Here is a 57,671-nt window from a genome sequence, read left to right on the forward strand (position 1 = left end):
GAACTGATAACGATAGCGCCAACCTTTAGACCCATTAGTTTCAACTAACAAAGATAGCCCGTTACCGTCCGCCAGCATATATGATTTTTCTTTTGGCTTGGCTCGCTTGATTGCCATGTCTGTCAGCTTCATAAATCACCAATATTGTATAGGAAAATTGTAGAGGGAATTTCTATACAAAAAACTATACAACAAATTGCATAGATTTAGGAAGACGACGCTAGACCTTGGGAGAGTTAGATATTGAAGTTTTCTTTGATTTTACTGAGGAAAGAAGACTTTAGGAGACGTTGCGAGAAGTAGAAGTGGCGGAGGAGGAGAGATTCGAACTCTCGGATGGTTTCCCATCGGCGGTTTTCAAGACCGCTGCCTTCAGCCGCTCGGCCACCCCTCCGCGATGTCGAGCACTATAAACATCACTGTTCTCAATGTAAAGTACTTATCTGTTCAACTGCCGTCAAATTACTCACATTACTATCCATTGGCTTATTTCTTCAGCAGATTTGGCGATCTTTCTTGGGAATAATGGTGATTTTTGCTAAATTGCTCCCATCGTTATTGGATGGTTAAAGAGTTATGTTGGTATTTAAAGATCGTGCGATCGAAACTGATGCACAAGGTTATCTGAAAAACAGCAGTGACTGGCAAGAAGATATGGCGTCACTACTTGCCGAACAGGAAGATATCACCTTGACCGAACAGCATTGGGAAGTCATACGTTTTGTACGTAAATTCTACGAAGAATTTAATACTTCTCCCGCTATTCGTATGTTAGTCAAAGCAATTTCACAAAAATATGGTGAGGAAAAAGGAAATAGCCGTTATCTCTATCGTCTGTTTCCTAAGGGGCCTGCAAAACAGGCAACCAAAATTGCAGGCCTCCCAAAACCGGTAAAATGTATCTGACCTATCAGCATCCGCCGCTAATGACGGATGCTAAAATCAGTCATCTCCTCCTCCACTCCACAAAGCTGAGATTTAAAGTGCTCAACCTTAGCTCCCGGTGGCCCTCCCTGCTCCAGCCAATGTGCCAGCTTTTTAAGTTGCTCATCACTACTACAAGCAACAATTTTGACACTACCATCATTCATATTGCGAACATATCCCACTAGTTTATTTTTCTTTGCCCAACAATAAGTTTGATAACGGAAGCCGACTCCCTGTACCCGCCCATAAACATAAATAGTCATACCCTTTATAGCCATTATTTCGTCCTCCCTCCTGACAAGATAATACGAACGTTGGCACGTCAAACCTACTTTTAGTATTGTATTTTATATATGCAACAGCTAACCTGAAATTATGAGGTGGCAGTCACATGCCATCTTGTTTGGTTACAAAAAATTCCGTTTACCGGGTATGCACTTGAAATTTACCTTACTGCCCTTATATAAGAATCTTTGCAAGGTTTCTTTGGAGGTGACTATATGATGATCGCCAGCAAATTCGGTATCGGTCAGCAAGTACGACATAAACTGCTAGGTTATTTAGGTGTTATTGTAGATATTGATGCTGAATATTCTTTAGAACAGCCACAGGAAAATGATATAGCATCGAATGCTACCTTGCGGTCAGCCCCGTGGTATCACGTTGTAATGGAAGATGATGATGGGCAGCCAGTCCATACCTATCTGGCAGAAGCTCAATTGGCTTATGAAACGTCAGATGATCATCCAGAACAATCTTCTCTAGATGAGTTGGCTGAATCCATTCGTAGTCAACTACAGGCTCCACGATTACGAAATTAAACCCCCTGTTATTATCCAAACAATCCCAGTAAGGCGATGAGTAGTAGACAACCATCGCCTTATTCATTTTTCCATGGCCAAACGAGGAATCTCAATTTTTGGGCAACAATCCATCACAACATTTAATCCTGTATTTTCTGCCAGTGATTTCGCTTCTTCATTACACGCCAACCATATCAACCGACTGTGCAAAATCCGCCAATCTAGGGCTGACAGGAATGACGTGGTAACCCTGATTAAGAAAATATTCCATGACCTTATAGCTTGCTTTGGATTGCCACACCCAATTGTGTTAATTGATGAATGAATACCGACGGATTGTCCGGCTCCTGCATCAACCATACCTGTTTTTTCGCCCGCGTCAGTGCAACATACAAAAGGCGACGTTCTTCCGCATCGGGAAAGTTTTCAGGTTGCGGCAATAATACCTGTTCCAACACGGATTCCCTTGCCGGCGCTGGAAAACCATCTTGTCCCTGCTGCAATCCCAAGATAATGACATAGTCCGATTGCTGCCCCTTGGATGCGTGAATTGTCATAAATTCAATATTCAAATTCGGCCAGCGTGTAGAGGCTTTTTTCAAAAATTCAGGTTTGAAATGGTGATAACGCCCCAACAACAGAATCGTTTCCTGCTTCGTGACATAACCACTCATCTTATTCAGCAATGCTTCCAACTGCTCCTGCGACAAAATCACAACTGATTTTTTAGTCCCTTTTGTCAGGCTATGGAGCGGTTTGTTCAATTGATTGGGATTTTGCCGGATAAAGCGGTTAGCAATCTCACCAATGCGATCATTGAAACGATAAGTGGTGTCCAAAGTACATTCCGCACTTTCCGCACCTTCCCCAAAATAGGTTGAGAATGCTGTTGTTAGCATTAATTCCGCACCACTAAAGCGATAAATTGCCTGCCAATCATCTCCCACAGCAAATAGATGGCTTTGTTTATTTTGTACTCGTAACGCCGCCAACAATTTTGCTCGCAATGGTGAAAGATCCTGAAACTCGTCCACCAGAATATGCTTCCATGGGCTGATAAAGCGCCCTTTTTCCAGAATATTCACGGCTTGATGGATCAGGCCGGAAAAGTCCACAGCACCCTCAGATTTTAATGCCGATTTCCAAGCCTTCAGCAAGGGTGCCATAAGCCGTATACGTTTTTGGAATGTGTCAGCATAAGCAGGAGATGCCTGTTCAATCATCTCTTTTTGGCTGCCACCGTGCATTCGCATCAGCTCCAGCCAACGCTCCAGACGGTCAGATAATCGAATCGTGAGTTGTTTATCATGCCAGTATTCCCCCTCAGGTAATTGCCAATCCAGCTCTTGATTCAACCATTCGCGCCAGCCTTTCGCCTGTGCTTTTTTTTCACTGCACTGTTTTTGCCATTCATTGATGAGAAAATCACGACGCTTCTGTGCATCCGTCTCCAATTCACTCATTTTGGGCGCTGTATGGCTACCTTGCTGAATAATATGCAATGCCAAAGCATGGAATGTTTTTGCCTGTATCTCTTTTGCTCCCAAGCGTTCCTGAATACGTTTATTCATTTCATCAGCGGCCTGACGGCCAAAAGCCAGCAGCAAAACCTGCTCAGGAAGCGCTTGTTGACGTAATAACAGCCACCCTGCACGCGCAATTAGAACGGAGGTTTTTCCGCTGCCCGCTCCTGCCAAAACCAATATAGATTTTTCACCATTAACGACCGCCTGGCATTGAGAACGATTGAGTGGCGTAGTTTCAATAGTTTGGAAAAATTCTGCATATTGCTGCAATATGCGTTCAATCCATTGCTGGTTAAGAGTTTTAATCGTTTTTCCTCCCTCATTCAGCCAATCCAAACACATTCGATAATCATCACGACAGTTCTCAAATTGTTCGATTCGCGCTAATGGCAAAGGGAGCGCCTGAAATGCCTCCTGAATTTGCTGCTGTAATGAGAGCAAGTCCGCAGTTTTGAACCAGCGATCCTGCTGTGTAATTTTATTGATTTCATTGAGTTGAGCCGCCAACACATCAGCACTGACATCACTCATATCAAGGCTCCATTGCTGCCATTCTTTTAATAAATAATGGTAAAAGTGCTGTGTTTGCTGCCATTTCGTGCCATGCAGCCGAACAACTTTTCCGTCATACAATTCAAATTCCAGTTCCCCCCAAACAATCCCTCGCTTACACTGAATACTCATTAACTGATTAAATGGAATAAGGTACTGGTGCTTATCACCGCTGACTTCAATACCCGCGTTAAGTAAACGCACCCTGTTATAAGGATGCTGGGCAAGGCGTTGGCCCATTTGCGTTGATTTGAGTTCCATTATCGTGGCACCGTACCTAAAAATTGTTGAACTACTCGATCACGTAAATGTTGTTAGGAGTATTTTGTGCTAACAGTTTTATCCAGCTCCCGTCATTTTCTGTATAACAGTCACGTCCTCTATTATATCCGTATATTTATTGCACTGACAGGAACGACCCTCGTCCCTTGGTTATTGGGGGAAGAGCCTAAAATGACAATCCCCCTGACATTAGGTGTTGTTGCTGCGGCATTAACGGATCTGGATGATCGTTTAGTTGGCCGCCTGCGCAACCTTATGATTACCCTAGTTTCTTTCTTTGCCGCTTCTACATCCATCACACTGCTTTTTCCTTACCCGTGGCTTTTCATGGTTGGGCTAGCGGTATCTACCTGTAGTTTTATTCTGCTCGGTGCCCTTGGACAGCGCTATGCTACCATCGCCTTTGGCGCCTTACTGATTGCTATTTACACCATGCTCGGTACGTCGATATTTCCTCTTTGGTATCAGCAGCCTTTATTATTACTCACGGGTGCAATTTGGTATAACTTGCTGACATTAACGGGGCATTTACTGTTCCCTATTCGTCCCTTGCAAGAAAATCTGGCACGCTGTTACCAACAGCTTTCTGCATATCTCTATGCCAAAACCAGCCTGTTTGACCCTGATTCCGAAGCTGAAGAATGTAAGCAATCAATGTTTGATGTTGCCATGGCAAACAGCGCATTAGTTACCACGCTCAATCAAGCCAAAATTTCTTTACTGAGCCGTCTGAAAGGCGATCGTGGGCAACGGGGCACGCGTCACACACTGCATTATTATTTTGTTGCCCAAGATATTCATGAGCGAGCCAGTTCGTCTCATGTTCAGTATCAAAAATTGCGGGAGACTTTTCGGCATAGTGATATTTTGTTTCGTTGTCAGCGATTGCTGTCCATGCAGGCTCGTGCATGTGAACAAGTCTCGCAATCGATAATTCTGCGTAAGCCATATCAGCATAACTCACGTTTTGAGAATGCGTTCAACTATCTTGAAAGTTCTCTTGAACGCTTGAAAAATCAGCAAGGCGCTGACACCCAAATTATGGCGTTCTACAATTTGCTGAGAAATTTACGGGCGATTGATGCTCAACTGTCAGGGCTGAATTCTGAGCAATCCCCACTTTTCCAAAACACGTCTCAAAGTGGTAAGCAAGAGGATACTCAATTATCCGATGAAGCCTTAACTGGCTGGCGTGATGTCTGGTTCAGGATAAGCAGTAATCTGACGCCAAAGTCTGCTCTTTTCCGCCACGCTATCCGCATGTCGGTCTTGCTGTGTACCGGCTATGCCATTATTCAATTATTTGATCTGCAACGTGGGTACTGGATTTTACTGACCAGCCTGTTTGTCTGCCAGCCTAACTACAACGCGACCCGGCGTCGGCTGGCACTGCGCGTCATCGGTACACTGGCTGGGATTTTGATTGGCTTGCCAATCCTCTATTTTGTTCCTTCCATCGAAGGGCAACTGGTACTGATTATCATTTCAGGTGTATTGTTTTTCGCCTTCCGTAATATCCAATATGCACATGCAACACTATTCATTACTCTGCTGGTGTTACTGAGTTTCAATTTATTGGGTGAAGGATTTGAAGTTGCCTTGCCAAGAATTACAGACACATTAATAGGCTGTGGTATTGCTTTGCTGGCCGTCAGTTTTATCTGGCCAGATTGGAAATTCCGTCAGTTACCGAGAGTGATTAACCGGACCATGATCGCCAATTGCCGTTATCTTGACGCTATTGTCGGGCAATATTATCAAGGCAAGAGTAATAGCCTGAATTATCGGATCTCCCGTCGTGATGCCCATAATTGTGATGCTGAATTAGCATCCGTAATATCAAACATGGCATCAGAGCCCAAAAATTACCGTGTTTCTCAGGAAGAAGCCTTTCGCCTCCTCTGTCTTAACCATACGATGCTAAGTTATATTTCTGCTTTGGGTGCGCATCGTGACAGGCTCAATAATCAGGTCATTCTGGATATTCTGAATGATGCAATTTTTCAGGTTGAATCGGCATTGCAGCAAGGGCGGGTTGATGATGAACGCCTGCAACATATTTCAGAGCGTCTGGCTGAGAGCATCAATCTAATCTCTTCTGATAGCAGCGGCAAAATACAACTTGTATTACAACAAATAGGGTTATTGGTTGAACTTCTGCCTGAATTTGTTTCATTGATAAAACAACTTACACAGTCGGATATTTGATCATACAATCAGTGGGCCTAAAATCAGGCCCACTAAATCAAAAATAGTAATCTAATTAACTTATATTGGTATATACCCGTCGTCATTGAAGATGCTTGATTTTTCATTTGTATCAGATCATGATTGCGCCCATGAAAATTAATCTAACAGATGCCCAAAAAGACGCCCTCGAATTGATGCATGATACGACTCGCGATGGACGAGTACGTGACCGCATCAAGGCCGTGCTTTTGGCCTCAGAAGGCTGGACTGCCCAGATGATTGCTCAGGCTTTGCGGATCCATGAAAGTACGGTGAGCCGCCATCTGAAAGATTACTTCTCTGAGGAAAAACTCGCCCCTGAAAATGGGGGCTCTGAAAGCCGTTTGTCTGCCGAACAAACAACAGAATTAGTTGAGTATCTGATGGCAAATTTGATGCACACTACCGCACAAATTGTGGCCTATGTTCGGGCACGATGGCAGGTGACTTTCACTGTCGCAGGAATGACGAAATGGCTTCACCGTCAAGGTTTCAGCTACAAGAAGCCAATGGGTGCTCCGCATAAATTTGATGCGGATAAACAGCAACAGTTTATTGAAACCTACAACGCGCTGAAAGAAGAATGTGGCCAGAATGCGCCTATTTTATTTATTGATGCGGTTCACCCGACCCTGTCCACAAAATTAAGTTATGGCTGGATGAAGAGCGGGCGGAAGCACGTCAAAGTGGTTGAAACCACAGGCAGTCGTACTCGACTCAACATCATGGGTGCCCTTAATTTACAACGGATTGAAGAGACTATTGTTCGTGAATATCCGACGATTAACGCGAAAAATGTCGTCCTTTTTTTCGGCTCAATCCGGGAAACCTATCCACTTTCGCAAAAAATCCACATTATTCTGGATGGTGCGGGTTATCACCGTTCCGGAGTCGTCCAATTTTTTGCCGAGGTTTTGAATATTGAGTTGCACTACCTGCCGCCTTACAGTAAGCGTACGGGGAACCCCACCTAGCCAGGATAAATCCATTGATTAAAATAGTTTCACCTATTCTGATGATGGAAAAAACTCACATGAGCCAATCCAGGTTTACTCAAGCCGAGTGGCGGGACCTGTTTGAACAGCAGAAAAAATCCGAACTGACTGTCCCGCAGTTTTGCCAAAAAATCGGTGTGTCGACAACCCGGTTCTATCACCACCGCCAACGCACCTCCCATCCACCAGAAAAGCCGTCTGGGCTGGCTTCACCGTCTGCTTTTATTAAAGTCAGCACCGCTCAGAAAAAATCCGCCTCATCCAGCATACTCCCCATCTTATTTGAGACACCACATGGCACACTGCGTTTTCCTGCCGGCACGGATAAGCATGTTATCATTGCGATTATTCGGGGGCTCGCCGCATGAAAATGTTTGTGGATGTGCCGGAGGTGTATTTGTGCCGCTCATTTATCGACTTCCGAAAATCCATCAACGGGCTGGCGGTCTGGGTGGAGCTGGAAATGCAACTGTCTCCGACGCAAACCGCGTTATTCCTCTTTTGCAACAAGAAGCGGGATAAACTCAAAATCCTCTACTGGGATAAAACCGGGTTTGCGCTCTGGTACAAACGGCTGGAGAACGCGAAATTCAAATGGCCCACCGCCGTCAACAGTGCCTCCCTGACCCTGACAGAGCAGCAACTGCACGGATTGTTATCGGGTTATGATGTCATCGGGCACCAGCCCTTCTCCGTACAGGATTGCCATGTCGCCTGATCCCTTGATGATCATCAAACCAACGGGCATTAATTACGCTTTTTCGCCGGGGATGGCATAAAATGTCCCCATGAAAATTGATATTGATGCCCTGCCCAATGACCCCGCTGAACTGAAACGGCTGCTGATTAAGCAGTCGCAGCGGCTGGCCTTTTTGGAAGAGCAGTTCCGTTTAGCCCAACAAAAACGGTTTGGGGCTTCCTCGGAAGCGTTCCCCGGCCAGGGGGAGTTGTTTAACGAAGCGGAAGAAATTGCGCTGCCGGCTGAAACGGCCGCCGCACAGGAAACCCTCACACCTCCCCGCCGTAAGCCGACACGCAACCCCCTGCCCAAAGATTTACCGCGCGAAACCGTGTTCCATGATATCGCCGAGGAAGAAAAACAGTGTGCGTGCTGTGGCGGCAGGTTGCATCAGATGGGGGCAGATCGCAGTGAAAAACTGTTGTTCATTCCCGCTCAAATCAGGGTGGTTGAGCATGTCCGCCCCAAATACGCCTGCCGTGAATGTGAAAAATCCGGCATTCAGACGCCTGTCAAACAAGCCTCCTTGCCAGCGATGCCCATCAAGAAAGGCATGGCGACCAGCAGCCTGCTCAGCCAGCTTATCACCAGTAAATATCAGTATGGGTTACCGCTGTACCGTCAGGAAAGTGTGTTCAAACAGTATGGCATTGACCTCAGCCGCCAGACCCAGAGTGACTGGATATTAAAATCCGCACAGTTGTTTACGCCGTTGGTGGCCAGGTTCAGGGAAATGCTGTTGCAACAACCGGTTCTCCATGCGGATGAAACCCCGGTGAAGGGGGTGACGTCTGAAAAAACGACCCATTACATGTGGGTCTATTGTGTGGGCACTGATACCCCCGAACCGGCGGCGCTCACACCGAATATTGTGCTGTATGACCACCAGGCCAGCCGTTCAGGCACCTGCGCTGCTGACTATCTCGCCGGTTTTCAAGGTTATCTGCAGGTGGATGGCTATCAAGGCTATGAGCAGACCGGTGCCCGGCTGGTCGGTTGCATGGCCCATGCCCGCCGTAAATTTATGGAAGCGAAGCAGGCGCAGGGAAAAAACAAAACGGGCAAAGCCGATATCGCGCTGAGCCTGATCCAGTCACTGTACCGGGTCGAGCATCAGGTCAAGGGGTTAAGCCCGGCAGAAAAATACCGGATCCGCCAGGAAAAAGCGCTTCCTATCTGGGATAAGTTATCGGCCTGGCTGGTTAAAACCCGATCCCAGGTGATCCCCAAAAGCAAGCTGGGTGAGGCCGTCACTTATCTGAGCAATCAATGGGCAAAACTGATCCGCTATCGTGAGGATGGCCGCTTGTCAATCGACAATAACCGGGCCGAAAGGGCGATCAAACCGTTTGTCATCGGGCGAAAGGCGTGGCTGTTCAGCCATACCTCGCGCGGTGCACAAGCCAGTGCGATCCTCTACAGCGTCATTGAAACGGCCAAAGCCAATGGATTGATCCCTTTCGATTATGTCATGACTTGCCTGGATGAGTTATGCCAACCCACCCCGGATCTGGAAAAACTACTGCCCTGGAAAAAAGTGATAAGCAAGGTGTAGTTTAGTTGACGCTTACCTTATCTGAGCAATCAATGGGCAAAACTGATCCGCTATCGTGAGGATGGCCGCTTGTCAATCGACAATAACCGGGCCGAAAGGGCGATCAAACCGTTTGTCATCGGGCGAAAGGCGTGGCTGTTCAGCCATACCTCGCGCGGTGCACAAGCCAGTGCGATCCTCTACAGCGTCATTGAAACGGCCAAAGCCAATGGATTGATCCCTTTCGATTATGTCATGACTTGCCTGGATGAGTTATGCCAACCCACCCCGGATCTGGAAAAACTACTGCCCTGGAAAAAAGTGATAAGCAAGGTGTAGTTTAGTTGACGCTTACGCCTTACAGCCCTAATCTCAACCCGATTGAGCGATTATGGAAGTATGTGAATGAGCAGGTACGAAACAATGTCTATTTTCCGGATACCAAAACATTCCGTGAAACGCTGCGCCACTTTTTTCATGTCACATTGCCAGAAAAAGCGAAAGAACTCACCACTCGGTTGACTGATAACTTCCAGATTTTAAAACCCGCATCTTCAAGTTAATTGCGTATATTTTCCTCAATTGATAACTTGTCGATTATTTCCGCACTAATAATGGAAGTCGATTCAAGAATATCGGCGTGAGAACGGTCATTAATTAATTTAATCACTAATGGATTCACCATCCATGCCGAAATATTATTATCCGGCATTTTTGCTATTAATTGATTTACCGTTAATCCGATATCTCCTTTATACTCTGTATTCATTTGACCTGCTTTAAATAAAGTAATATTTGTATGCATTAATTTTCCACCCAAATTACAATTAACCATTTGGTGTTCAAAAGGCATTGCACTCAGTACTTTATTGATATAAGCATTATCAGCACCTATTTTCTGCAATTTTATTTCAGCCTCATTAAGTGCATATGACATATCTAATTGATTTTTAATTTCAGTTAATTGTGTCGTATTAATTATTGTATCTAATAAGAACAACTGAATATCTTTTGCACCGATCTGTTCTAATTGAAATGCAATTTCCATAGCTAATTGCCCTCCTAATGACCATCCTAAAATTTTAATAGGTTTATCAATAGAAGTTTCCGTCAAAATTAATTCCAAATAGATTCGGGCTATCTTCTGTAGTGACTCTATATGATTATCCGTAAAAAGATTATAATTATCGATACCTATACAGTTATAAACATCAGACAATGCTTTTGCTAAATCATCATATACCTCACTACCACAACCAGCCGCATGGATCATAAATAACTTATTCGTTGCTATTGATTCTGGGGTTAATAAATTAAGTAAATTATATTTTAAACTCCCTGTTTCCAGCCATTCTGTTAATAACGAAATACATTTGTGACTAAACAGAATGCTCAAAGGAATATCAATTTCTGTTTCACGGAGAATAGCCGCTTTCAGCTTAATGGCCATCAGGGAGTTACCGCCGATCCGGAAGAAGTTATCCTCAATGCCGACCCGCTCCAGCCCCAGAACATCCTGCCAGACAGCACACAGCCGGGTTTCCAGCGCATTGCGCGGCGCCACATAACCGTCCCGGCTCACCCACACCGGTGCCGGTAATGCCCGGCGATCCAGCTTGCCATTCAGGGTCAGGGGCACCGACTCAATCCGGGTAAAACTGGCCGGTACCATGTAGTCCGGCAGGCGGGCAGACATGTACCCTATCAGTAGCTCATCCGACAGTATCCCCTCCGTGATCAGGTACGCCGCCAGCGCTTTATTTCCCTCATGCTCGCGGTCAATCACCACCGCCTGTTTCACCTGCGGATGCGCGGCCAGCACGCTTTCAACTTCTCCCAGCTCAATGCGGTAGCCGCGGATCTTGACCTGAAAATCATTGCGCCCCCGATATTCCAGATTGCCGTCCGCCCGCCAGCGCACCAGATCGCCGGTTTTATACAGGCGGGTGTAGCCCCGCGCCTGATCTTCCGCCGTGGCAAACGGGTTCGCCACAAAATACTCTGCCGTCAGTTCCGGCCGGTTCCAGTACCCGCGGGCCACTCCCGCGCCCCCGATATAAAGCTCACCCGGCGCCCCGACGGGGGACAGGTTGCCCCCACCTTCACGTACATACAGGCGGGTGTTATCAATCGCCCGGCCGATCGGCACATTGCCATTAAATTCACCGGCAGTATCAAAATAGGTGACTTCAATCGCCGCTTCCGTTGGTCCGTAAAGGTTAATTAAGGCACTGGCACCCGGATTAATCGTCTTAAACGCCCTGACCTGTGATCCGGTCAGCGCCTCCCCGCTACAGAAAACATAACGGACAGTGGCCGCCAACCGCTGATTTAAGGCCTGTAACGACTGGCAGAAAGCACTGAGCATTGGCGGGATAAAGTGAACCACCGTTACCCCGGTTTCCTGCATCAGTTTATGCAGGGTTTCCGGCTGTCTGTGGCTGTCAGGCGGGGCAATCACAATACGGGCACCGACCCAGTTAGCCGCCAGCAACTCCCACACCGAGACGTCAAAGGTATAGGGGGTTTTTTGCAGCACGTTATCCGCCGCCTTTAAGGCATATTGGGATTGCATCCAGCACAGGCGGTTCATGACGCTTTGGTGCGTCAGCATGACCCCTTTGGGCTGGCCGGTTGTCCCTGAGGTGTAGATGATGTACGCCAGATCCGTGGCTCCGTTTACCGGCACCGGATTGTCCATTGGCCGGCCGGCGGTCACCGACGGATCATCCGCCGCAATCAGTGATAACACCGGCGTGTATTCCCCCAGTGCCGTCAGGTGCCGCTGTTGGGTCACCACGCACGGGGCTGCGGTATCGGTCAGAATAAATTGGGTTCGCTCCGGCGGATATTCCGGGGACACCGGCACATAGGCACCCCCGGCTTTCAGTACCGCCAGAATACTGATGATCATCTCCAGACTGCGATCGAGGTACAGCGCCACCGGCGTGTCTGCCGGCATCGGCACATTACGCTGCTGCTGATAACGTTCGCGGATCACGGCGGCCAGCTGGTTTGCCCGTTCATTGACCTGCCGGTAAGTCAGCGTCGCGCCGGCAAACACCAGTGCCACGTTATCCGGGGTGGCGACCACCTGAGCCTCGAATTGCTGCTGCAACGTCCGGCTCTGCGGATATGGCACGTCAGTCTGGTTCCAGCGGTGCAGCAGGGTATGGCGCTCCTGTGCGGATAACACGTCAAGCCCGGCCAGCGATTGCGTCTGATCGGCGACAAACGCCGTCAATACCCGCTGATAGATATCCGCCATCCGCGCTATTGAGGACTCGTCAAACAGACTGACCGCGTAATTTATACCACCGGCAATATTGGCCGGCTCCTCGGCCATAAACAGGCTCAGGTCAAACTTGGCCGGGCTGGATAGCACCCCGTCCAGTTTCACCGGGCTGAACGGCAGGCTTGCCCTGCTTTGCCCGCCCTCAGCCAAATTCTGTACCCCGAACATAACCTGAAAAATGGGGTGGCGGGCGGTGTCGCGCTCAATCTCCAGCGCATCAACCAGCTGCTCAAACGGCATGTCCTGATGCGCCTTGGCCTGAGTAATCACTGCGTGGGTCTGTTTGATCAGCGTTTCCACGCTGCCGGCGGGCTCCAGTTGCGCCCTCAGGACCAGTGAGTTAACAAACATCCCAATCAGCGGCTGGGTTTGCGCATGGTGCCGGTTGTCGGTCGGGGTTCCCAGCACGATGTCGTGCTGGCCGGACAGTTTCGCCAGCGTGACATAAAATGCACTGAGCAAAACGGTATACAGGGTGGTTTCCTGCGTTTTCGCCAGCGCCCTCAGTTGCTCTGAAAGCCCGCTTCCCAGCGCGAAATTGAAATCCTGCCCCTGATAATCCACCTGTGCCGGCCGGCTTCTGTCCGTCGGCAAAGACAGCGGCTCATAACCGGCCAGAGCCTGCTGCCAGTAAGCCAGCTGGCGTTCCCCCACCTCCCCCTGTAAATAGTCACGCTGCCAGCGGGCATAATCCCCGTAGGTGATCTCCAGTGGCGGCAGCAGGCTGTCACCGCCTTCCCGCAGGGCAGCGTAAATTGCCGCCAGTTCATCCATAAAAACATCGATAGACCAGCCATCAATGGCAATATGGTGCCACAGGAGCAATAGATAATGATGTTCGTCCATCCGGTAGTGACACAGGCGCAGCCCCGGCTCGGCCGTCAGATCGAACGGGGTGGTCAGCTCCGTGCGCACCGCTTGCAGCAGTGCGTCAAACGCCTCACAAGACTGTGACCGGAGAACCAGATTACCTTCCAGTACCTGCTGGTAGGCCTGCCCCGCCTCGTCGGTGCGGTAGACCGTCTTCATCACCGGATGGCGCTCAACCACCTGATGAATAGCGGTTTCCAGCAGGGATAAGCCGTCCCCATCATGGAGCTGTACCAGATAAGGGATATGATAGGCATGGGTTCCCTGCTCAAACTGTTCAATAAACCGCATCCGCTCCTGAGCAAATGACAGCGGGTAGCGCGCCAGCTCGACGTGGGGGATCACCGTGCAGGCCTGCTGTCCCATCTGGGCGGCCAGCCCGGCAACGGTTTTCAACTCAAACACCTGCGCCAGAGGAATCTCCACTGCCAAAGCACGGCGAATAGCGGCTGTCAGCTTAATCGCGATCAGGGAGTTTCCCCCGATACGAAAGAAATTATCCTTAATGCCGACCCGCTCCAGTCCCAATACATCCTGCCAGATGGCACACAGCCGGGTCTCCAGCACATCGCGCGGTGCCACGTAACCGTCCCGGCTCACCCACACCGGCGCCGGCAGTGCCGGGCGATCCAGCTTGCCGTTCAGGGTCAGGGGTACCGTCTCAATCCGGGTAAAGCTGGCCGGCACCATGTAGTCCGGCAGGCGGGCGGACAGATGCTCCATCAGAACTTCATCCGACAGCTCCCCGTCCGTGACCACATACGCCACCAGCGCTTTGTGGCCTTCATGCTCGCGGTCAATCACCACCGCCTGTTTCACCTGCGGGTGCGAAGCCAGTGCGCTTTCAATTTCCCCCAGTTCAATCCGGTAGCCACGGATCTTGACCTGAAAATCATTGCGCCCCCGATATTCCAGATTGCCGTCCGGCCGCCAGCGTACCCAGTCACCGGTTTTATACAGGCGGGTGTAACCCCGCACCTGATCTTCCGCCGTGGCAAACGGGTTCACCACAAAACGCTCAGCGGTCAACGCTGGCTGGTTCCAGTATCCGCGAGCCAGCCCCGCGCCCCCGATATACAGTTCCCCCGGCGCACCGATCGGGGACAGGTTACCTTCACTATCAAGGACATACAGACGGGTGTTATCAATTCCCTTACCGATCGCCCGATCCCCGTCCCGTAACAAGTGCTGGGTGGCGCACACAGTGATTTCGGTGGGGCCGTACTGGTTAAACAGCGTGACGGCCGGCGGTAAACTCAGTGCATTCAGCGCTTCGCCGCCGGTATGGATGACCTGCAAGGTTGAACGGGATAATTCGTCAGCAAAATGGTTCATCAAGGCGGTGGGAATAAATGCCTTGCTAATTTCGTGCGTATTGATAAACGACAGCAATTGGTCACTGTCCGCCGTCACGGCCGCCGGCGCGATAAAAATCGCCGAGCCGGCCATCAGCGCCGGGAAGAGTTCAAACACCGATGCATCAAACACGTAATTGGAAAAGAATAACGCCTTTACCGTTTCCCCCAGTAAATGCGTTCGGGCAATAAACCGGGATAAATTAATTACACTGGCGTGTTCAACCATCACCCCCTTCGGCTGGCCGGTCGTTCCCGAGGTATAGATGATGTATGCCAGATCCGCAGAGGTATTCACCGGCACCGGATTATCCACTGACTGGCCTCTGGTCACGGACGGATCATCCGCCACAATCAGTGACAGCGCGGGGCTGTATTCCCCCAGATCTGTCAGATGCCGCTGCTGGGTCACCACGCACCGGGCTGCGGTGTCGGCCAGAATAAATTGGATCCGCTCTGACGGGTAGGCCGGTGAGATCGGCACATAAGCACCGCCGGCTTTCAGCACCGCCAGCATACTGATAACCATTTCCGGACTGCGATCCAGATACAGCGCTATCGGCGTATCTGCCGGCATCGGCGCATGGCACTGCTGCTGATAGCGTTCACGGATCACAAAAGCCAATTGGTTCGCCTGTTCATTGACCTGCCGGTAGGTCAGCGCTGCTCCCTCAAACACCAGCGCCACGTTATCCGGTGTGGCGGCCGCACGCGCTTCGAACTGCTGTTGCAGGGTGTGGCTTTGCGGGTACGGTACGTCGGTCTGGTTCCAGCGGTGCAGCAGGGTATGGCGCTCGTCGTCACTGAGGAACTCCACTAATCGGTGCGGCTGGTGCGGATCGCGGGTGACGGTATGCAGGATGCGCTCAAGCTGGCACAGTAAGCGCCGCGCCTGTTCACCCGCCAACCAGTCTTCGCCATAACTCAATTTCACGGTCAGGCTGTCACCCTGTTCATAGGCCATCAGTAACACCGGGTAATCCACTTTTTCGATGGCCTGACGGAATGCCAGTTTGTTTTCAATCCCTGTCCCGTCCCCGCTCATCACCGGTGTCGGGTAGTTTTCAAAAACCAGCAGGCTGTGGAATAAACGTGCCCCGTCGGGCTGCAAACTGGCGAGTGACACCGCGCTGTGACTGTTGAGTGCCGCGATATCGTTCTGGATTGCGTGTAAAACGGCCAGCACACTGCCGGCAGGTTCCCACTGCACGGTCAACGGCAGGGTATTGATATACAGCCCGACGCTGGATTCAATCCCGTCTACCGGCACATCTCGCCCGGACACCACGGTGCCGACAAGGGTCTGCTCATCCCCACAGTAACTGTGCAGTAATTTATGCCAGGCAAATTGCAGCACCACATTCAGCGTTATCCCCTGCTCCCGGCACATTGTCTTGAGCTGGTCATAGGCATCTCCCTCTACCGTCAGTCTCTGCTTAGCCGGTTTTTCAACCGTTTTTATCTGTGTCAGGTCAATCCCGTGACTTAACAACGCAGAAAGATCATTCGCCCCCTGAAACCGGGTTTTGCGTTCAGCCCAATACGCCTCAGAGATATCCTTGTGGTTCAGATGATATTGCTGAGTCGTCAGATAGGCCGTGTCCACCTCTTCCGGGGGGCGCCGTCCCTGTACCAGCGCATTGTAATACTCATGCACGGTCTGCAATAAAATCGGATTACTCCAGCCGTCGGCAATACAGTGATGCTGAGTGATCAGTACCGTCACCTGCTGTGCCTGCTGCCTGATTAAGGTGAAGCGGATTAACCCGGGCTGGCTTAAGTCAAAAGGCAGGGTTCGGTCATTTTGCTGGAGTGCTTCAATCACCCGGTCCCACTCTTCTGCCGGTAATGAACGGATATCTTTGATCGTGAAATTGGCCGGCCCGATACTGGCACCCGCCGTCACAATCTGCAACACCTCTCCTTCCCAGTCAAAGGCCGTCCTGAGGACAGGGAAACGCAGTGAAGCCAGTGTCCAGGCCTGCTGGTAAGCCGCAAAATCCAGCCTGTCGTGATAATCCAGCAGCAACTGCACCCGGTAGGCATCATCCTGCGGCTGAGCCAGATGATGATAAACAAAACCCTGCTGCAAACTGGTGGCAGGAAATATCGCTTCAACCTGATATCTCTGCTGAAAACGGCTTAACCGCTCGACTGAAACGCCTTGAATGCCATAATCACTGGAGGTTTTTATTCCCCCCAAGCGGGCCTGTTTTTGGCCGGCCGTGATAACCGTGGTGAGAGCCTGCTCAAATGCCGTGATAAATACCTGAGTCTGGGTCTGTGGCAAACGCGATAACACATTGAATTGCAGGCTACCTGCCTGAACCGCGCCATTGATATCCAGCAACAAGGGGCTGGGGTTATTGCTGGCCACCACGGCACCACAATCATCGTCAGTCAGTGACCAGTCCTGATGACGGCTCTGCCCTGCGTCTCCCCCCAGCTGGCCGAGATAGTTGAAACTTATCGCCGGCAACTCACCGGCTAAATCCCCGGCCTGATGCAAGGCTCCGTACCCTATCCCTTTATTCGGTACCGCCCTGAGCATCTCTTTGGTGTGAATAATGGTTTCCGTCACTTCCGGCTGCATTTCCAGACGCACGGGATACACCGTGGTAAACCACCCAACAGTTTCTGAAACATCGAGCGTGTTATCGATGGGTTCCCGGCCATGTCCTTCCAGAATGATGTGATTTACCGGGCGTGAAAAACTGGCCGACAAGGCCAGAGTGAGCGCACTCAGGAGTAAGTCGTTTATCTCCGTGTGATAACCGGAATTGGCCTCCCGTAACAGGGTATCAGTCAGTCCGGCAGAGAGTGCCAGCCGGTGCTGACTGGCTTCACCGGCTGCCGGTTCCGTCTCTTTGCCGGCCATCACCCGCTGCCAGTAAGGTATTTCCTGTTGATGAAGCGCCGCATAGTGATGCACCGCAGCCACCCACTGGCGGTAGCTGCTGGTCTTCGGTGGCAGGGTTGCACCTTGCAGTAATAAACGCATATCTTCCGCAATAATACGCCAGGACACCGCGTCAATAATCAGGTGGTGAAAGGCGAAGAATAACCGGGCGCTGCCGTCAGCGTATCCGGTCAGATGACCGGCCTGCCATAAAGACCCGGCAGCATAATCAAACCCGCCCTGCCACTGCGTTAACTGTTGATGTAATGCCGCCTTCTCCAGCTCGCTGATCTCAGCGCGGTGTAATGCGGGCAGCCCGGATGGCATCTCAGCCTGATAACATTGGCGGTAACCGTCTTGCGTACAGACAAAGCGGGTGCGCAGCATATCGTGCCGCCCGGCCAGCCGGTTCAGGGCCTGCTCAATATCAGCGTGCCGGATTTCTCCGGGAAGCTGCATCATAAATGCCTGATTCCAATGGTGCGGACACGGCAAGTTCCGGTCGAAGAACGCCTGCTGGATCGGCAATAAGCCAAACTCCCCGCTTAATAATCCCGGCTCGGCAATGATTCCGGCCGTCGCGGATACCTGGGTCAGCAACTTCGCCAGCCGTGCCACCGTCGGGGCATCAAAAATCGATTTGACCTGTAACGAAAATCCCGCCTGCCGGAGCTTAGACACCAGCCGGATACTGACAATCGAATCTCCCCCGATACGGAAGAAGTTATCCTCAATGCCGACCTGCTCCAGTCCCAATACATCCTGCCAGACGGCACACAGCCGGGTTTCCAGCGCATCGCGCGGTGCCACGTAACCGTCCCGGCTCACCCACACCGGCGCCGGCAACGCCCGGCGATCCAGCTTGCCGTTCAGGGTCAGGGGTATCGTCTCAATCCGGGTAAAGCTGGCCGGCACCATGTAGTCCGGCAGGCGGGCGGACAGATGTTCCATCAGGGTGTCATCCGACGGCTCCCCGTCCGTGACCAGATACGCGGCCAGCACTTTATGGCTTTCATGCTCGTGGTCAATCACCACCGCCTGTTTCACCTGCGGGTGCGAAGCCAGTGCGCTTTCGATTTCCCCCAGCTCGATACGGTAGCCACGGATCTTGACCTGAAAATCATTGCGCCCCCGATATTCCAGATTACCGTCCGGCCGCCAGCGTACCCAGTCACCGGTTTTATACAGGCGGGTGTAACCCCGCGCCTGATCTTCCGCCGTGGCAAACGGGTTCACCACAAAACGCTCGGCGGTCAACGCTGGCCGGTTCCAGTATCCGCGAGCCAGCCCCGCGCCCCCGATATACAGTTCCCCCGGCGCACCGATCGGGGACAGGTTACCCTCACTATCAAGGACATACAGACGGGTGTTATCAATTCCCTTACCGATCGCCCGATCCCCGTCCCGTAACAAGTGCTGGGTGGCACACACAGTGATTTCGGTGGGGCCGTACTGGTTAAACAGCGTGACGTCCGGCGGTAAACTCAGCGCATTCAACTCCTCGCCACCGGTATGGATGACCTGCAAGGTTGAACGGGATAATTCGTCGGCAAAATGATTCATCAAGGCGGTGGGAATAAATGCCTTGCTAATTTCGTGCGTATTGATAAACGACAGCAATTGGTCACTGTCCGCCGTCACGGCCGCCGGCGCGATAAAAATCGCCGAGCCGGCCATCAGCGCCGGGAAGAGTTCAAACACCGATGCATCAAACACGTAATTGGAAAAGAATAACGCCTTTACCGTTTCCCCCAGTAAATGCGTTCGGGCAATAAACCGGGATAAATTAATTACACTGGCGTGTTCAACCATCACCCCCTTCGGCTGGCCGGTCGTTCCCGAGGTATAGATGATGTATGCCAGATCCGCAGAGGTATTCACCGGCACCGGATTATCCACTGACTGGCCTCTGGTCACGGACGGATCATCCGCCACAATCAGTGACAGCGCGGGGCTGTATTCCCCCAGATCTGTCAGATGCCGCTGCTGAGTCACCACGCACCGGGCTGCGGTGTCGGTCAGAATAAATTGGGTTCGCTCCGGCGGGTAGGCCGGTGAGACTGGCACATAAGCACCGCCGGCTTTCAGCACCGCCAGCATACTGATAACCATTTCCAGACTGCGATCCAGATACAGCGCTATCGGCATGTCTGCCGGCATCGGCGCATGGCACTGCTGCTGATAGCGTTCACGGATCACAAAAGCCAATTGGTTCGCCTGTTCATTGACCTGCCGGTAGGTCAGCGCTGCTCCCTCAAACACCAGCGCCACGTTATCCGGTGTGGCGGCCGCACGCGCTTCGAACTGCTGTTGCAGGGTGTGGCTTTGCGGGTACGGTACGTCGGTCTGGTTCCAGCGGTGCAGCAGGGTATGGCGCTCGTCGTCACTGAGGAACTTCACTAACCGGTGCGGCTGGTGCGGATCGCGGGTGACGGTATGCAGGATGCGCTCAAGCTGGCACAGTAAGCGCCGCACCTGTTCACCCGCCAGCCAGTCTTCGCCATAACTCAATTTCATGGTCAGGCTGTCACCCTGTTCATAGGCCATCAGTAACACCGGGTAATCCACTTTTTCGATGGCCTGACGGAATGCCAGTTTGTTTTCAATCCCTGTCCCGTCCCCGCTCATCACCGGTGCCGGGTAGTTTTCAAAAACCAGCAGGCTGTGGAATAAACGTGCCCCGTCGGGCTGCAAACTGGCGAGTGACACCGCGCTGTGACTGTTGAGTGCCGCGATATCGTTCTGGATTGCGTGTAAAACGGCCAGCACACTGCCGGCAGGTTCCCACTGCACGGTCAATGGCAGGGTGTTGATATACAGCCCGACGCTGGATTCAATCCCGTCTACCGGCACATCTCGCCCGGACACCACGGTGCCGACAAGGGTCTGCTCATCCCCACAGTAACTGTGCAGTAATTTATGCCAGGCAAATTGCAGCACCACATTCAGCGTTATCCCCTGCTCCCGGCACATTGTCTTGAGCTGGTTATAGGCGTTTCCCTCTACCGTCAGTCTCTGCTCCGCCGGTTTTTCAACCGTTTTTATCTGTGTCAGGTCAATCCCGTGGCTTAACAGCGCAGAAAGATCATTCGCCCCCTGAAACCGGGCTTTACGCTCCACCCAATACGCCTCAGAGGCCTCCTTGTGATCCAGATGATACTGTTGCGTTGCCAGATAAGCCGTATCCACCCCTTCCGGGGGTCGCCGTCCCTGTACCAGTGCATTGTAATATTCATGCACGGTCTGCAATAAAATCGGGGTACTCCAGCCGTCGGCAATACAGTGATGCTGAGTGATCAGTACCGTCACCCGTTGTGCCTGCTGCCTGATTAAGGTGAAGCGGATTAACCCGGGCTGGCTTAAATCAAAAGGCTGGGTCCGGTCATTTTGCTGGAGTGCTTCAATCGCCCGATCCCACTCTTCTGCCGGTAATGAACGGATATCTTTGATCGTGAAATTGGCCGGCCCGATACTGGCACCCGCCGTCACAATCTGCAACACCTCTCCTTCCCAGTCAAAGGCCGTCCTGAGGACAGGGAAACGCAGTGAAGCCAGTGTCCAGGCCTGCTGGTAAGCCGCAAAATCCAGCCTGTCGTGATAATCCAGCAGCAACTGCACCCGATAGGCATCATCCTGCGGCTGAGCCAGATGATGGTAAACAAAACCCTGCTGCAAACTGGTGGCAGGAAATATCGCTTCAATTTTATTTCCAGGATATTGGCTGGGATCAACAAAATTTATATCAAAATTAGACTGATCTTTATTAAAAATAAAACCTTGAAAATCCTCTTCAGAAAAAATACCTCTTTCATTTAAGAAATCTATTACGCTTTGCTTTTTCTCTTTTACTTTATCAATTAATTGAACAGGGGGTGTTTCTCCTGTAAACGCCAGTTTTAACTTATTTTCACAGACCCATACTGACATGCGGTTTTTATTTAGTTCTTTCAGTAATATCAACATATTGTTACACATCCAAAATTGTTTTCTTTTCCAAATGGATAGACACATTTTCGTTATTCACATGATCAAGACGATGAGTCAGTTGATTTAACTGCTCGATTGAAACGCCTTGAATGCCATAATCACTGGGGGTTTTTACTCCCCCCAAGTGGGCCTGTTTTTGGCCGGCTGTGATAACCGTGGTGAGAGCCTGCTCGAGTGCCGTGATAAATACCTGAGTCTGGGTCTGTGACAAACGGGAGCTCACACTGAATTGCAGGCTGCCTGACTGAATTGCCCCATTGATATCCAGCAACAAAGGACTGGAGTTATCGCTGGCTATCATCGCCCCACAATCATCGTCAGTCAGTGACCAGTCCTGATGACGGCTCTGCCCTGCGTCTCCCCCCAGCTGGCCGAGATAGTTAAAACTTATCGCCGGCAACTCACCGGCTAAATCCCCGGCCTGATGCAAGGCTCCGTACCCTATCCCTTTATTCGGTACCGCCCTGAGCATCTCTTTGGTGTGAATAATGGTTTCCGTCACTTCCGGCTGCATTTCCAGACGCACGGGATACACCGTGGTAAACCACCCTACAGTTTCTGAAACATCCAGCGTGTTATCGATGGGTTCCCGGCCATGCCCTTCCAGAATGATGTGATTTACCGGGCGTGAAAAACTGGCCGACAAGGCCAGAGTGAGCGCACTCAGGAGTAAGTCGTTTATCTCCGTGTGATAACCGGAATTGGCCTCCCGTAACAGGGTATCAGTCAGTCCGGCAGAGAGTGCCAGCCGGTGCTGGCTGGCTTCGCCGGCTGCCGGCTCCGTCTCTTTGCCGGCCATCACCCGCTGCCAGTAAGGTATTTCCTGTTGATGAAGCGCCGCATAGTGATGCACCGCAGCCACCCACTGGCGGTAGCTGCTGGTCTTCGGTGGCAGGGTTGCACCCTGCAGTAATAAACGCATATCTTCCGCAATAATACGCCAGGACACCGCGTCAATAATCAGGTGGTGAAAGGCGAAGAATAACCGGGCGCTGCCGTCAGCGTATCCGGTCAGATGACCGGCCTGCCATAAAGATCCGGCAGCATAATCAAACCCGCCCTGCCACTGCGTCAGCTGTTGATGTAATGCCGCTTTCTCCAGCACGCTGACATCAACGTGGTGTAATGCGGGCAGCCCGGATGGCATCTCAGCCTGATAACATTGGCGGTAACCGTCTTGTGTACAGACAAAACGGGTGCGCAGCATATCGTGCCGCCCGGCCAGCCGGTTCAGCGCCTGCTCAATATCAGCGTGCCGGATTTCGCCGGGAAGCTGCATCATAAATGCCTGATTCCAATGGTGCGGACACGGCAAGTTCCGGTCGAAGAACGCCTGCTGGATCGGCAATAAGCCAAACTCCCCGCTTAATAATCCCGGCTCGGCAATGATTCCGGCCGTCGCGGATACCTGGGTCAGCAACTTCGCCAACCGTGCCACCGTCGGGGCATCAAAAATCGATTTGACCTGTAACGAAAATCCCGCACGCCGGAGCTTAGACACCAGCCGGATACTGACAATCGAATCCCCCCCGATACGGAAGAAGTTATCCTCAATGCCGACCTGCTCCAGTCCCAATACATCCTGCCAGACGGCACACAGCCGGGTTTCCAGCGCATCGCGCGGTGCCACGTAACCATCCCGGCTCACCCACACCGGCGTCGGCAGTGCCGGGCGATCCAGCTTGCCGTTCAGGGTCAGGGGTACCGTCTCAATCCGGGTAAAGCTGGCCGGTACCATATAGTCCGGCAGGCGGGCGGACAGATGCTCCATCAGAACTTCATCCGACAGCACCCCATCCGTGACCACATACGCCGCCAGCGCTTTGTGGCCTTCATGTTCGTGGTCAATCACCACCGCCTGTTTCACCTGCGGATGCGCGGCCAGTGCGCTTTCGATTTCCCCCAGCTCGATACGGTAACCACGGATCTTGACCTGAAAATCATTGCGCCCCCGATATTCCAGATTGCCGTCCGGCCGCCAGCGTACCCAGTCACCGGTTTTATACAGGCGGGTGTAACCCCGCACCTGATCTTCCGCCGTGGCAAACGGGTTCACCACAAAACGCTCGGCGGTCAACGCTGGCCGGTTCCAGTATCCGCGAGCCAGCCCCGCGCCCCCGATATACAGTTCCCCCGGCGCACCGATCGGGGACAGGTTACCCTCACTATCAAGGACATACAGACGGGTGTTATCAATTCCTTTGCCGATTGCCCGATCCCCGTCCCGTAACAAGTGCTGGGTGGCACACACAGTGATTTCGGTGGGGCCGTACTGGTTAAACAGCGTGACGTCCGGCGGTAAACTCAGCGCATTCAGCGCTTCGCCGCCGGTATGGATGACCTGCAAGGTTGAACGGGATAATTCGTCGGCAAAATGGTTCATCAAGGCGGTGGGAATAAATGCCTTGCTAATTTCGTGCGTATTGATAAACGACAGCAATTGGTCACTGTCCGCCATCACGGCCGCCGGTGCGATAAAAATCGCCGAGCCGGCCATCAGCGCCGGAAAGAGTTCAAACACCGATGCATCAAACACGTAATTGGAAAAGAATAACGCCTTTACCGTTTCCCCCAGTAAATGCGTTCGGGCAATAAACCGGGATAAATTAATTACACTGGCGTGTTCAACCATCACCCCCTTCGGCTGGCCGGTCGTTCCCGAGGTATAGATGATGTATGCCAGATCCGCAGAGGTATTCACCGGCACCGGATTATCCACTGGCTGGCCTCTGGTCACGGACGGATCATCCGCCGCAATCAGTGACAGCGCGGGGCTGTATTCCCCCAGATCTGTCAGATGCCGCTGCTGGGTCACCACGCACGGGGCTGCGGTGTCGGTCAGAATAAATTGGGTTCGCTCCGGCGGGTAGGCCGGCGAGATCGGCACATAAGCACCACCGGCTTTCAGCACCGCCAGCATACTGATAACCATTTCCGGACTGCGATCCAGATACAGCGCTATCGGCGTGTCTGCCGGCATCGGCGCATGGCGCTGCTGCTGATAGCGTTCGCGGATCACAACTGCCAGCTGGTTCGCCTGTTCATTGACCTGCCGGTAGGTCAGCGCTGCTCCTTCAAACACCAGCGCCACGTTATCCGGTGTGGCGGCCGCACGCGCTTCGAACTGCTGTTGCAGGGTTTTGTCCTGCGGGTACGGCACGTCGGTCTGGTTCCAGCGGTGCAGCAGGGTATGGCGTTCCTGCGCGGATAACACGTCAAGCCCGGCCAGCGATTGCGTCTGATCGGCGACAAACGCCGTCAATACCCGCTGATAGATATCGGCCATTCGCGCTATCGTAGACTCGTCAAACAGGCTCACTGCGTAATTTATGCCACCGGCAATACTGCCTGCACCTTCTGCCATAAACAGGCTCAGGTCAAACTTGGCGGGGCTGTGCAAAGCGCCCTCCAGTATTACCGGACTAAACGGCAGACCTGCCCTGTTTGGCTGATCCTCGCCAAGACTCTGCAACCCAAACATAATCTGGAAAATAGGGTGACGGGAGGTATCGCGCTCAATTGCCAGCGCATCAACCAACTGCTCAAACGGCATGTCCTGATGCGCCTTGGCCTGAGCAATCACTGCGTGGGTCTGTGTAATCAGCGTTTCCACGCTGCCGGCTGGCTCCAGTTGCGCCCTCAGGACCAGTGAGTTAACAAACATCCCAATCAATGGCTGGGTTTGCGCATGGTGCCGGTTGTCGGTCGGGGTTCCCAGCACAATATCGTTCTGTCCGGTCAGTTTGGCCAGCGTGACATAAAACGCACTGAGCAGTACGGTATACAGGGTGGTTTCCTGCGTTTTTGCCAGCGCCCTTAACTGATGCGAAAGTTCGCTCTCCAGCGCGAAATTGAAATCCTGCCCCTGATAATCCACCTGTGTCGGCCGGCTTCTGTCCGTCGGCAAAGACAGCGGCTCATAACCGGCCAGAGTCTGCTGCCAGTAAGCCAGCTGACGCTCACGGATCTCACCCTGCAAATAGTCACGCTGCCATCTGGCATAGTCCCCATAGGTGATATCCAAAGCCGGTAGTTGGCTGTCGCGGGATGCCAGCAGAGCAGGGTAAATCTCCGCCAGTTCATCCATAAAAATATTAATGGACCAGCCATCAATGGCAATATGGTGCCACATCATCAATAAGTAATGATGTTCAGCCACCCGATAGTGACACAGGCGCAGGCTCGGTTCGGTCGTCAGATCGAACGGGGTGGCCAGTTCAGCACGTACCGTTTGCAGAAGCGCGTCAAACGCCTCACAAGACTGTGACCGGAAAATCAGGCTGCCCTCAAGCACCTGCTGGTAGGTATTCCCCTCATCGTCAGTGCGGTAGACCGTCTTCATCACCGGATGGCGCTCAACCACCCGATTAATGGCGGTTTCCAGCAGGAGCAGGTTCGCTTCGTCATCCAGTTGCACCAGATAAGGAACATGATAGACACTGCTCCCCTGCTCAAACTGTTCGATAAACCGCATCCGCTCCTGAGCAAGCGACAGGGGGTAGCGCGTCAGCTCGACATGGGGGATCACCGTGCAGGCCTGCTGCCCCATCTGTGAAGTCAATCCGGCAATAGTTTTCAACTCAAACACCTGTACTAATGGAATCTCCACCGCCAAAACACGGCGAATGGCGGCTGTCAGCTTAATGGCTATCAGGGAGTTGCCACCAATACGGAAGAAATTATCCTTAATGCCAACCCGCTCCAGCCCCAATACGTCCTGCCAGACGGCACACAGCCGGGTTTCCAGCGCATTGCGCGGCGCCACGTAACCGTCCCGGCTCACCCACACCGGCGCCGGCAGTGCCCGGCGATCCAGCTTGCCGTTCAGGGTCAGGGGTACCGTCTCAATCCGGGTAAAACTGGCCGGCACCATGTAGTCCGGCAGGCGGGCGGACAGATGTTCCATCAGGGTGTCATCCGACAGCACCCCGTCCGTGACCAGATACGCGGCCAGCACTTTATGGCTTTCATGCTCGTGGTCAATCACCACCGCCTGTTTCACCTGCGGGTGCGAAGCCAGTGCGCTTTCGATTTCCCCCAGCTCGATACGGTAGCCACGGATCTTGACCTGAAAATCATTGCGTCCCCGATATTCCAGATTGCCGTCCGGCCGCCAGCGTACCCAGTCACCGGTTTTATACAGGCGGGTGTAACCGCGTGCCTGATCTTCGGCCGTGGCAAACGGGTTCACCACAAAACGCTCGGCGGTCAACGCTGGCCGGTTCAAATACCCACGTGCCAGCCCCGCGCCCCCGATATACAGTTCCCCCGGCGCGCCGATCGGGGACAGGTTACCCTCACTATCAAGGACATACAGACGGGTGTTATCAATTCCCTTGCCGATTGCCCGATCCCCGTCCCGTAACAAGTGCTGGGTGGCGCACACAGTGATTTCGGTGGGGCCGTACTGGTTAAACAGCGTGACGTCCGGCGGTAAACTCAGCGCATTCAGCGCTTCGCCGCCGGTATGGATGACCTGCAAGGTTGAACGGGATAATTCGTCGGCAAAATGGTTCATCAAGGCGGTGGGAATAAATGCCTTGCTAATTTCGTGCGTATTGATAAACGACAGCAATTGGTCACTGTCCGCCGTCACGGCCGCCGGCGCGATAAAAATCGCCGAGCCGGCCATCAGCGCCGGGAAGAGTTCAAACACCGATGCATCAAACACGTAATTGGAAAAGAATAACGCCTTTACCGTTTCCCCCAGTAAATGCGTTCGGGCAATAAACCGGGATAAATTAATCACACTGGCGTGTTCAACCATCACCCCTTTCGGCTGGCCGGTCGTTCCCGAGGTATAGATGATGTATGCCAGATCCGCAGAGGTATTCACCGGCACCGGATTATCCACTGGCTGGCCTCTGGTCACGGACGGATCATCCGCCACAATCAGTGACAGCGCGGGGCTGTATTCCCCCAGATCTGTCAAATGCCGCTGCTGGGTCACCACGCACGGGGCTGCGGTGTCGGTCAGAATAAATTGGGTTCGCTCTGACGGGTAGGCCGGTGAGACTGGCACATAAGCACCGCCGGCTTTCAGCACCGCCAGCATACTGATAACCATTTCCGGACTGCGATCCAGATACAGCGCTATCGGTGTGTCTGCCGGCATCGGCGCATGGCACTGCTGCTGATAGCGTTCACGGATCACAAAAGCCAACTGGTTCGCCCGTTCATTGACCTGCCGGTAGGTCAGCGCTACTCCCTCGAATACCAGCGCCACGTTATCCGGTGTGGCGGCCGCTCGCGCCTCGAACTGCTGTTGCAGGGTGTGGCTTTGCGGGTACGGTACGTCGGTCTGGTTCCAGCGGTGCAGCAGGGTATGGCGTTCCTGTGCGGACAACACATCAATCCCGGCCAGCGATTGCGTCTGATCGGCAACAAACGCCGCCAGCACCCGTTGATAGATATCCGTCATCCGTACTATCGTAGATTCATTAAACAGGCTCACCGCGTAATTTATACCGCCGGCAATACTGGACTGCTCTTCCGACATAAACAGGCTCAGGTCAAACTTGGCGGGGCTGTGTAGAACTCTATCCAGTCTCACCGGATTAAACGGCAGACCTGCCCTGTCTGGCAGGCTCTCACCCAAATTCTGCACCCCAAACATGATCTGGAAAATAGGATGACGGGCGGTGTCGCGCTCAATTGCCAGCGCATCAACCAACTGCTCAAACGGCATGTCCTGATGCGCCTTGGCCTGAGCAATCACTGCGTGGGTCTGTTTGATCAGCGTTTCCACGCTGCCGGTTGGCTCCAGTTGCGCCCTCAAGACCAGTGAGTTGACAAACATCCCAATCAATGGCTGGGTTTGTGCATGGTGCCGGCTGTCGGTCGGCGTTCCCAGCACGATGTCGTTCTGTCCGGTCAGTTTGGCCAGCGTGACATAAAACGCACTGAGCAGAACGGTATACAGGGTGGTTTCCTGCGTTTTTGCCAGAGACCTTAACTGATGAGAAAGCGTATTCCCCAGCGCAAAATTGAAATTCCGTCCCTGATAATCCACCTGTGCCGGCCGGCTTCTGTCCGTCGGCAAAGACAGCGGCTCATAACCGGCCAGAGCTTGCTGCCAGTAGGCCAGCTGACGCTCACGGATCTCACCCTGCAAATAGTCACGCTGCCATTTGGCATAGTCCCCATAGGTAATATCCAAGGCCGGCAATTGGCTGTCGCGGGATGCCAGCAGAGCACAGTAAATCTCCGCCAGCTCATCCATAAAAATATCAATGGACCAGCCATCAATGGCAATATGGTGCCACATCATCAATAAGTAATGATGTTCGGCCACCCGATAGTGACACAGGCGCAGGCTCGGTTCGGTCGTCAGATCGAACGGGGTGGCCAGCTCCGTGCGCACCGCTTGCAGGAGCGCGTTAAACTCCTCACAAGACTGTGACCGGAAAATCAGGCTGCCCTCAAGCACCTGCTGGTAGACCTGCCCCGCATCGTCAGTGCGGTAGACCGCCTTCATCACCGGATGACGCTCGACTACCCGATTAATGGCGGTTTCCAGCAGGGGTAAACAGTCGCCATCATCCAGCTGCACCAGATAGGGGACATGATAAACACTGCTCCCCTGCTCAAACTGTTCGATAAACAGAATCCGTTCCTGCACAGGCGACAGGGGATAACGCGCCAGTTCAAGGTGAGGGATCACCGTACAGGCCTGCTGCCCCATCTGTGCGGCCAGACCGGCAACGGTTTTCAGTTCAAATACCTGTATCAGCGGGACTTCTACTGCCAGAGCATAACGAATAGCCGCCGTCAGCTTAATGGCCATCAGGGAGTTACCGCCGATCCGGAAGAAGTTATCCTCAATGCCGACCCGCTCCAGCCCCAGAACATCCTGCCAGACAGCACACAGCCGGGTTTCCAGCGCATTGCGCGGCGCCACATAACCGTCCCGGCTCACCCACACCGGTGCCGGTAACGCCCGGCGATCCAGCTTGCCATTCAGGGTCAGGGGCACCGACTCTATCCGGGTAAAACTGGCCGGTACCATGTAGTCCGGCAGGCGGGCAGACATGTACCCTATCAGTAGCTCATCCGACAGTATCCCCTCCGTGATCAGGTACGCCGCCAGCGCTTTATTTCCCTCATGCTCGCGGTCAATCACCACCGCCTGTTTCACCTGCGGATGCGCGGCCAGCACACTTTCAACTTCTCCCAGCTCAATGCGGTAGCCGCGGATCTTGACCTGAAAATCATTGCGCCCCCGATATTCCAGATTACCGTCCGCCCGCCAGCGCACCAGATCGCCGGTTTTATACAGGCGGGTGTAGCCCCGCGCCTGATCTTCCGCCGTGGCAAACGGGTTCGCCACAAAATACTCTGCCGTCAGTTCCGGCCGGTTCCAGTACCCGCGGGCCACTCCCGCGCCCCCGATGTAAAGCTCACCCGGCGCCCCGACGGGGGACAGGTTGCCCCCACCTTCACGTACATACAGGCGGGTGTTATCAATCGCCCGGCCGATCGGCACATTGCCATTAAATTCACCGGCAGTATCAAAATAGGTGACTTCAATCGCCGCTTCCGTTGGCCCGTAAAGGTTAATTAAGGCACTGGCACCCGGATTAATCGTCTTAAACGCCCTGACCTGTGATCCGGTCAGCGCCTCCCCGCTACAGAAAACATAACGGACAGTGGCCGCCAACCGCTGATTTAAGGCCTGTAACGACTGGCAGAAAGCACTGAGCATTGGCGGGATAAAGTGAACCACCGTTACCCCGGTTTCCTGCATCAGTTTATGCAGGGTTTCCGGCTGTCTGTGGCTGTCAGGCGGGGCAATCACAATACGGGCACCAACCCAGTTAGCCGCCAGCAACTCCCACACCGAGACGTCAAAGGTATAGGGGGTTTTTTGCAGCACGTTATCCGCCGCCTTTAAGGCATATTGGGATTGCATCCAGCACAGGCGGTTCATGACGCTTTGGTGCGTCAGCATGACCCCTTTGGGCTGGCCGGTTGTCCCTGAGGTGTAGATGATGTACGCCAGATCCGTGGCTCCGTTTACCGGCACCGGATTGTCCATTGGCCGGCCGGCGGTCACCGACGGATCATCCGCCGCAATCAGTGATAACACCGGCGTGTATTCCCCCAGCGCCGTCAGGTGCCGCTGTTGGGTCACCACGCACGGGGCTGCGGTATCGGTCAGAATAAATTGGGTTCGCTCCGGCGGATATTCCGGGGACACCGGCACATAGGCGCCCCCGGCTTTCAGTACCGCCAGAATACTGATGATCATCTCCAGACTGCGATCGAGGTACAGCGCCACCGGCGTGTCTGCCGGCATCGGCACATTACGCTGCTGCTGATAACGTTCGCGGATCACGGCGGCCAGCTGGTTTGCCCGTTCATTGACCTGCCGGTAAGTCAGCGTTGCGCCGGCAAACACCAGTGCCACGTTATCCGGTGTGGCAACCACCTGAGCCTCGAATTGCTGCTGCAACGTCCGGCTCTGCGGATATGGCACGTCAGTCTGGTTCCAGCGGTGCAGCAGGGTATGGCGCTCCTGCGCGGACAACACGTCAAGCCCGGCCAGCGATTGCGTCTGATCGGCGACAAACGCCGTTAATACCCGCTGATAGATATCTGCCATCCGCGCTATTGAGGACTCGTCAAACAGACTGACCGCGTAATTTATACCACCGGCAATATTGGCCGGCTCCTCGGCCATAAACAGGCTCAGGTCAAACTTGGCCGGGCTGGATAGCACCCCGTCCAGTTTCACCGGGCTGAACGGCAGGCTTGCCCTGCTTTGCCCGCCCTCAGCCAAATTCTGTACCCCGAACATAACCTGAAAAATGGGGTGGCGGGCGGTGTCGCGCTCAATCTCCAGCGCATCAACCAGCTGCTCAAACGGCATGTCCTGATGCGCCTTGGCCTGAGTAATCACTGCGTGGGTCTGTTTGATCAGCGTTTCCACGCTGCCGGCGGGCTCCAGTTGCGCCCTCAGGACCAGTGAGTTAACAAACATCCCAATCAGCGGCTGGGTTTGCGCATGGTGCCGGTTGTCGGTCGGGGTTCCCAGCACGATGTCGTGCTGGCCGGACAGTTTCGCCAGCGTGACATAAAATGCACTGAGCAGAACGGTATACAGGGTGGTTTCCTGCGTTTTCGCCAGCGCCCTCAGTTGCTCTGAAAGCCCGCTTCCCAGCGCGAAATTGAAATCCTGCCCCTGATAATCCACCTGTGCCGGCCGGCTCCGGTCCGTCGGCAAAGACAGCGGCTCATAACCGGCCAGAGCCTGCTGCCAGTAAGCCAGCTGGCGTTCCCCCACCTCCCCCTGTAAATAGTCATGCTGCCAGCGGGCATAATCCCCGTAGGTGATCTCCAGTGGCGGCAGCAGGCTGTCACCGCCTTCCCGCAGGGCAGCGTAAATTGCCGCCAGTTCATCCATAAAAACATCGATAGACCAGCCATCAATGGCAATATGGTGCCACAGGAGCAATAGATAATGATGTTCGTCCATCCGGTAGTGACACAGGCGCAGCCCCGGCTCGGCCGTCAGATCGAACGGGGTGGTCAGCTCCGTGCGCACCGCTTGCAGCAGTGCGTCAAACGCCTCACAAGACTGTGACCGGAGAACCAGATTACCTTCCAGTACCTGCTGGTAGGCCTGCCCCACCTCGTCGGTGCGGTAGACCGTCTTCATCACCGGATGGCGCTCAACCACCCGGTGAATAGCGGTTTCCAGCAGGGATAAGCCGTCCCCATCATGGAGCTGTACCAGATAAGGGATATGATAGGCATGGGTTCCCTGCTCAAACTGTTCAATAAACCGCATCCGCTCCTGAGCAAATGACAGCGGGTAGCGCGCCAGCTCGACGTGGGGGATCACCGTGCAGGCCTGCTGTCCCATCTGGGCGGCCAGCCCGGCAACGGTTTTCAAGCTAAACACCTGTGCCAGCGAGACTTCCACTGCCAAAGCACGGCGAATAGCGGCTGTCAGCTTAATCGCGATCAGGGAGTCTCCCCCGATCCGGAAAAAGTTATCCTCAATGCCGACCCGCTCCAGTCCCAATACATCCTGCCAGATAACACACAGCCGGGTTTCCAGCGCATTACGCGGTGCCACATAACCGTCCCGGTTTCCCCACATCGGCATCGGCAGTGCCCGGCGATCCAGCTTGCCGTTCAGGGTCAGGGGCACCGTCTCAATCCGGGTAAAGCTGGCTGGCACCATATAGTCCGGCAGGCGGGCGGACACGTACTCCATCAGAACTTCATCCGACAGCTCCCCGTCCGTGACCACATACGCCACCAGCGCTTTGTGGCCTTCATGCTCGCGGTCAATCACCACCGCCTGTTTCACCTGCGGGTGCGAAGCCAGTGCGCTTTCAATTTCCCCCAGCTCAATCCGGTAGCCACGGATCTTGACCTGAAAATCATTGCGCCCCCGATATTCCAGATTACCGTCCGGCCGCCAGCGTACCCAGTCACCGGTTTTATACAGGCGGGTGTAACCCCGCGCCTGATCTTCCGCCGTGGCAAACGGGTTCACCACAAAACGCTCGGCGGTCAACGCTGGCCGGTTCAAATACCCACGTGCCAGCCCCGCGCCCCCGATATACAGCTCTCCTGGGGCACCGATAGGGACGAGATGACCTGAGTCATTCAAAACATAGGCATGCATGTCATTTAACGGTCGTCCAATGCAGGATGCCGTTATAACGTCGTCTTTTATTAATTTCTGATAGGTAACATGTACCGTTGTTTCTGTTATCCCATACATATTGACAAGAGTTGGTGATTGATCCCCATAACTATCCCACCAGGGCTTCAACTGAACAGGATTAAGTTTATCTCCTCCAAAGATCACATACCGAAGACAGGGGAATTTAGCGCCAATACTCAACGAGGCATCAATAAAAGCATAAAATGCGCCTGGAGTTTGATTCAGGACGGTGACTTTTTGGTGTGAGCACAAGCGGCTAAAGCTGACAAAATCTTTCGTGCAATCGACGGTTGGAATAATTAAACGCCCACCATATATTAATGCTCCCCATAATTCCCAGACACTGAAATCAAAGGTATAGGCATGAAAAAGAACCCAAGTATCATTTTGATCAAATTGATAATCCCCTTGGGTGATAGCAAATAAACGCACAGCATTATGATGAGTCTGTAATACCCCTTTTGGCTGCCCAGTCGTTCCTGATGTGTAAATGACATATGCCAGATCAGCGGCTCCGTTCACCGGCACCGGATTATCCACTGACCGGCCGTCCGTCACCGCCTTGTCATCTGCCGCTATCAGTGCCGGCTGGTCAATCAGAACTTTTGTGCATTCACTCAGTGTCGTCAGGTGTCTCTGCTGAGTCACCACACACGGAGATTGGGTATCTTCCAAAATAAACTGAATCCGTTCCGGCGGATGTTCAGGGGGCATCGGCACATAAGCGCCCCCGGCTTTCAGTACTGCCAGAATACTGATGACCATCTCCAGACTGCGATCCAAGTACAGTGCCACCAGCGTATCTGCCGGCATCGCTTGATTGTGTCGTTGCTGATAGTGCTCGCGGATCATAAAGGCCAGTTGGTTCGCCCGCTCATTCAGCTGGCGGTAAGTCAGCGTTTCTCCTTCAAACACCAGTGCTACATTATCTGGCATGGCAGCCGCACGGGCTTCGAATTGTTGTTGCAGGGTTTGATTTTGCGGATACAGCGCATCGGTCTGGTGCCAAGTGTGCAGTAAAGTGTGACGTTCCTGTTCTAATAAAATAGGCAATTCATTAACTAATAAAGAAGGTTTTTTAATCAACGCAGCAAATAAATTTTTCAAACGTTCAAATATTTTCCCTACATCCTGATCACTAAAATACGCCTGCAAATAATTTATATTTATTTTTAGTTCCTGATCAGTGCCGCCATAATCCTTGAATCGAAAAACAATAGGATAAATATTAGCGGTTCCTTCTATATGATTATATTTATTTTGAGTTATTTCAGATGCTGACTCTGAAAATCGATCGTAGAAAATAAATAAATTAGGTAAAGGAATCCCAAAGTTATTGGCGATTCGAATAAGGTGAGAATGGGGAAATTTACAGTGGCGATAACTATTTTTGTACGATAAGTCTATTAATTTAATCTGTTCAATCACACTTAGAGAGTGCGAAACCTGGCAATGCACTGGGTAAATATTTGCATGCATTCCAATGACATGCTTATCTAATCTTCTTTTTCTTCCGTGTGTGATAGTACTAAATGTCAATTCTTGTTGCCCCGTAAGTTCTGCCATCATGATGATGACTAGACTCGAAAAGACAGCAAAAACATTAGTATTATTTTCTCTACAAAAAATACGTAAATCTGATGTCATCTCAGAAGGTAATGTTAGCGAACCAACACCACTACCCGTATTTTGATAGCAAGGCGTTAAAGGGTATATTTCATGTTCTTTTAAAAAATCACACCAGTAGTGTTTATCCGTTTCGTAATGAGAAGAATTCAGATATTTCCTTGCTTTAGTTATTGTATCTAAATATTGCGGAATTTCTAACAACCAAGCTGTTGATGTTCCATTTTTAATACATCCGTACAATTTATTAACATACTCATGGAGTCGAAATAACCCTACACCATCAATCATAATATGATGAAATATAGTGAAAAAATAATATTTTTCCTCTGTCATACGAATCAATGAAATCTGATATGGAGTTTCCTGTAAAAAATTTATAGGATTATCTATTTGCTGCTGCATCCAAAGTTGTGCTTTTTTTTCAGGATCAGGCTGCATTGCAGCATCATAAAATATAATTTCTTCAGGTACACCTTGATCTTGGATATATTGTATAGCTTCATTGTCCGAATTAACCGATATGCGTAATCGTAACATATCAATATGTTGATGTAGTAAATTCCACACTTGCTGAAAAGTTACTATATCAACATTTTCCTCTATCAATGTATACCAACCTAGGTTGTGTAATGGGTTATTTTCATAGAGTGCCTGCTCGTAAAACACATCCTCTTGAGCGGGATGAAGGTTATATAAGTTCGAGTTCAACGAGCTTTCAGATGTTCTCATAATAAATTATACGAATGCATTCCGTTCGCAAGTTACTTTTACTCTGTGACACAAACGAGTAGATTTCAGCTCTACACTTCACCTTCAGCAATTAATTTTTGGGTATTAATGTAATCCACTGTCCCACACCTAACTCTTTTACCTGTTTTTATCCCATACCATGATGTGAATTTAATGGGTTTCGGCATTATTTATCGTTGTATCACTATAGCGATTCTCGCAATCTTTCAGCATTCTCCTTTATACAAAAATAGTTAATATCTATCAGCCTTAGTGGTTAAAAGCACCCATTACTGATGTGACTTCCTTCATATATTTAGTCTAATACTCTTTCTACCTAAGTTATTACGTTCAATTTATTCATCCTTTTAATCCCAATTATTATTTATTACTCTTTATTTATTAATATAGCTCACGATAACTACAATTTCTTTTAACTGTAATATTGATTGTTATTTTGATTGAAGTCTATATTATTTTTTATTTAATATAGGTGCGTTTTTTAATTATTTTAAAATAACAAAACGAAACAATAACTATTATTTAAAAATAACACATTATAACTTAACTCATTATTATAGTATTTTACTGGTATAATAAATGATATATTTCTATTATTAACTTCCTTACTGGTTTGAATTATTTTCGTTACAGATAATTGATAACTTGATTAATTTATCCGAGTAATTTTATCTCTTTGACAGAAAATAAATTATAAGGAAATGAACCCTGAAATAGATGTTTACATAAAAATGGAGTGGTAATAAATAAAACTATTTTGTACGGAATTGAATCCAGAATAAATCTGGCTCTGCGGCTGTAACGTGCCATCAAACTCGAAAAGGTATATCTGAATAGGGGCTATGCCCCTATTTTTTATAATTCGTTAAGAATGATAACCCGAATTACGCGGGTCTAATTCCTTATGCCAGAGCAGCAAATCATCACGGACTTTCTCTGGTAATACGGCAACATGGCAACCTTCTATCGCACCAGCCAACGCAAGCAATATGCTGACATTCGTCTGTTTTCTGTGTTGCTGTAATTTAAGGTAAGCCGCTTTTGCTCCCAGCATATGCAACTCTTCTACTTTAGATATGCCGACTTTCCATAGTTGGCGTTCTAAAGTCATTCCCAAGTTAGGGAGATCTTTTAACCTAAGGGGCATTTTTTGCTTATCGATAATTTCTGCCATTGTATATTGATAAGCTAAGTTGACATATTCAAACAACTGCTTTTGATCCTGCCAAAGTGACTCATTAACCCGGTAGTATCGTAAAGTCACAGGAATGCCCCTTTTTGAAAAAATAAATTTCTCCATGCCTCTGGCTTTAAATAATACCTCAGCATGACTATTTCCTCGTAAATAAAGTTCACCATCTGAACTAATGGCAAATAAAACCCCATCAAGTAACAACCCAAACCCACCAAATTGAGATTTTTTCTTAAGTTTTCCCAATGAAGATACGCCGTGTTTCAATTGAGCAAAACGCGCCCCAGATAAAAACATTTTTATCACTCCATGAATTATATCTCAATTAATATCTTTCCCTGTTGCTATTAACAAAATAGATAACAAGAACAAGTAATTAAAACCATACGCAATCTGTTTCCAACTGCCAATCGTTAAGTCAGAAAAAAACGGTTTTATGTAAATTTTTGCGAAGCGCTTTGAAAAAAAATAGGCTTGCTTTTAAGTAAATAGCGATATACTGTATAAATATACAGTTCATTGTGACGAGAAACATTATGGGCATTCGATCATCTTGGGGATATCTGATTGAGAAGAAAACGGCAGTGAACGGAACGGAGAAAGAACAAAAAACAGACAATTATCCGGTTTTCAAAATAGACAAAATGACAAGTCTCAAAACTGCCAGTCGGCTATCTTTTGTCGAATCATCCCAATCTGATTCACAAGTAGTAAAAGGAATGGTCAGTGAACTGATCTACTGTGAGCACCAGCCAGCTATCAATCACCTTCTGCTTCCTTTACTCCGTCAATCCGGGCATGAAAATCGCTGGTTACTCTGGGTTACACCCAATAAAAGATTGAGTCGTCAGTGGCTGATGAGTTCTGGTTTACCTTTAGATAAAGTCGTTCAATTAAATCAAATCCGTCCTGTTGCATCAATTGATGCCATGGAAAAGGCTCTGGCGAGTGGCAACTACAGTGTAGTTCTGGGCTGGCTACCAGAGCTATCTGAGTATGACGTGCAAAAGCTACAACTGGCCGCCCAGAAAGGTACGGCGTTGGGATTTATTATGCGCCCACAAAACTCGGCTCATCATTTCAAACCACCAGTAAACAGGTTACAAATCTATTCTGTTTACTATCATTGACTGGAATTGAGATTTATCCCAATTTCTTTTATAAAAAATAAGCTACTACTGCTACCTATCCTTGTTTTCAATGGAAATCAATATATTAATGCTGTCAATATTGTAAATGTTCGTCAAAAACATTCATAATTTGTATGGATGAAACTAAAAATTTTGTGCCACGAGTCACAGTGTACTTGTAAGTTTTTAAGTTCGTTGTAGACTTTACTCAGTTTAGATTTGTACTAGCCGCCCTTATATTTTTCAGGACGCATCTAGTGATAGAAGTACAAATACTTAACTAGACATTTTAACCAATGGCTAATAATAAGGCTTTTAAGGCCAATTGCCTATTTGGATGATAACGAGGCGTAAAATGAAAAAGACAGCTATCGCAGTAGCAGTGGCAGTGGCAGCTTTCGCAACTGTTGCTCAAGCAGCTCCAAAGGATAACACCTGGTATACCGGTGCTAAGCTGGGTTGGTCTCAGTACCATGACGTGAATTTTTACGGCAATGGATATGATAACCAAATCGGTAACGGCCCTACTCGCAAAAACCAGCTGGGTGCAGGTGCCTATGTTGGTTATCAGGCAAACCCATATCTAGGATTTGAATTGGGTTATGACTGGCTGGGTCGCATGGCATATAAAGGCAGCGTCAACAACGGTGCTTTCCGTGCTCAAGGCGTTCAACTGGCGGCCAAACTGAGCTACCCAGTTATGGATAATCTGGATGTCTATACTCGCCTGGGTGGTATGGTATGGCGCGCAGACTCTTCCGCTACTTATAATGCTAACGCATTAGGTGGTGCAGGTGATAAAGATCAGCGCAGACTGAAAAACAACGACACAGGTGTTTCTCCACTGGCTGCCATTGGTGTTGAATACGCTCTGACGAAAGATCTGGCAACCCGTCTGGATTACCAGTGGGTCAACAACATCGGCGATGCAGGCAGTGTCGGTGCCCGTCCAGATAACGGTATGCTGAGCGTTGGCGTTTCTTATCGTTTTGGTCAAGATGACGTGGCTCCTGTCGTTGTACCTGTTGCTCCGGTTATTCCAACGCCTGCGCCTACTGTTGAAAACAAGAGCTTTACTCTGCGCTCTGACGTTCTGTTCAATTTCAACAAATCAACGTTGAAAACAGAAGGTAAACAAGAGCTGGACAACCTTTACACCCAACTGGCCAAAATTGACCCAAATCAAGGCAGAGTTCTGGTAATCGGCCACACTGATCGTATCGGTAGCCAGCAGTACAACTTGCCATTGTCCCAGAAACGTGCTGAATCCGTTGTTGATTATCTGGTAGCTAAAGGCATCCCGGCAGCCAGCATCCAAGCAGAAGGCCGTGGTAAAGAAGGTTCTGTCACTGGCTCTACATGCGATAACATCAAAGGTCGCGCTAAACTCATTGACTGTCTGGCTCCAGACCGCCGTGTAGTTATCAATATTCAGGGTACTAAAGAGATCGTTACTCAGCCAAAAGCGGCACAGTAATAGTCACACTGCCCTCCATATTTAATTAAAAACCCCATGTTAACATGGGGTTTTATTGTTTCTGTCTATAGCTCTTATTTCCCCAAAATAGCTTCCAAATCCTGCTTTAGACTCGACATTTGATGGGTATATTTTTCTCTATATTCTGCATCTTCCAGCAATTGCACTATCGTTTCTGATAAGGTATTGCCACGACGTCGGGAAAGAGCAGAAAGCCGCTGCCAAACCCGGAAATCCAAATCGATGGATTTTTTTCGCGAATGTTGATGTTCCGCATTAAAATGACGTTTACGCCGCGCCCGAATCGTCTGTTTCATCCGGTTGGATAAATCTGGGTTCATATGCCGCGAAATCCATTTCAGTACCTTAATTGGCTCACGCTCTAACTGCATCAACTCAATGATCGCATCCTGCGCTGCGCTCTTTTCAATGTATTTAGTAATTAGCTCACCTTCACGATATTTTTTCGCTAAATAAGCCCATTTCCAGCCACATTCCAGATTTTCCAATTGCTGATATTTCATTTTATCTCTCAGTGACAGCGTAACTTAAATTAAGCATAGCAATTATTTCCCTTAATTGCTCACAGCAACACAGTATATTAGAATATTTTATAGATAATTAATGAGTTAACTCAAATGTCATACCTTTCAAAGATTATGACATGTCGGTTCATTGCCTAATCTTGTATAATAAACGTTTCCCTTTTCACTATATGTAGCTATCACTTTGACGAATATAAAATTAGACTGGCAGGCATTACAGCTAAACAGTACGCCTTATCAAGCACTCTTCAATTCTGTCGCTGAATTAGCACCCGTCACTATGGATGCAATTCAATCCAGGTTACACAATGGGTTAACCCTCTTTTGTCAGGCCGATCTGCGTCAGCCTTTTATGTTAGTAAAGGCGGATGAGAGTGATATTTATCTGTCTCATTTATCTGATACTATCTCAGCTTTACTGCCGGAAAGTCGTCCAAAAATCGGTGGTTACTATCAGATAGAACACCAAACCATTACTTGGCGTTCTTCTGGTGAAGGCTCCTTTGCACCAACTGAACGGGTTGCTTATCGCGAATGGATTGAACCGGAGCAATTATTCGGCAACATCTACACCCATCAAGGTGCACTTCAGCTACAACCTGGCCTTATCCATCAGGTCAATGGCGGTGTCCTGATTTTGCCTTTACGTACCCTACTTTCTCAGCCATTAATGTGGGTTCGTCTTAAGCAGATGATTATCCAGCGCCGTTTTGATTGGCTATCACACAATGAGAATCACTCACTGCCCCTGCCTGTACCTTCAATGCCGTTGAATTTGCAGCTCGTTCTGGTGGGAGATCGCCTGAGTATTGAGGAACTACACGCTCTTGAGCCAGAATTGGCCAACAATGCTCTGTATGGCGAATTTGAGTTGGATATGCCATTTCATGAAGAAGATGATCTAGCGCTATGGTGCCGCTATGTTAACAGAATAATTCAGCAGCAAACATTGCCTCCATTAAGCGCTGATGCATGGCCTGTACTGCTCAAACAAGCCATTCGTTATACCGAAGACCAACTCAGCTTACCTTTGGATATTCAGTGGTTACAACAAAAACTGGAAACAGCCGCCGCTTACCAACAGGAAAATCAAATCACATCGCATTCGATGCAACAAGCGGAAGATAATCGTCTCTGGCGTCATGGCTATTTGGCTGAACGTAGCATAGACGAAATTCTGAAAGGTCAGATACTGATCCGTACACAAGGCTCAGTAATTGGTCAAATCAATGGGTTATCCGTGCTCGAATATCCAGGGCATCCAGATCCGATGGGCGAACCTTCCCGCATCAGTTGCGTTGCTCATTTAGGAGACGGTGAATTTATTGATGTGGAACGTAAAGTGGAGCTAGGCGGCAATATTCATGCAAAAGGCATGATGATCATGCAGGCGTACTTGATTTCTGAATTAAAACTGGATCAGCCACAACCGTTTTCTGCTTCTATTGTGTTTGAACAATCTTATGGCGAAGTTGATGGCGACAGCGCCTCACTGGCTGAATTGTGTGCATTAATCAGCGCTCTGTCACAACAACCTATTGATCAGCAAATTGCCGTAACAGGGGCTGTAGACCAATTTGGCTATGTTCAATCCATTGGTGGCGTCAATGAAAAGATTGAAGGTTTCTTCCGTTTGTGTAACTACCGGGAGCTGACAGGTAAGCAAGGCGTGATTATCCCTACGTCCAATGTGCAACACCTGTGTCTGAATCAAGACATTATCGACGCGGTAAAAAATGGGCAATTCCATATCTGGACAGTTGAGCATGTCTCTGAAGCAGCATCACTCCTGACAGGTATTCCCTATTACGATCCACAAAAAGAACACTTGTTAGCCATTATATACGAACGCATTACACAGGCTAATAGTCAAGAGCGGCCTAAACTTCCTTGGTTTCTTCGCTGGTTAGGTTAATTCAGTTTTATCTGATCGGAGTTGTTCAGCGTACAAGTGTACGCTATCCTCTGACCTTACATAATTAAAAGGCTATCCAAAAATATGTTTAACAAACAAGAGTCCTATACAAAAGAAGAACTTCAAACCTCTGGACAAGGAGAGTTATTCGGTGAAAATGGCCCGCCACTACCTGCTGACAATATGCTGATGATGGATCGCATCATCAAAATGACAGAAACCGGAGGTGCCTACGATAAAGGCTATGTCGAAGCTGAGTTAGATATTAATCCTGAGCTGTGGTTCTTCCGTTGCCATTTTGTCAATGATCCCGTTATGCCAGGTTGCCTCGGCCTTGATGCTATGTGGCAGCTCGTTGGCTTCTTCCTTGGCTGGATCGGGGGTGAAGGTAAAGGCCGTGCGCTTGGGGTGGGTGAAGTTAAATTCACAGGCCAAGTGTTACCAACGGCAAAAAAAGTCACCTATCGCATTAATTTTAAGCGAATTGTTAACCGTAAGCTCATTATGGGGCTAGCTGATGGTGAAGTTTTGGTAGACGGTAAACTGATTTATACCGCAAAAGATTTGAAGGTAGGATTATTTAAGGACACCAGTGCCTTTTGACTATTTCGTATTGGCTGCAAACGCTTATTTCCAGTGCTAATCACCTCCGCTACTGCGGCGGAGGTGATTATCCTAATGAATCGAGTATTAACCAAACTTACTTATCGTCAAGCACGGTCTTCCATCGCTTGACGCCAGCCACCCAACCAATGTGAACGCGCATCCAATGAATGATAAGGGCAATTCTCCCGCGGCCGTCCGTGAATTCCAGCTTGATAACCTCTGGAAAGTGCTCTTGCCAAACGGTCTCTTTTCTGTCTTTTCATGCCTTACTTCCTCATCTTATTACCATGTAAATAAAACAATGATCGTTTTTCATCCACATGGTTCTAAGTGATACCCTTATATGCAGCGAAGATCAAGCAAAGATGTTCATAGAAATGTCAAATACACCGTACCAATTATACGGAAGTAGCTATCTGACTAGCGATGGATTGAGCCAACTGACTATAACCTGTTGCCAAAGTGCGTACTAATTCAGCATAACCATCTATTTTCTGTTCCAACTCAAGCTTGAATGGCTGCTTAATCACGCCTCCCTGATTAAATAACATCCAATATCCTTGAATCATCACCTTTCCGTCATACCGTCCGTGAAAAGCGGTTATTGTGATATCCAGAGTATCCGCATTTTTCTCCAGCGGTTGTCCGGCAATCAGTCTTTGAGGAAATGCCGCGCTTAGTTCGGTGATCAAAACCTGCTTTAATTGCTGTTCTAATGGGCTAGCCCACAAGTGATTCGAAGCATTGACATAGATCACGTCCCCTGTTTGATAAACGATACCCGGTGATGCAAGGTAATCAGCAAGAGTTACGCCTTTTACCCATAACTGTCGTTCATCTTTGACACCTGATCTACTTTCCTGTGATGTACTCGTTAAAGCCGGTAGCTGATAGTAAGTTTTTTGTGGCTGACTACTGCTGCACCCTGAAATAAATACGCTACTAACAGCAAAAACACAGACAGAAATAAAAAACGCCAATCTTGACATCAACTTTTTCATTAGTTACGCGCCTTTTTGGGTTCAGGATCTTTCATCTCTTCAGCTTCAAATACCAATGCGTTGCTTTTATTGTTAAGTGTCTTCAAAACAGGTTGTAATTCACGCAAGACTTGATCCAACCGTTGCATATTATCAATCAGCTTATTGTAAGCCGGAGATCCGGGTTGAATGCCCTGCATACTGCGGTTTAATTCTTGCAGTGTATTTTGTATATCTTTGGGAAGCCCCTGAGTTTCTTTACTCGCAAGGATGCGATTTAATTCATCCATTGTTTTTTGAGCTGCCTTGATGGTTTTCTGGCTTTCTTCTAATGTCCGGGTAGCTTGAACAAATACGGGCTCAATCGGAATATTATTAATTTTATCCAGTGCCATAATGACTTTTTGCTGGATTTGAGCCAACCCACCACTTACTGTTGGCAAAATTTCATAACCTGCGATTTCATATGGACCTATCCATTTTTCCTCATTGGGGTAAAAGTCCAAATCAATGAATAATGCCCCTGTCAGTAAGTTTCCTGGCTTCAAAGAGGCTCTCAGGCCGCGCGCAATAATTTCCTCAAGTTCCTTATCAGTATAAAAACCACTACCAATCTCTTTCTCAAAACGCTCAGGTTCAATATGAATCAATACGGGAATACGAAAGTCATTATCAAGTCGCTGTCTAACGCCTTCAGTGTAAAAAGACACTTTTGCCACAGTTCCCACCCGTATACCACGAAATTCGACTGGCGCTCCCAGCTGCAAGCCACGAACTGAATCAGCGAAAAACAACAACAAGTCTTTATGCTTTGTATAGAGTGAATTTTGGATATTTTTCTCACTGTCATAAAGTTTGAAAGTTTCTTTTTCTTTAACCGGGTTGCCTAAATCCCAACCTTTCGGTACATCAAAACTGACACCGCCGCCAAACAGAGTGGATAATGATGCAACCTCGACCCGTAACCCCTGTGAGGACATGTCGAAAGCAACACCGCTGTCTTTCCAGAATCTGACACCCGTGGTCAACAATCCATCATAGGGTGCATTGACGAAAATCTGGTAGCGAATCAACCGCGATTTGGGATCAAAGGTACTGGTTTCAACCGAACCTACCCGATACCCCCGAAATAGCACCGGATCACCGGGAGTTAGCTGCCCTGCTTTTTCACTGATTAAAACCAGACGCATTCCTTTTGCATCAGGAGACGCCAGCGGAGGTGAGTCCAGTAATGAAAATTTATTCTCTTCACCGCCTTGATTGCCTGGCTGTAATTCAATAAATACCCCGGACAGTAATGTACTCAAGCCAGAAATCCCTTCACGGCCAATTTGAGGTTTAACGACCCAAAATGCAGTATCTTGGTATAATAGCCGTTCCATGCCATCATTCAGACGAGCCTTGATGATAACTTGGCCTAAGTTATCACTCAGTGACACACGTTCAACTACACCGACATCAACACTACGGCTTTTTATTTTGGTTTTGCCTGCTTCAATGCCCTCCGCATTGGATGTCATCAATGTCACTTCAGGCCCTTGATGACTGAAATGATAAAACAATATCCAGGCGCCAATAAGCACAGTGATAATTGGCACAATCCATACAGGTGACCAACTCTTGAGTTTACTGATTCTGGCCTGAGTCAGATCTTCTTCTTTATCCGTCACCTTACGACTCCTCATTTTTCTGTAACTCAAATTTATGATTGGCTTTGTCCCAAGTTAAGCGCGGATCAAATGTTATTGACGCAAACATCGTCAAAATAACAACCAGAGCAAACAGGACTGCTCCGGTGGCAGGATAGACGCTCATGAACTGCCCCATGCGAACCAGCGCTGATAGCACCGCAATAACGAAAACATCAATCATGGACCAGCGCCCGACAAATTCGACCATTTCATAGATAAAATGCATCGTTTCAGAATCATGACTGCTCTGACTCTTCGCATCCCAGCACAGCCAACTGATAGCCAGCATTTTCAGTATAGGCACCATAATACTGGCGATGAAAATAACCATTGCAACCGGATAAGAACCTGTGCTCCAAAGTAGAATAATGCCTTCCAGAATGGTGGAGTTAATATGGCTACTCAATGCCTGAGTCACCATAATCGGCAGCAGGTTTGCTGGAATATAAAGTATGGCGGATGTTATCAATAGTGCCATAGTGTATTGGAGGCTATAGCGACGACGGGCATGCCCCGTAGTAAGACAGCGGGAACACTGCGGCTGCTGGGCTGGCAAGATGGCGGTACAACACAGACACAGCCTGACACCTTGCACCAAACCCGGTTTACCTGCCTGTAAAGGTATACACACTTCAGGCGCTGGCTCTATTTCATTCCAAAACCAGTGTCTGTCAAGACATTGAAATGCTCTGACCTGAAACAGGCAGAACAGACAATAAGGCAAGAAACTCAACCCAATACCAATGTCGCCATAAGCCATTAACTTGACAAAGCTAACTAACACTCCTGCAAGGAAGATCTCTGCCATGCACCAGGTTTTCATCTGAAACAGAATACGCGCCAGCTCAATTTTCAAGCGACGCGCCATTTTAATGTTCTGACACAAGAGAATAATGGCGACCATGCAACATGCCGGTACGAGCTGAACAAAAATCAGGAAAAACACCGCGATGCTTGAATAGTCTTCGCTAAACATCACTTTCGGGATCTGAGGCAGCGATATTTCACTAACAATACCCGCGATATTCATGCTGACAAACGGAAAGAGGTTGGCGAGGAACAGCATCAATAATGCACTCGCTGCATAGCCTGTTGGCTGATTACGTGGCTCTTTCCACTTTGCTGTCAGCAAAGTTTCACATCGTGGGCAAGCCGCTTTGTTCCCTTGTTCCAAGTTAGGCACGGCCACCAGCATGTCACACTGAGGACACAAAACCAGCTTGTCATGCTGATGATTATTGGAACACAAAGTGTTTCTCCTGTAGCAAAATCAACAAGGCCATTTTCTTGATCTTTCAGATTGCTGCTGCGTTCACTCACCCCAGCCACATAGTAATCTATGCGTCTGGGGGATTTATTCACTTACCGCCACACTACAAATTGAAATTTATTGGAAATAGGCAGCAGTCATCATCCATTTTTTATCATTTCCAGTTCCTGCCAGCGATCAAAAGCTTTTTCCAGCTTCTGCTCTTTATTTGCCAATTCATTCAGAACATTTTGTGTGATTGCGTGTGGTTGATTGAAGAATTCAGAATCACCGACCTGGGATTGCAATTGTTCTATTTCTTCCTCTAACGTTTCTAATAATGATGGTAGTTGTTCTAACTCTCGCAGTAAATGGTAACTTATCTTATTGCTTGTTCGTTTAGATGTTTCTTTAGACTTTACTGCTTTCGTCTCGATACTATTTTTTTTCTCTGAAGACTGGTGTAAAGAGATAGTCTGCGTCCGTTGTTGTTGGGCATCGTAATAACCTCCTACATAGTTATTGATTTCGCCATTGCCTTCAAAAATCCAGCATTCAGTCACGGAATTGTCAACAAATTGACGATCATGGCTAACCAAAATTACCGTACCTGTATAGCCATCAACCAATTCTTCGAGTAATTCCAGCGTTTCAACGTCAAGGTCGTTGGTCGGTTCATCAAGAATGAGTAAGTTGCTCGGTTTCAGGAACAGGCGCGCCAGCAACAGTCGGTTACGTTCACCGCCAGAGAGAGCCCGCACAGGCGTCATCGCTCGCTTAGGATGGAAAAGGAAGTCCTGCAAATAACCCAGTACGTGACGGGAGCGTCCATTCACCATCACTTCCTGCTTGCCTTCTGCAAGGTTATCCATGACAGTTCTGTCCGGATCTAATGCGGCACGATGCTGATCAAAGTAGGCCACTTCAAGTTTTGTCCCACAATGAATGCGCCCACTATCTGACAGCAAATCTCCCAGCATCAGTTTCAATAATGTCGTTTTTCCACAACCATTTGGCCCAACCAAAGCAATTTTATCGCCACGCTGAACTTGCGCTGAGAAATTCTTGACCAATGATTTATCACCAATCTGGTAATTCACATTTTCCAGCTCAAACACGATTTTACCGGAACGTGTCGCTTCTTCGACCTGCATTTTCGCCGTACCCATAACATTACGGCGATCGGAACGCTCCACGCGCAACGCTTTCAACGCCCTGACCCGCCCTTCGTTACGGGTACGTCGTGCTTTAATGCCCTGACGGATCCAAACTTCTTCCTGAGCCAGCTTTTTATCAAATTCGGCATTTTGTAATTCTTCAACCCGCAATGCCTCTTCCTTGCTTTCAAGGTATTTATCGTAATTTCCTGGCCACGAAGTCAGTTTTCCGCGATCTAAATCAATGATGCGCGTTGCCATACTGCGAATGAATGAGCGGTCATGAGAAATAAAAACAAGGCTTCCGTTGAAGTCTTTCAAAAAATTTTCCAACCACTCAATCGTATCAATATCAAGGTGGTTTGTTGGTTCATCAAGGAACAGAACTTTAGGCGAGCTGACTAGCGCCCTTCCCAATGCGGCCTTACGCAGCCAGCCACCGGAAAGTGAGGACAATTTTGCTTCTGCTGGCAGAGAAAGTTGTTTCAAGACATCACTGATCCGGCTATCCAGTAACCAAAGTCCCTGAATATCCAGCACTTCCTGCAATTCTGCTAGCCGATTGAGGTTCTTGTCGCTAGGATCAGTTTCCACCAGACGGGAAGCATGGTGAAATGCCTTGATGCAATCCGCCTGTTCCTTTACCCCTTCCGACACAAAATCAAATACCGTGCCTTCTACATCACGAGGTGGGTCCTGCTGTAAACGGGCAACAATCAAATCCTGCTCATAAATAACCTGACCATCATCCAATGGCTGCTCTTTTGCCAGTACGCGCAGCAGGGTTGATTTCCCTGCTCCATTGCGACCAACCAGACACACTCTTTCGTTTTCTTCTATATGCAGTTCAGTATCATCCAACAGCGGCGCATCACTGAATGATAACCAGGCACCGGAGAGATTAATCAATGACATAATATTATTTTTCCTCGCCGGCGTGACGCAGTAACCAGCAGTTATGAATCTGGCGGTTACGGGCAAAATCCTGAGATACCGTTTTCTCTGTGATTTCTTCTGCAACCAGTCCTAATTTATCAAGTTCAGCAAAATCCATTTTGAAACCTCGCTTATTGTTGGAGAACATCAGGGTTCCGCCACGACGAAGCAGACACTTAAGCTGTTTCATCAGAGTAATGTGATCACGCTGAACATCGAATGAGTCTTCCATTCGCTTAGAGTTAGAAAATGTCGGAGGATCGATAAAGATCAAATCGAATTGCTCGCGACTTTGCGCCAGCCATCCCAAACAATCAGCCTGAATCAAACGATGCTGGCGTCCGGACAAGCCATTAGCCTGTAGGTTCTTCTCTGCCCATTCAAGATAAGTGCGGGACATATCCACCGTGGTCGTAGACCTCGCACCGCCTAATCCAGCATGCACTGTCGCTGAACCGGTATAGGCAAACAGGTTAAGGAAATCTTTCCCTTGGCTCATTTCACCCAATTTTCTGCGGGCAATACGATGATCAAGAAACAGACCGGTATCCAGATAATCCGTCAAGTTGACCCAGAATTTCGCGCCATACTCGTTCACCAAAAAGAATTCTTTCTTTTCGGCCATTTTTTCATATTGATTTTTGCCTGTCTGACGCTGACGCGTTTTCAGGATCAGTTGGTTAGATGACAATTCCAGCACATTCATGGTTGCACTTATTACATCGAACAAGCGTTGACGGGCTTTGTTGGCATCTACGGTTTTAGGTGGCGAATATTCCTGAACGACGACTTTGTCCGCATAACGATCAACCGCAACGTTGTATTCGGGTAAATCCGCATCATATAAACGATAACAGTCAATACCCTGCTGCTTCGCCCACTTACTGAGTTTCTTCTCATTTTTGCGCAAACGGTTAGCATAATCATCTGCAATACCGGCATCCAGTGATTGCGGTTTGTCCGAAAGTTGATAATTCTTCTGGACACAATCCAGCGGGCCATTTTTAGCCTTAAACTCTCGTTCAGCGCGTAATTGCAAGCAACTCAACAACTCTGGCGAAGCACTGAATAATGAGAGACGCCAGCCTGGGAAGCGGCTTTTCATTATTCGTCCAAATATGCTGTACAAGGCAACCAGTGCCGGCTCACTTTCAAGACGTTCACCATAAGGCGGGTTGCTCAGTATTGTTCCCACAACGCCCTCCGTCAATGGGTTTTCCAGCTTACTCGCATCCCCTTGTTGAAACTGGATTAATTGGGCAACGCCTGCTCTGCGGGCATTTGAGCGAGCCATATCCATGACCCGACGATCAATATCCGAACCAAAAAAGCGAGAAGTCGTTTCCTGTAGCCCTTTACGGAAACGTACCTGCGCTTCAGCCATCATTTCACGCCAGATTTCTTGGTCAAATTTCAGCCATGATGTAAACCCCCAATGCTGACGGTGCAAACCCGGAGCGCCATCGGCAGCCATCATTGCCGCTTCTATCAACAATGTTCCTGAACCACACATCGGATCAATCAGCGGCGTTTCCGCTTTCCAGCCAGAGCGCAAAACAACCGCCGCTGCAAGTGTTTCTTTCAGCGGAGCTTGGCCAGCCAAATCACGGTAGCCACGGATATGCAACCCTTCTCCACTCAGATCAAGCGACAGGGTTGCTTTTTCCTTATTCAAAAAAACATCAATGCGAATATCCGGCTGTTGTTTGGCAACATCAGGACGTTGCTTTATTTTACGTACAAAGCTATCAACAATGGCGTCTTTCACTCTCAGGGCGCCATATTGTGTGTTTCTGATTTCCTCATTCGTGCCACTGAAATGCACGGAAAATGTGCTATCGACTGAAAAAATTTCGCTCCAGTCAACAGATTGAACCCCAAGATAGAGATCCAAATCGCTATAAACATTGAATTCGTTAAGCGGCATCAGGATACGTGATGCCAGCCTGCTCCAGAGCAAGCTTTTATACATCACCCGATCATCACCTTGAAAATGAACTCCACCTTGGGCAATCTTGCAGGATTGTGCTCCCAGCATTTCCAATTCATTTTTTAATAATTCTTCCAGCCCACGTGCCGTGCTGGCAAAGAGAGAGTTCATGTTATTTTTCACCACAGAAAGTCCACCACCAAAAAAATTGCTGCACATTATAGCTAATACCAGCCACATGTCATAAAGTTGCACACCTTATCAAAAAATAAAAAATATTTTTGGAGATACTGGATGATAACTCTGTCACGTCTCTATACTTACCCAGTGAAATCAATGCGTGGGTTGCAGCTCTCACACTCTCTTACCGGTGAAAGTGGCTTGATGTTTGATCGCAATTTTATGATTACTACAACAGACGGCATTTTCATGACCGCTCGCCAGTATCCCCAATTAGTGTTATTTACCCCTTTCATGCTCAATAACGGCATTTACTTACGAGCGCCTAATGGGGAAAGTGCCACAGTACTCTACAGCGATTTTAAAGAAGAGCGCCATCCTACTGAGGTTTGGAACAACCATTTTACTGCGTTGGTCGCTCCCGACGAGGTGAATATCTGGCTGAGTAGCTTTTTTGATACACCTGTGCAACTCCGCTGGCTCAGTGAAGAGTTAACCCGCCGAGTGAAGCAATTCCCTGATATCTCACTGTCATTTGCTGATGGTTTTCCCTACTTAATTATAAATGAAGCTTCTTTTCATGCGTTGCAGCAACGTTGTCCCGCCAGTATCAAAATAGAACAATTCCGTGCCAATATTGTCGTTACAGGCGCAGCACCTTTCGAAGAAGATAGCTGGCAAACCATCCAGATCGGTAATATTATCTTTGACCTGCCAAAACCATGTAGCCGCTGTATTTTAACTACAATAAGCACTGAAAAAGGCCGTAAGAATCCGAAAAGCGAACCACTGGCCACATTACAATCATTCAGAACTGCTAAAGAGAATGGCGCAGTTGATTTTGGGCAAAATGCCATTGCCCGCAATAGTGGGATTATTCGCGTAGGTGATAACGTCACTATTTTAGAAAAGAAAATACCTCGTGAATATGGCAACGGTGAGCAAGCAAAGGATTTGAATATACAGAAAGCTGCTGAACAAGCTATTTCAATTGAATTCAACGGTCAGCGTTTTACTGGAAATAATCAGCAAATTATTTTAGAGCAGTTGGAAAAACAAGGTATTAAAATCCCCTATTCATGCCGCGCGGGAATTTGTGGTTCCTGTAAAATATCGCTGATCGAAGGTAATGTGTCACCATTAAAATCGACCGCTATTAGAGATAATGGGAAAATTCTGGCGTGTAGCTGTATTCCCCAAAATGATTTGGTTATTGAATTAAACTAAATACAAATAATATATATTATTTACATAGATAATCAGGTTGTATGGATAAAAACATCTGCCTGATTTTTTATATCCAGTAGTACTGGCATTCAGCTATACTGATCGTTCCAACGTGGACTATCATTGAAAAATTTAAGACAGGAAAAATATTTTGAGATCAAAGACTCAATTTAGACAAAAAATGTTCTGAATGTTACTGTTGAGTGGTGATAAATGACAAGTGATATTAACAAAATGGCTTAATATATTAAATCACTCTGCCATATATCGTTTCCCGAGTCGGTTCAACATAAGGCATTAAACGGTCATTCATTATCTTAATGGGATCACAAAAATTCATTACTCGATCACTGAGTTCTAATTTTTGTTGTGCTAATAAACACAAACTGGCGCTATCACCGACTTCTGCCACCATGAATAGCACTTCAGTACCACAATCCTGTAAACGAACTTGAACAATTTCCCCCTGTTCCGGTTTTGTCATTACAGAGAAACTGGAGAAATACCAGCTTTTTGGCATTTGTGGTTTCATAAAACGAAATGCAACTACGCCATTCAGAGCTAATTCAGCCCGGAGTTCTGATGCAATATTAATACAACGGAAATGTTCTTCGAAAGCATAATAAAGTGCTGCATCATCGACAGAAAAAGGCATTTCTTCCATCGTGATGGCATAATCAGTCAGCATTTTGGCAAGAAAACGGGAACGGAAAACCATGCCATTAGCGAGATCGAGCATGACACGGCTGTGCTCGGAATCAAAGTACCAGCGCCACTGATCATCAGGTCTAATTTTCATTGATTACCCTTTTATGCTCAAAATAGCTTGTTTGGTTCAAAATAAATAACACTACCATAGTGGAAAACCAGAAAAAATGATAAAAATTTTAATCTGTCAGACAAAATATAGACGAGTTGAGAGTAGAAATAAACCCCCAACTCCGAATTGCGGCAAATATTCAGATATGATTAACAATATCTTTGATTAATTTTGGCCCTTTATAGATAAAACCAGAGAATATCTGAACCAAAGAAGACCCTGCTTCCATTTTTTCTCTGGCCGCAATCAGGGAATCAATTCCCCCAACACCAATAATAGGTATTTTACCTTTTAATTCTTGAGAAAGGCATCGAATTATTTCTGTACTGCGAAGTTGCACAGGACGACCACTTAATCCACCAGCCTGCTGGCAATGATTCAACCCTTCAATGAGCTTTCTGTCCAATGTGGTATTAGTAGCAATAACGCCATCAATGCGATGGCGCATTAAACTGTCTGCAACTTGTATTAATTCTTCTTCTGTCAGATCTGGTGCAATTTTCACAGCAATCGGAACATATTTTTGGAATTTCTGTTGAAGTTCACTCTGCTTATTTTTAATCGCAGATAAAAGATCATCCAACGCTTCACCATACTGTAACGTTCGCAAACCTGGAGTATTGGGGGACGAAATGTTAATCGTAATATAACCTGCGTGAGGATAAATTTTATCCATACAAATTAAATAATCGTCTTTGCCATTCTCTACTGGGGTATCTTTATTTTTGCCAATATTGATCCCAATAATCCCATCGTATTTTGCCCGTTTGACATTCTCAACTAAATTATCAACACCAAGGTTATTAAAACCCATTCGATTGATGATGCCTTCCGCTTCAATAACGCGGAACAATCTTGGTTTGTCATTTCCAACCTGTGGACGCGGTGTTACCGTTCCGATTTCCACAAAACCAAAACCCATTGCACCAAATGCGTCAATGCAATCACCGTTTTTATCAAGGCCTGCGGCCAAACCAAGAGGATTTTTGAAAGATAAGCCCATACAAGTGACGGGTTTAGTGGCAACTGACTGGCGGATAAGAAATTCGAAAGGAGTACCGGTAACAAGTTTGAGCTGGCGAAAAGTAAGCTCGTGTGCCTGTTCGGGATCAAGCTGGAACAATGCCTTCCGTAGTAGCGAATAATACATGCAATCTCCTGCGGGCGTAATGACAGGTCGGGGCGACGGTGAAATAAGCGCCGAGCATCTTAAAGAGATCCTGTCAAAATGTAAATGTGCGGGAAGATATTTTTCAATTTGTTGCTGGTAAATATCCTCCGGCCAACGCCGGAGGAAAAACGACAACTCAGCTCTCAAGCGCCTTGGTGATTTTTTCAAACAAATCACCAGATAAGTTTTCTAACACTTTCAATTGCTCCAGAGTAGCACGCATCAAAGACTGGCGAGCCTCATCGTAACGTCTCCAACGAATCAACGGTTCTATCAAACGTGACGCAACTTGCGGGTTCCGGCTGTTCAATTCAGTCAGAATTTCTTGCAGGAATTGATAACCGCGGCCATCTTCAGCATGAAAGGCCACAAGGTTATTAGCGAAAAACGTTCTCAGCAACGAATAAACCCGGTTTGGATTACTCAAACTGAAAGAACGGTTGTTCATCAAGCTACGTACTTTATCAAGTGCATCGAAAGCAGGATTAGTTGCCTGTAGGGCAAACCATTTATCCATGACCAGACCATCCTGATGCCAGCGCTGCTCAAACTCATCCATCAATTGGTAACTACAAGGCAACTCAGCAGACATAGCGGCAGACAGCGCTGCGACAGTGTCGGTCATATTATCAGCTTGATAATATTGTGCCGCCACTAATTCATCCACCTGTTCCTTGTCATCAATGAAAGCCAGATAATAGAGACAGGTATTACGTAACGCCCGTTTCGCAATATCTTGATGATCAACTCGGTATGCACCTGTGTGAGTACTGTGGTAAACCGCAGTGAATTCATCCGCCATTTCGTTGGCTAATCCACGTGTTATTGCATGAAGTACATCATGAATAGCTTTCGGATCAATCACCGTGAACAATTCTGCCATTTCATTTTCAGACGGCAGGGTCAAGATTTGTGCCGCCAATGCCGGATCAATATCTTGATTTAATAATACCGCACGGAAAGCATCAATCACATGTATTGGCAATTCCAATGGCTGGGATTGTTGATAACGGGCAACATTCAGTTTCACATAATTAGCCAGCAGTGACTGTGCCGCATCCCAGCGGGAGAATTCATTACGCGCATGTTTCATCAAAAATGCCAGTTGTGTGTCACTGTATGGGTAATTCAATTTCACTGGCGCAGAAAATTCACGTAATAAAGAAGGAACAGGCAATGATGGCACATCATCAAACACAAACGTCTGTTCTGCATTGATGATATTCAAAACATGATGTATTGGCTGGCCATCACGGCGTAATGGGATCACACTGCCGTGCTCATCATAAAGCTCAATGTCAAGAGGGATATGCAGCGGCTGTTTCTCTTTCTGGTCGAGCGTTGGCGGTGTCATCTGGCTGACATGCAGGGTATACTGCTGTTTTTCTGCATCATACTCGTCATGAACGGTCAGTATCGGTGTCCCAGACTGGCTGTACCAACGGCGGAATAGCGTCAAATCGACGTTTGAAGCATCTTCCATTGCCTGAACAAAATCATCACAAGTTGCTGCACTGCCATCATGGCGGTGTACATAAAGCTGCATCCCCGCCTGAAATTGTTCTTCTCCCAATAGCGTATGAATCATCCGAATCACTTCCGAGCCTTTTTCATAGACGGTCAGCGTATAGAAATTATTCATTTCCATCACTTGGTCAGGACGGATCGGGTGAGCCATCGGGCTGGCATCTTCAGCAAATTGAGCAGCACGCATGACACGCACGTTATTGATACGGTTGAAAGACCGTGAGCCCAGATCAGAACTGAATTCTTGATCACGGAATACCGTCAGCCCTTCTTTCAGGCTTAACTGGAACCAGTCACGACACGTGATCCTATTTCCTGTCCAGTTATGGAAGTATTCATGGCCAATCACGGCTTCAATGCCAAGATAATCTTTGTCTGTCGCAGTTTCGGTTTTTGCCAGAACATACTTGGAGTTAAAAACGTTCAGTCCTTTGTTTTCCATCGCGCCCATATTGAAGAAATCAACGGCTACGATCATGAAAATATCAAGGTCATATTCTAAACCAAAGCGAGTTTCATCCCACTTCATCGAATTTTTCAGCGATGTCATGGCCCAATCGGCGCGATCTAAATTGCCACGGTCAACAAACAACTCCAATGCGACTTCGCGGCCACTGCGGGTAACAAAAGTATCACGCAGAACATCGAAATCTCCCGCAACCAAGGCAAACAGATAGGCTGGTTTTGGGAATGGATCTTGCCACTTCACCCAGTGGCGGCCATCACTCAGTTCTCCCTGTTCAATCCGGTTACCATTAGACAACAGATATGGATATTTGGATCTATCTGCTGCAATGCGGGTAGTAAAACGAGCCAGAACATCCGGACGATCCAGATAATAAGTAATATTGCGGAAACCTTCTGCCTCACACTGAGTACATAGAGCATCGCCAGATATATACAGCCCTTCAAGCGCCGTGTTTGCCGATGGATGAATTTCATTCACTATCGTCAGGGTGAACTGGGCTGGCAACTGTTCAATGGATAATCTGCCATCCCGCTCGTGATAATGTTCCCACGCTTTACCGTCAATATGAATGCTTTTCAGCGTGAGATTTTCTCCATCCAAAATCAATGGAGTGGTATCATGATTCAGGCGTTTTACTTGACTGATTGCCGTCACAGTTGTTTTATCGGCATGCAGATCAAAATCGAGTTCAATGTCCGTAATCGTGTAATCTGGTGCTTGATAATCCAGACGATGTTTAACGAGTCGCTGTTGTGTCATAGGGAACCTTTTTCATTACTTTTAATCGACATATTTGATAACATCTGTATAACTTCAGTTATAAGATGCCTAGCATACTTCGTTTCCATAGAAACTTTCTAATCTCTAACGCTGCCATAGAGATCCCATCCTTTCAATCATGAAACCTCTTTTTTCGGATGTTAATCAATTAGTAAATAAAGGTGAAAATGATGTAAGCAGGATATTAATGCTTTCGTGCGAATTGTCATCTCATATCTCATGTAACATGATATTATCTGCAAATGGATTAACCTTAATCGTTACTGTCCGGAAAAATATATGCGGTTATGTGGCTTTAATAACAGAATAATCGCGGTATACTCTTCCGACTTTATCGATTTAGCAGACACGAATATGCTCCGCGAGGATGCCTAACGCGCCATGAATTTAGACGCTACCCCAATCATCAAATCACTGCTTGATACTGATGCCTATAAATTTCATATGCAGCAAGCAGTGTACCACCATTACAGGCATATTATTGTCGTTGCGGAATTTCGCTGCCGTGGTGATGAACTGCTCGGCGAATATGCCGAGACGTTACGCCATCAGATTGACATGATGGCTGATCTAACACTGACAGAACGTGAAGCCAATTATCTTGCCAGCCTTCCGTTCTTTAAAGAGGATTACC

Annotated in this window: 28 protein-coding genes, 1 tRNA gene and 4 pseudogenes (2 of these 33 cut by a window edge); 15 read left to right on the top strand and 18 right to left on the bottom strand. The window is 48.7% G+C overall.

The genetic code is table 11. From position 1 onward, the window contains the following. Together XBJ1_RS03250 and XBJ1_RS03255 are read right to left on the bottom strand one after the other, a co-directional pair. Positions 1-132: the 5' portion of a tyrosine-type recombinase/integrase gene (locus XBJ1_RS03250; protein WP_012987336.1), read on the bottom strand. 1,083 nt of this gene lie to the left of the window's left edge; the window shows 132 of its 1,215 coding nt (coding positions 1-132); its start codon is at positions 130-132; the stop codon falls past the left edge of the window. 174 nt (positions 133-306) lie between these two features. Then, positions 307-394: transfer RNA gene (locus XBJ1_RS03255), tRNA-Ser, on the bottom strand. 182 nt (positions 395-576) lie between these two features. Here XBJ1_RS03255 and tusE point away from each other — a divergent pair. Further along, a complete protein-coding gene (gene tusE / locus XBJ1_RS03260; protein WP_012987337.1) occupies positions 577-906 on the top strand; it encodes a sulfurtransferase TusE in 330 nt (109 codons plus the stop codon). 17 nt (positions 907-923) lie between these two features. Here tusE and yccX read toward each other — a convergent pair whose 3' ends face one another. Further along, the gene (gene yccX, locus XBJ1_RS03265; RefSeq protein ID WP_012987338.1) at positions 924-1,205 is read right to left on the bottom strand and encodes an acylphosphatase; all 282 of its coding nucleotides are present in this window, start codon (positions 1,203-1,205) and stop codon (positions 924-926) included. 222 nt (positions 1,206-1,427) lie between these two features. Here yccX and hspQ point away from each other — a divergent pair, with 222 nt between their 5' ends. Beyond that, positions 1,428-1,748 (top strand): heat shock protein HspQ, encoded by a 321-nt coding sequence (hspQ, locus tag XBJ1_RS03270; protein ID WP_173346394.1) that lies wholly within the window; start codon positions 1,428-1,430, stop codon positions 1,746-1,748. Between the two features lie 63 nt (positions 1,749-1,811). Here hspQ and XBJ1_RS20500 read toward each other — a convergent pair. Next, positions 1,812-2,019: pseudogene (locus XBJ1_RS20500) on the bottom strand (CoA-binding protein); the annotation flags it as partial. After that, positions 2,006-4,069, bottom strand: coding sequence for a DNA helicase IV (gene helD / locus XBJ1_RS03275; protein WP_012987342.1), 2,064 nt, complete (start codon positions 4,067-4,069; stop codon positions 2,006-2,008). The pseudogene XBJ1_RS20500 and the gene helD, both read right to left, overlap by 14 nt. Positions 4,070-4,135: 66 nt before the next feature. Between helD and yccS the strand changes: the two genes are divergently transcribed. The 7 genes and pseudogenes from yccS to XBJ1_RS03310 all read left to right on the top strand — a co-directional run. After that, a complete protein-coding gene (gene yccS, locus XBJ1_RS03280) occupies positions 4,136-6,298 on the top strand; it encodes a YccS family putative transporter (protein WP_012987343.1) in 2,163 nt (720 codons plus the stop codon). A gap of 131 nt (positions 6,299-6,429) precedes the next feature. Continuing rightward, positions 6,430-7,269, top strand: a pseudogene (locus tag XBJ1_RS03285) (IS630 family transposase); the annotation flags it as partial. Between the two features lie 38 nt (positions 7,270-7,307). Then, positions 7,308-7,682: an IS66 family insertion sequence element accessory protein TnpA gene (gene tnpA / locus XBJ1_RS03290; protein ID WP_143827613.1), complete on the top strand. Its 375-nt coding sequence runs from the start codon at positions 7,308-7,310 to the stop codon at positions 7,680-7,682. Between the two features lie 23 nt (positions 7,683-7,705). Beyond that, complete coding sequence (tnpB, locus tag XBJ1_RS03295) at positions 7,706-8,032, top strand: IS66 family insertion sequence element accessory protein TnpB (protein ID WP_232503300.1); 327 nt, start codon at positions 7,706-7,708, stop codon at positions 8,030-8,032. Positions 8,033-8,102: 70 nt separating this feature from the next. Then, positions 8,103-9,608 (top strand): IS66 family transposase, encoded by a 1,506-nt coding sequence (gene tnpC / locus XBJ1_RS03300; protein WP_012987345.1) that lies wholly within the window; start codon positions 8,103-8,105, stop codon positions 9,606-9,608. A 12-nt stretch (positions 9,609-9,620) separates the two neighbouring features. Further along, positions 9,621-9,926 (top strand): annotated as a pseudogene (locus tag XBJ1_RS03305) (IS66 family transposase); the annotation flags it as partial. Positions 9,927-9,937: 11 nt separating this feature from the next. After that, positions 9,938-10,150, top strand: a pseudogene (locus XBJ1_RS03310) (transposase); the annotation flags it as partial. Here XBJ1_RS03310 and XBJ1_RS20505 read toward each other — a convergent pair. The 3 genes from XBJ1_RS20505 to XBJ1_RS03325 form a co-directional block, all read right to left on the bottom strand. Next, positions 10,147-21,969, bottom strand: a complete 11,823-nt coding sequence (locus XBJ1_RS20505) for a non-ribosomal peptide synthetase (protein ID WP_012987348.1) — start codon at positions 21,967-21,969, stop codon at positions 10,147-10,149. The pseudogene XBJ1_RS03310 and the gene XBJ1_RS20505 sit on opposite strands and share 4 nt — an antisense overlap. Positions 21,970-21,973: 4 nt before the next feature. Further along, positions 21,974-36,034 (bottom strand): non-ribosomal peptide synthetase, encoded by a 14,061-nt coding sequence (locus XBJ1_RS03320; RefSeq protein ID WP_012987349.1) that lies wholly within the window; start codon positions 36,032-36,034, stop codon positions 21,974-21,976. An 886-nt stretch (positions 36,035-36,920) separates the two neighbouring features. Beyond that, positions 36,921-37,544, bottom strand: a complete 624-nt coding sequence (locus tag XBJ1_RS03325; protein ID WP_012987350.1) for a TfoX/Sxy family DNA transformation protein — start codon at positions 37,542-37,544, stop codon at positions 36,921-36,923. Between the two features lie 224 nt (positions 37,545-37,768). On the opposite strand from XBJ1_RS03325, the gene sulA reads away from it, so the two are divergent. Both sulA and ompA read left to right on the top strand, forming a co-directional pair. Further along, positions 37,769-38,377, top strand: a complete 609-nt coding sequence (gene sulA / locus XBJ1_RS03330) for an SOS-induced cell division inhibitor SulA (protein WP_430515362.1) — start codon at positions 37,769-37,771, stop codon at positions 38,375-38,377. A 355-nt stretch (positions 38,378-38,732) separates the two neighbouring features. Continuing rightward, positions 38,733-39,854 carry a porin OmpA gene (ompA, locus tag XBJ1_RS03335; RefSeq protein WP_012987352.1) on the top strand — a complete coding sequence of 374 codons (1,122 nt, stop codon included), beginning with the start codon at positions 38,733-38,735 and terminating at the stop codon, positions 39,852-39,854. Positions 39,855-39,928: 74 nt separating this feature from the next. On the opposite strand, the gene matP is transcribed toward ompA, so the two are convergent. After that, entirely contained in the window at positions 39,929-40,378 is a 450-nt protein-coding gene (gene matP / locus XBJ1_RS03340) for a macrodomain Ter protein MatP (protein ID WP_012987353.1), read from the bottom strand. A 205-nt stretch (positions 40,379-40,583) separates the two neighbouring features. Between matP and XBJ1_RS03345 the strand changes: the two genes are divergently transcribed. Both XBJ1_RS03345 and fabA read left to right on the top strand, forming a co-directional pair. Further along, the gene (locus XBJ1_RS03345) at positions 40,584-42,314 is read left to right on the top strand and encodes an AAA family ATPase (RefSeq protein WP_012987354.1); all 1,731 of its coding nucleotides are present in this window, start codon (positions 40,584-40,586) and stop codon (positions 42,312-42,314) included. An 84-nt stretch (positions 42,315-42,398) separates the two neighbouring features. Next, entirely contained in the window at positions 42,399-42,917 is a 519-nt protein-coding gene (gene fabA / locus XBJ1_RS03350; protein ID WP_012987355.1) for a bifunctional 3-hydroxydecanoyl-ACP dehydratase/trans-2-decenoyl-ACP isomerase, read from the top strand. A gap of 107 nt (positions 42,918-43,024) precedes the next feature. On the opposite strand, the gene rmf is transcribed toward fabA, so the two are convergent. The 6 genes from rmf to rlmKL form a co-directional block, all read right to left on the bottom strand. Then, complete coding sequence (gene rmf / locus XBJ1_RS03355) at positions 43,025-43,183, bottom strand: ribosome modulation factor (protein WP_012987356.1); 159 nt, start codon at positions 43,181-43,183, stop codon at positions 43,025-43,027. A gap of 135 nt (positions 43,184-43,318) precedes the next feature. Next, a complete protein-coding gene (pqiC, locus tag XBJ1_RS03360) occupies positions 43,319-43,921 on the bottom strand; it encodes a membrane integrity-associated transporter subunit PqiC (RefSeq protein ID WP_012987357.1) in 603 nt (200 codons plus the stop codon). After that, positions 43,921-45,585 carry an intermembrane transport protein PqiB gene (gene pqiB, locus XBJ1_RS03365; RefSeq protein ID WP_173346395.1) on the bottom strand — a complete coding sequence of 555 codons (1,665 nt, stop codon included), beginning with the start codon at positions 45,583-45,585 and terminating at the stop codon, positions 43,921-43,923. Before pqiB ends, pqiC begins: the two co-directional genes overlap by 1 nt. Then, positions 45,572-46,840 (bottom strand): membrane integrity-associated transporter subunit PqiA, encoded by a 1,269-nt coding sequence (pqiA, locus tag XBJ1_RS03370; protein ID WP_012987359.1) that lies wholly within the window; start codon positions 46,838-46,840, stop codon positions 45,572-45,574. The genes pqiB and pqiA overlap by 14 nt, the downstream gene beginning before the upstream one ends. A gap of 161 nt (positions 46,841-47,001) precedes the next feature. Beyond that, the gene (locus tag XBJ1_RS03375; RefSeq protein WP_012987360.1) at positions 47,002-48,912 is read right to left on the bottom strand and encodes an ABC transporter ATP-binding protein; all 1,911 of its coding nucleotides are present in this window, start codon (positions 48,910-48,912) and stop codon (positions 47,002-47,004) included. 4 nt (positions 48,913-48,916) lie between these two features. Continuing rightward, positions 48,917-51,034: a bifunctional 23S rRNA (guanine(2069)-N(7))-methyltransferase RlmK/23S rRNA (guanine(2445)-N(2))-methyltransferase RlmL gene (rlmKL, locus tag XBJ1_RS03380; protein WP_012987361.1), complete on the bottom strand. Its 2,118-nt coding sequence runs from the start codon at positions 51,032-51,034 to the stop codon at positions 48,917-48,919. A 123-nt stretch (positions 51,035-51,157) separates the two neighbouring features. On the opposite strand from rlmKL, the gene XBJ1_RS03385 reads away from it, so the two are divergent. Then, positions 51,158-52,270 carry a YcbX family protein gene (locus tag XBJ1_RS03385; protein ID WP_012987362.1) on the top strand — a complete coding sequence of 371 codons (1,113 nt, stop codon included), beginning with the start codon at positions 51,158-51,160 and terminating at the stop codon, positions 52,268-52,270. A 247-nt stretch (positions 52,271-52,517) separates the two neighbouring features. Here XBJ1_RS03385 and XBJ1_RS03390 read toward each other — a convergent pair whose 3' ends face one another. From XBJ1_RS03390 to pepN, 3 genes are all read right to left on the bottom strand, one after another. Beyond that, positions 52,518-53,069 carry a cell division protein ZapC gene (locus XBJ1_RS03390; RefSeq protein ID WP_012987363.1) on the bottom strand — a complete coding sequence of 184 codons (552 nt, stop codon included), beginning with the start codon at positions 53,067-53,069 and terminating at the stop codon, positions 52,518-52,520. A 160-nt stretch (positions 53,070-53,229) separates the two neighbouring features. Continuing rightward, on the bottom strand, positions 53,230-54,240 hold the full coding sequence (pyrD, locus tag XBJ1_RS03395) for a quinone-dependent dihydroorotate dehydrogenase (protein WP_012987364.1): 1,011 nt from the start codon (positions 54,238-54,240) through the stop codon (positions 53,230-53,232). 157 nt (positions 54,241-54,397) lie between these two features. Next, positions 54,398-57,016: an aminopeptidase N gene (pepN, locus tag XBJ1_RS03400; RefSeq protein ID WP_012987365.1), complete on the bottom strand. Its 2,619-nt coding sequence runs from the start codon at positions 57,014-57,016 to the stop codon at positions 54,398-54,400. Between the two features lie 402 nt (positions 57,017-57,418). On the opposite strand from pepN, the gene pncB reads away from it, so the two are divergent. After that, positions 57,419-57,671, top strand: the start of a protein-coding gene (pncB, locus tag XBJ1_RS03405) for a nicotinate phosphoribosyltransferase (RefSeq protein ID WP_012987366.1). It continues 962 nt past the right edge of the window; only the first 253 of its 1,215 coding nucleotides appear in the window; its start codon is at positions 57,419-57,421; its stop codon lies off the right edge, out of view.

Origin of the sequence: Xenorhabdus bovienii SS-2004 (assembly GCF_000027225.1) — a bacterium.
Taxonomy (GTDB): domain Bacteria; phylum Pseudomonadota; class Gammaproteobacteria; order Enterobacterales; family Enterobacteriaceae; genus Xenorhabdus; species Xenorhabdus bovienii_C.

What these genes read in the sequence shown, in the direction of transcription:
- tusE (WP_012987337.1), top strand. Translation starts at nt 577, where the DNA reads ATGTTGGTATTTAAAGATCGTGCGATCGAAACTGATGCACAAGGTTAT.
- yccX (WP_012987338.1), bottom strand. Translation starts at nt 1,205, where the DNA reads ATGGCTATAAAGGGTATGACTATTTATGTTTATGGGCGGGTACAGGGA.
- hspQ (WP_173346394.1), top strand. Translation starts at nt 1,428, where the DNA reads ATGATGATCGCCAGCAAATTCGGTATCGGTCAGCAAGTACGACATAAA.
- helD (WP_012987342.1), bottom strand. Translation starts at nt 4,069, where the DNA reads ATGGAACTCAAATCAACGCAAATGGGCCAACGCCTTGCCCAGCATCCT.
- tnpC (WP_012987345.1), top strand. Translation starts at nt 8,103, where the DNA reads ATGAAAATTGATATTGATGCCCTGCCCAATGACCCCGCTGAACTGAAA.
- XBJ1_RS20505 (WP_012987348.1), bottom strand. Translation starts at nt 21,969, where the DNA reads ATGTTGATATTACTGAAAGAACTAAATAAAAACCGCATGTCAGTATGG.
- XBJ1_RS03320 (WP_012987349.1), bottom strand. Translation starts at nt 36,034, where the DNA reads ATGAGAACATCTGAAAGCTCGTTGAACTCGAACTTATATAACCTTCAT.
- XBJ1_RS03325 (WP_012987350.1), bottom strand. Translation starts at nt 37,544, where the DNA reads ATGTTTTTATCTGGGGCGCGTTTTGCTCAATTGAAACACGGCGTATCT.
- ompA (WP_012987352.1), top strand. Translation starts at nt 38,733, where the DNA reads ATGAAAAAGACAGCTATCGCAGTAGCAGTGGCAGTGGCAGCTTTCGCA.
- matP (WP_012987353.1), bottom strand. Translation starts at nt 40,378, where the DNA reads ATGAAATATCAGCAATTGGAAAATCTGGAATGTGGCTGGAAATGGGCT.
- fabA (WP_012987355.1), top strand. Translation starts at nt 42,399, where the DNA reads ATGTTTAACAAACAAGAGTCCTATACAAAAGAAGAACTTCAAACCTCT.
- rmf (WP_012987356.1), bottom strand. Translation starts at nt 43,183, where the DNA reads ATGAAAAGACAGAAAAGAGACCGTTTGGCAAGAGCACTTTCCAGAGGT.
- pqiC (WP_012987357.1), bottom strand. Translation starts at nt 43,921, where the DNA reads ATGAAAAAGTTGATGTCAAGATTGGCGTTTTTTATTTCTGTCTGTGTT.
- pqiB (WP_173346395.1), bottom strand. Translation starts at nt 45,585, where the DNA reads ATGAGGAGTCGTAAGGTGACGGATAAAGAAGAAGATCTGACTCAGGCC.
- XBJ1_RS03375 (WP_012987360.1), bottom strand. Translation starts at nt 48,912, where the DNA reads ATGTCATTGATTAATCTCTCCGGTGCCTGGTTATCATTCAGTGATGCG.
- rlmKL (WP_012987361.1), bottom strand. Translation starts at nt 51,034, where the DNA reads ATGAACTCTCTCTTTGCCAGCACGGCACGTGGGCTGGAAGAATTATTA.
- XBJ1_RS03385 (WP_012987362.1), top strand. Translation starts at nt 51,158, where the DNA reads ATGATAACTCTGTCACGTCTCTATACTTACCCAGTGAAATCAATGCGT.
- XBJ1_RS03390 (WP_012987363.1), bottom strand. Translation starts at nt 53,069, where the DNA reads ATGAAAATTAGACCTGATGATCAGTGGCGCTGGTACTTTGATTCCGAG.
- pyrD (WP_012987364.1), bottom strand. Translation starts at nt 54,240, where the DNA reads ATGTATTATTCGCTACTACGGAAGGCATTGTTCCAGCTTGATCCCGAA.
- pepN (WP_012987365.1), bottom strand. Translation starts at nt 57,016, where the DNA reads ATGACACAACAGCGACTCGTTAAACATCGTCTGGATTATCAAGCACCA.